This window comes from Cloacibacterium normanense, assembly GCF_002943105.1.
Lineage (GTDB): Bacteria > Bacteroidota > Bacteroidia > Flavobacteriales > Weeksellaceae > Cloacibacterium.
In genome coordinates, this window is sequence record NZ_PTPZ01000001.1 from 1 (window position 1) to 57,671 (window position 57,671).

At 31.6% G+C, this 57,671-nt stretch carries 42 protein-coding genes (1 of these 42 running past the window's edge); 29 read left to right on the forward strand and 13 right to left on the reverse strand.

The window, feature by feature from the left end; genetic code table 11:
* Window positions 1–506 precede the first annotated feature (506 nt).
* Together rimO and C3729_RS00010 are read left to right on the forward strand one after the other, a co-directional pair.
* Window positions 507–1,811, forward strand: a complete 1,305-nt coding sequence (gene rimO / locus C3729_RS00005) for a 30S ribosomal protein S12 methylthiotransferase RimO (protein ID WP_104792268.1) — start codon at window positions 507–509, stop codon at window positions 1,809–1,811.
* Window positions 1,812–2,170: 359 nt separating this feature from the next.
* Window positions 2,171–2,545: a septal ring lytic transglycosylase RlpA family protein gene (locus tag C3729_RS00010; protein WP_104792269.1), complete on the forward strand. Its 375-nt coding sequence runs from the start codon at window positions 2,171–2,173 to the stop codon at window positions 2,543–2,545.
* A gap of 45 nt (window positions 2,546–2,590) precedes the next feature.
* Here C3729_RS00010 and C3729_RS00015 read toward each other — a convergent pair whose 3' ends face one another.
* The 3 genes from C3729_RS00015 to C3729_RS00025 all read right to left on the reverse strand — a co-directional run bounded on the left by C3729_RS00015 (window position 2,591) and on the right by C3729_RS00025 (window position 7,695).
* The gene (locus C3729_RS00015) at window positions 2,591–3,355 is read right to left on the reverse strand and encodes an exodeoxyribonuclease III (RefSeq protein WP_104792270.1); all 765 of its coding nucleotides are present in this window, start codon (window positions 3,353–3,355) and stop codon (window positions 2,591–2,593) included.
* Window positions 3,356–3,409: 54 nt separating this feature from the next.
* Entirely contained in the window at window positions 3,410–4,405 is a 996-nt protein-coding gene (gene dusB / locus C3729_RS00020) for a tRNA dihydrouridine synthase DusB (RefSeq protein ID WP_104792271.1), read from the reverse strand.
* A gap of 89 nt (window positions 4,406–4,494) precedes the next feature.
* Entirely contained in the window at window positions 4,495–7,695 is a 3,201-nt protein-coding gene (locus tag C3729_RS00025; RefSeq protein WP_104792767.1) for a hypothetical protein, read from the reverse strand.
* A gap of 180 nt (window positions 7,696–7,875) precedes the next feature.
* Between C3729_RS00025 and C3729_RS13325 the strand changes: the two genes are divergently transcribed.
* Complete coding sequence (locus tag C3729_RS13325; RefSeq protein WP_260204266.1) at window positions 7,876–8,739, forward strand: T9SS type A sorting domain-containing protein; 864 nt, start codon at window positions 7,876–7,878, stop codon at window positions 8,737–8,739.
* Window positions 8,740–8,792: 53 nt separating this feature from the next.
* Here C3729_RS13325 and C3729_RS00035 read toward each other — a convergent pair whose 3' ends face one another.
* From C3729_RS00035 to pyrF, 4 genes are all read right to left on the reverse strand, one after another.
* Window positions 8,793–11,591: an aminopeptidase gene (locus C3729_RS00035; protein ID WP_104792272.1), complete on the reverse strand. Its 2,799-nt coding sequence runs from the start codon at window positions 11,589–11,591 to the stop codon at window positions 8,793–8,795.
* Between the two features lie 178 nt (window positions 11,592–11,769).
* The gene (locus C3729_RS00040; RefSeq protein WP_104792273.1) at window positions 11,770–12,681 is read right to left on the reverse strand and encodes an AEC family transporter; all 912 of its coding nucleotides are present in this window, start codon (window positions 12,679–12,681) and stop codon (window positions 11,770–11,772) included.
* Between the two features lie 9 nt (window positions 12,682–12,690).
* A complete protein-coding gene (trhA, locus tag C3729_RS00045) occupies window positions 12,691–13,335 on the reverse strand; it encodes a PAQR family membrane homeostasis protein TrhA (protein WP_104792274.1) in 645 nt (214 codons plus the stop codon).
* Window positions 13,336–14,694: an orotidine-5'-phosphate decarboxylase gene (pyrF, locus tag C3729_RS00050; RefSeq protein ID WP_104792275.1), complete on the reverse strand. Its 1,359-nt coding sequence runs from the start codon at window positions 14,692–14,694 to the stop codon at window positions 13,336–13,338.
* Window positions 14,695–14,925: 231 nt separating this feature from the next.
* On the opposite strand from pyrF, the gene C3729_RS00055 reads away from it, so the two are divergent.
* Window positions 14,926–15,684 (forward strand): superoxide dismutase, encoded by a 759-nt coding sequence (locus tag C3729_RS00055; protein ID WP_104792276.1) that lies wholly within the window; start codon window positions 14,926–14,928, stop codon window positions 15,682–15,684.
* Between the two features lie 94 nt (window positions 15,685–15,778).
* On the opposite strand, the gene C3729_RS00060 is transcribed toward C3729_RS00055, so the two are convergent.
* Entirely contained in the window at window positions 15,779–16,321 is a 543-nt protein-coding gene (locus C3729_RS00060; protein WP_104792277.1) for a DUF4738 domain-containing protein, read from the reverse strand.
* Window positions 16,322–16,382: 61 nt separating this feature from the next.
* On the opposite strand from C3729_RS00060, the gene C3729_RS00065 reads away from it, so the two are divergent.
* A complete protein-coding gene (locus C3729_RS00065) occupies window positions 16,383–17,927 on the forward strand; it encodes a serine hydrolase (RefSeq protein WP_104792278.1) in 1,545 nt (514 codons plus the stop codon).
* 294 nt (window positions 17,928–18,221) lie between these two features.
* Here the strand turns inward: C3729_RS00065 and C3729_RS00075 are convergent, their stop codons facing one another.
* The 3 genes from C3729_RS00075 to ppk1 all read right to left on the reverse strand — a co-directional run bounded on the left by C3729_RS00075 (window position 18,222) and on the right by ppk1 (window position 23,265).
* On the reverse strand, window positions 18,222–20,360 hold the full coding sequence (locus tag C3729_RS00075) for a S9 family peptidase (protein ID WP_104792280.1): 2,139 nt from the start codon (window positions 20,358–20,360) through the stop codon (window positions 18,222–18,224).
* Between the two features lie 57 nt (window positions 20,361–20,417).
* A complete protein-coding gene (locus C3729_RS00080) occupies window positions 20,418–21,101 on the reverse strand; it encodes a phosphatase PAP2 family protein (protein WP_104792281.1) in 684 nt (227 codons plus the stop codon).
* 94 nt (window positions 21,102–21,195) lie between these two features.
* Window positions 21,196–23,265, reverse strand: a complete 2,070-nt coding sequence (gene ppk1 / locus C3729_RS00085; protein ID WP_104792282.1) for a polyphosphate kinase 1 — start codon at window positions 23,263–23,265, stop codon at window positions 21,196–21,198.
* 175 nt (window positions 23,266–23,440) lie between these two features.
* Between ppk1 and dnaK the strand changes: the two genes are divergently transcribed.
* The 22 genes from dnaK (at window position 23,441) to C3729_RS00195 (ending at window position 52,831) form a co-directional block, all read left to right on the forward strand.
* A complete protein-coding gene (gene dnaK, locus C3729_RS00090) occupies window positions 23,441–25,339 on the forward strand; it encodes a molecular chaperone DnaK (RefSeq protein WP_104792283.1) in 1,899 nt (632 codons plus the stop codon).
* 229 nt (window positions 25,340–25,568) lie between these two features.
* On the forward strand, window positions 25,569–26,135 hold the full coding sequence (locus C3729_RS00095) for a helix-turn-helix domain-containing protein (protein WP_058877522.1): 567 nt from the start codon (window positions 25,569–25,571) through the stop codon (window positions 26,133–26,135).
* Window positions 26,132–27,388: a site-specific integrase gene (locus tag C3729_RS00100; protein WP_104792284.1), complete on the forward strand. Its 1,257-nt coding sequence runs from the start codon at window positions 26,132–26,134 to the stop codon at window positions 27,386–27,388. Before C3729_RS00095 ends, C3729_RS00100 begins: the two co-directional genes overlap by 4 nt.
* Window positions 27,385–28,209 carry a hypothetical protein gene (locus C3729_RS00105; RefSeq protein ID WP_104792285.1) on the forward strand — a complete coding sequence of 275 codons (825 nt, stop codon included), beginning with the start codon at window positions 27,385–27,387 and terminating at the stop codon, window positions 28,207–28,209. The genes C3729_RS00100 and C3729_RS00105 overlap by 4 nt, the downstream gene beginning before the upstream one ends.
* Before the next feature lie 133 nt (window positions 28,210–28,342).
* Window positions 28,343–28,681, forward strand: a complete 339-nt coding sequence (locus C3729_RS00110; protein ID WP_058877525.1) for a helix-turn-helix domain-containing protein — start codon at window positions 28,343–28,345, stop codon at window positions 28,679–28,681.
* A 4-nt stretch (window positions 28,682–28,685) separates the two neighbouring features.
* Window positions 28,686–29,843: a VapE domain-containing protein gene (locus C3729_RS00115; protein WP_104792286.1), complete on the forward strand. Its 1,158-nt coding sequence runs from the start codon at window positions 28,686–28,688 to the stop codon at window positions 29,841–29,843.
* Window positions 29,844–30,078: 235 nt separating this feature from the next.
* Window positions 30,079–31,038, forward strand: coding sequence for a toprim domain-containing protein (locus C3729_RS00120; protein WP_104792287.1), 960 nt, complete (start codon window positions 30,079–30,081; stop codon window positions 31,036–31,038).
* 258 nt (window positions 31,039–31,296) lie between these two features.
* The gene (locus C3729_RS00125) at window positions 31,297–32,439 is read left to right on the forward strand and encodes a hypothetical protein (protein ID WP_133159922.1); all 1,143 of its coding nucleotides are present in this window, start codon (window positions 31,297–31,299) and stop codon (window positions 32,437–32,439) included.
* A gap of 126 nt (window positions 32,440–32,565) precedes the next feature.
* Window positions 32,566–32,763 carry a helix-turn-helix transcriptional regulator gene (locus C3729_RS00130; protein WP_104792289.1) on the forward strand — a complete coding sequence of 66 codons (198 nt, stop codon included), beginning with the start codon at window positions 32,566–32,568 and terminating at the stop codon, window positions 32,761–32,763.
* Window positions 32,764–36,096 carry a helicase-related protein gene (locus tag C3729_RS00135; RefSeq protein WP_104792290.1) on the forward strand — a complete coding sequence of 1,111 codons (3,333 nt, stop codon included), beginning with the start codon at window positions 32,764–32,766 and terminating at the stop codon, window positions 36,094–36,096.
* 26 nt (window positions 36,097–36,122) lie between these two features.
* The gene (locus C3729_RS00140; RefSeq protein WP_165785686.1) at window positions 36,123–39,725 is read left to right on the forward strand and encodes an Eco57I restriction-modification methylase domain-containing protein; all 3,603 of its coding nucleotides are present in this window, start codon (window positions 36,123–36,125) and stop codon (window positions 39,723–39,725) included.
* Window positions 39,726–39,756: 31 nt separating this feature from the next.
* Window positions 39,757–41,700 (forward strand): AAA family ATPase, encoded by a 1,944-nt coding sequence (locus C3729_RS00145; protein WP_104792292.1) that lies wholly within the window; start codon window positions 39,757–39,759, stop codon window positions 41,698–41,700.
* Complete coding sequence (locus C3729_RS00150) at window positions 41,684–42,343, forward strand: hypothetical protein (protein ID WP_133159923.1); 660 nt, start codon at window positions 41,684–41,686, stop codon at window positions 42,341–42,343. The genes C3729_RS00145 and C3729_RS00150 overlap by 17 nt, the downstream gene beginning before the upstream one ends.
* A gap of 72 nt (window positions 42,344–42,415) precedes the next feature.
* Window positions 42,416–46,192, forward strand: a complete 3,777-nt coding sequence (locus tag C3729_RS00155; protein WP_104792294.1) for an ATP-binding protein — start codon at window positions 42,416–42,418, stop codon at window positions 46,190–46,192.
* A 238-nt stretch (window positions 46,193–46,430) separates the two neighbouring features.
* Window positions 46,431–46,772, forward strand: a complete 342-nt coding sequence (locus C3729_RS00160; RefSeq protein WP_104792295.1) for a hypothetical protein — start codon at window positions 46,431–46,433, stop codon at window positions 46,770–46,772.
* Between the two features lie 157 nt (window positions 46,773–46,929).
* Complete coding sequence (locus C3729_RS00165; RefSeq protein WP_104792296.1) at window positions 46,930–47,187, forward strand: hypothetical protein; 258 nt, start codon at window positions 46,930–46,932, stop codon at window positions 47,185–47,187.
* 529 nt (window positions 47,188–47,716) lie between these two features.
* Window positions 47,717–49,078 carry an ATP-binding protein gene (locus C3729_RS00170; RefSeq protein ID WP_104792769.1) on the forward strand — a complete coding sequence of 454 codons (1,362 nt, stop codon included), beginning with the start codon at window positions 47,717–47,719 and terminating at the stop codon, window positions 49,076–49,078.
* A complete protein-coding gene (locus tag C3729_RS00175; RefSeq protein WP_104792297.1) occupies window positions 49,068–49,295 on the forward strand; it encodes a hypothetical protein in 228 nt (75 codons plus the stop codon). Before C3729_RS00170 ends, C3729_RS00175 begins: the two co-directional genes overlap by 11 nt.
* A gap of 557 nt (window positions 49,296–49,852) precedes the next feature.
* Window positions 49,853–50,065, forward strand: coding sequence for a helix-turn-helix domain-containing protein (locus tag C3729_RS00180; protein ID WP_078703592.1), 213 nt, complete (start codon window positions 49,853–49,855; stop codon window positions 50,063–50,065).
* Complete coding sequence (locus C3729_RS00185; protein WP_058878324.1) at window positions 50,062–50,397, forward strand: HipA N-terminal domain-containing protein; 336 nt, start codon at window positions 50,062–50,064, stop codon at window positions 50,395–50,397. The genes C3729_RS00180 and C3729_RS00185 overlap by 4 nt, the downstream gene beginning before the upstream one ends.
* Entirely contained in the window at window positions 50,390–51,331 is a 942-nt protein-coding gene (locus C3729_RS00190; protein WP_104792298.1) for a HipA domain-containing protein, read from the forward strand. The genes C3729_RS00185 and C3729_RS00190 overlap by 8 nt, the downstream gene beginning before the upstream one ends.
* A gap of 465 nt (window positions 51,332–51,796) precedes the next feature.
* The gene (locus C3729_RS00195; protein ID WP_104792299.1) at window positions 51,797–52,831 is read left to right on the forward strand and encodes a nucleoid-associated protein; all 1,035 of its coding nucleotides are present in this window, start codon (window positions 51,797–51,799) and stop codon (window positions 52,829–52,831) included.
* A gap of 370 nt (window positions 52,832–53,201) precedes the next feature.
* On the opposite strand, the gene cysK is transcribed toward C3729_RS00195, so the two are convergent.
* Both cysK and epsC read right to left on the reverse strand, forming a co-directional pair.
* Entirely contained in the window at window positions 53,202–54,137 is a 936-nt protein-coding gene (gene cysK, locus C3729_RS00200) for a cysteine synthase A (protein WP_104792300.1), read from the reverse strand.
* Window positions 54,138–54,389: 252 nt separating this feature from the next.
* Entirely contained in the window at window positions 54,390–55,214 is an 825-nt protein-coding gene (epsC, locus tag C3729_RS00205) for a serine O-acetyltransferase EpsC (protein WP_104792301.1), read from the reverse strand.
* 190 nt (window positions 55,215–55,404) lie between these two features.
* On the opposite strand from epsC, the gene C3729_RS00210 reads away from it, so the two are divergent.
* Together C3729_RS00210 and pafA are read left to right on the forward strand one after the other, a co-directional pair.
* The gene (locus C3729_RS00210) at window positions 55,405–56,331 is read left to right on the forward strand and encodes a malate dehydrogenase (protein WP_104792302.1); all 927 of its coding nucleotides are present in this window, start codon (window positions 55,405–55,407) and stop codon (window positions 56,329–56,331) included.
* Window positions 56,332–56,472: 141 nt separating this feature from the next.
* Window positions 56,473–57,671, forward strand: partial view of an alkaline phosphatase PafA gene (pafA, locus tag C3729_RS00215; RefSeq protein ID WP_104792303.1) — the 5' portion only. Its footprint extends 460 nt past the window's final position; only the first 1,199 of its 1,659 coding nucleotides appear in the window; its start codon is at window positions 56,473–56,475; its stop codon lies off the right edge, out of view.

The following is a 57,671-nucleotide window of genomic DNA, read 5'->3' on the forward strand; positions in this document are numbered from 1 at the left end:
AACCTATAAAAACAAAAACCAAAGCAAAAACGTTTTTGCTTTGGTTTAATTATTTATTTTTGCCCTATAATCTGTATCGGTTTTTTAGGACTAGTCAAATAATTATTTAAAACTTAAAAAATCACTCATTCTAGTGATAAAAACATATTTTCGTTAAAATCCTATTCTATTATAGAATCTATGCCATTATATAAACAAATTCTTTTAGGAAACTTAAACGGGATTCTGATTCCTTCCCATAAACACAATGTTTTTTGAAGAAATAAAGGATGTTTATAACCAAAGTAGGATTTATTAAATAACCTGTATAGTTATTTTAGGACGACACATAGGACGACACATGGTGCATAGATACTCCATAGATAAAGCATAGATAGTGCATAAAAAGTGCATGAAATAGATAGGCATATTTTACCTCAATAAAACTCTTACCTAAAGTTCCTTTTTAATTTCATAAATTTGCAACCTTAAATAATTCAATACTTACCATCCATCAATTATCATACATGAGAACAAAATCTGTAGGCAAAAAGAAAATTAACATCGTAACCCTAGGCTGTTCAAAAAACATCTACGACTCAGAAGTCTTAATGGGACAGCTCAAAGCAAACGGCAAAGAAGTAGTCCACGAACAACGTGGAGACATCGTAGTGATTAACACCTGCGGTTTTATCGATAATGCCAAAGAAGAATCCATCAATACCATCCTAGATTTTGTAGAAGCTAAAAATAGAGGAGAAGTAGAAAAAGTCTTCGTTACAGGTTGTCTTTCAGAAAGATATAAGCCAGATTTAATCAGAGAAATTCCAGATGTAGACCAATATTTTGGGACTAGAGATTTACCAATTTTGCTAAAACATCTTGGTGCAGATTATAAACATGAATTAGTAGGAGAACGTTTAACCACTACTCCAAAACACTATGCCTACCTTAAAATCGCTGAAGGTTGTGATAGACCTTGTGCATTTTGTGCCATTCCTTTGATGAGAGGTGGTAATGTTTCTACTCCAATTGAAAACCTAGTCATAGAAGCACAAAAACTTGCAAAATCTGGCGTTAAAGAATTGATTTTAATTGCTCAAGATTTAACGTATTACGGTTTAGATTTATACAAGAAAAGAGCATTAGGAGATTTATTAAAGGAATTGGTAAAAGTAGAAGGAATAGAATGGATTCGTTTGCATTATGCATTTCCTTCAGGTTTTCCAGAAGATGTATTAGAATTGATTAAATCAGAGCCTAAAATTTGTAATTATATCGATATTCCACTTCAGCACATCAATACAGAAATTCTGAAAGCCATGAAGCGTGGAACCACTTATGAAAAAACCAATGCTTTATTGGATAAATTCCGTGAGAAAGTTCCAGATATGGCTATCAGAACTACGCTAATTGTTGGTTTCCCTGGTGAAACTGAAGAAAAGTTCCAAGAATTAAAAGATTGGGTTCGTACGCAACGTTTTGATAGATTGGGTTGTTTTACCTATTCTCATGAAGAAAATACAAGTGCTTATGTGTTAGAAGATGATGTTCCAGAAGAGGTAAAACAAGCTAGGGTAGAAGAAATTATGGAATTACAGTCTCAGATTTCTTGGGAAAAGAACCAAGAGAGAATTGGGAAAACTTACAGATGTATTTTTGATAGAAAAGAAGGAAATTATTTCGTGGGAAGAACGGAATATGATTCTCCAGATGTGGATAACACGGTTTTAGTGGAAGCAAAAGATACTTATATTTCCATTGGTGAATTTGTAAATATTAAAATTACTTCCGCAGAAGAGTTCGATTTGTATGGTGAAATTGCAGAATAATATTTATTATTTCTTTACGGAAAACCATAAAATTTACATTAAGTTAAATTTAAATTAATGTATTTTAAAATAGAAAATCATCAATTAATTGGTGATTTTTTTGATTTTATTCAATTGTTTTTGTTGATAATAGTTTTGAATTGATAAAAAACAATGCGTTAAATAGTTAATAATGTTAACAATTTTAACATATTTTTTAACATTTTTTAACATTTCCTCTCGTTTCCCATGAATAGGTAGTTGAGAGAGTTGTTTAACAAAATATTAACATAAAATTAAGAAAATTTAACAACTTGGTTGTGTGCTAAAAGAGGTTCATGATAACTTTGCGCCTGTAAAACCCACAAAAAATATTCAAAATGATGAAAAGAGCAATTCTCGTAATCATAATGATGATTTCAACTCTTGGTTTATATTCATTCAAATATAATACCAATGATGCTAAAACAAGTTTTGCATCGTTCTACCACGATAAATTTAACGGTAGAAAAACCGCAAGCGGTGAAGTTTTTGATAACTCAAAACTAACTGCTGCGAATATGAGATTACCATTTGGAACGCAAGTAAAAATTACTAACTTAAGAACAGGAAAATCTGTTGTAGTTAGAATTAATGACAGAGGTCCATTTCACAGAAGTAGAGCTTTTGATATGACTAAAGCCGCTTTTAATGAAATTGGTGATCATGGTTCTGGAACTATTCCTATAGAATATGAAATTGTCGATAACGATTAAAACCACCTGAAAAGGTGGTTTTTTTGTTTATAAAAAGATCTATTTTTAATCTTTTAGTTCAATATATACTGGACAATGGTCACTGTGGACAGCTTCTTTTAAAATTAAGGCTCTTTCTAATTGGTTTTCAAGAGATTTTGTAATGAAATGGTAGTCTAATCTCCAACCTAAGTTTTTCGCTCTAGAGTTTTGTCTATAACTCCACCATGAGAATTCTTGTTTTTCGGGATGAAGATATCGAAAACTGTCAATCAATCCACATTCTTTGATAAATCTGGTCATCCATTCTCTTTCAACAGGCAAAAATCCTGAAGTATTTTTTAAACCTTTCGGATTGTGAATGTCTATTTCTTCATGACAAATGTTGAAATCTCCACAAATCACCAAATTCGGGATTTGTTTCTGTAAGTTTTTAATGTATTCTAAAAAATCTTCGGCAAACTGAAGTTTAAAATCTAATCGCTCAATATTAGAAGCACTCGGAACATACACAGAAAGTACCGAAAAATCTTCGAAATCTGCTCTTATAATTCTGCCTTCGTTATCATAATGTTCAATTCCGCAACCGTATTCTACGTGTTTTGGCTCTATTTTACTGGCAATTCCAACTCCAGAATAACCTTTTCTCACAGCAGAATGCCAATAACTTTTGTAACCTACCTTTTCTAGACTTTCGATGTCTATTTGGTCATTTCCAGCTTTAGATTCTTGAATGCAAATAATATCAGGATTGGTAACTTGCAACCAACCGATAAAATCTTTCGTAAAAGCTGCGCGAATTCCGTTGACGTTGTATGAGATGATTTTCATAGTTATATAAATAATCCTTCGAGGATTTTAATTCCTTGAAGGATTGAATTAAATTTATAAAATTTCGATTTTATTTTTATAATATTCTTCCGTTTCTTCCAGTAATTGATAAAATTCTTCCAAACTTAAAACCTGTAAAAATTTGGTTTTGAATTCTTTAAAATGTGAAATTCCACGGAAATAATTGCTGTAATGTTGTCTCATTTCTATCAGGCCTAATCTTTCGCCTTTCCATTCTGCGCTCCATTCTGCGTGTTGTTTTACAGCAAGAAGTCGGTCAGAAATCTTTGGTTCTGGTAATTTTTCTCCCGTTTCAAAGAAATGTTTAATTTCATTAAAAATCCAAGGATAACCAATCGCAGCTCTACCAATCATCATTCCATCACAAGCATATTTTTGCTTGTATTCTAAAGCTTTTTCAGGAGAATCAATGTCACCATTTCCAAAAATCGGAATTTCAATATTAGGATTTTGCTTAATTTTAGAAATATATTCCCAATCTGCTTCACCTTTGTACATTTGGCTTCTGGTTCTTGCGTGAATCGTCAATGCTTTAATTCCTGCATCTTGCAATCTCAACGCTACTTCTTCAATGTTAATAGTTTCTACATCCCAACCTAATCTCGTTTTCACGGTAACAGGAAGATGTGTAGAATTTACCACTGCTTTTGTCAATCGAACCATTAAATCTACATCTTTCAAAACGCCAGCTCCAGCTCCTTTAGAAACCACTTTTTTTACTGGACATCCGAAGTTAATGTCCACAATATCAGGATTTACGGTTTCTACAATTTTGGCAGAAAGCGACATTGCTTCTTCGTCTCCACCAAAAATCTGAATTCCAACAGGTCTTTCGTAATCAAAAATATCGAGTTTTTTCTTAGATTTCATCGCATCACGAATCAAGCCTTCAGAAGAAATAAATTCTGAATACATTAAGTCTGCACCGTGTAATTTGCACAATCTACGGAAAGGAGGATCACTCACGTCTTCCATTGGTGCCAATAAAAACGGAAAATCAGGAAGTTCTATGTTGCCTATTTTTACCATTTTGCAAAGATATAAAAAGCTTTCGGCTTTCTGCAATTTGCTTTCTGCTCTTTGCTGATAGCTGAAAGCAGAGAGCTGATTGCGTAATGTTAAAACGAAGCACGAACTTGCACACTTCCAATATGAATCGTTCTATCACCTGAATTTCTGCCTTCATAATTCACATTGAGTTGCAGGAATGAGTTTAATGCTTGTTGCAAAATCACACTCCAAACTTGGTTTTTGCCAGGTTTTAAACCATCAAGCATTTGATTTCCTACAATGCTGAAAGCATTTCCTGTGAAATCATTATTGATGAAACTGAAATTTCCACGGATAGAAGTTTTCTGTTTTTCCCATTGTAAAGTTCCGGTTAAATCGAAAGTTTTTAAGAATTCTTCGCCGTCTTTTCTGTCCTTGATTTTGTAAGCGGTAGAAACTTCGGTTTGTATGCTTTCCGAAAGTTTGTAAACCAATTTGGGCTTGGTTTCGTATAGGTTTAAAGTGTAATCTCGTGTTTTGAATAATTGTGATGAAGATTGGTAATTCTGCAACTGATTTTCCCAATCTGCACGCAAGTTTTTATTAAACCAATATCCAAAATTAACCAAATGAGTTTGCGTATTTTTCTTTTCGATGCTAAAATTGGCATTGACTAAATTTTGATTGTCGATAAAACGATAATTTCCATTCCAGCCAGATTTTTCGGTGGGATTGAAAAGTACAGAAAATAACAAATTCTGATTTTTTAAAATCTGATTATTTTCGGTTTTAAATGGATTAAATTCTAAAACTTGGTCTTCTTTGAAGAAGGAATTTTGAGCATTCAGTGAAATGTTAAAATTCCAACGTCTTAAAAACTGATTGTCTGAATTAAAAACAATATAAGGATTCACCGAAAGCGATAGTTGCAATTTATTTTTGTTGGAAGGCGTGTATTTTACCGTATTTGTATAAACCCTTATGTATTGCGCCAAATCTGAATATTCTGCAATTTCAAACTCATCTAACTGCTGAATTCCATCACCATTATAATCCGTCCATTTGTAAATTCCTTGTCCGTCTGTAACTTTCAAATATTGAAATTCTCGCTGCGCTTCTTGTCCGTTTCCGAGTTCATAAAACGCTTGCAAACGCATTCCGTTTTTGAAAAACTGTTGATTATACTGTATGTTTCCAATTACAAAATCAGAATTAAATTGCGTTTTTAATTCATTTTCGTAGAAAAATTTTCGATAATGAACGAGTGTGGAAAGTTGCGTTTTTTCGGTTCTAATCAATTGACTTTCGAGCATTAACCCGAGAATATTATTCATTTTTTTCAAAGAATTATCACGAACAGAATCATTGGTTCTGAAATAAGATTTTGCCAAAAATTTCGTGCGTAAACTGTCACCAATTCTTTTTTGAACAAAGACTTCTTTCCAAGAAAAACTCGTCACATCAAGCGTTTTGGTTTGGTTGAAATTCTTAAGATTATGCTCAAAACTTCCACCAAAACTCCAACTTCCTTTTTTGCCTAAAAATTCAGTAGAAACATTTCCTCTTGCAAATTGTGTGTCTTGAAAATCTGATGTGGTATTTAAGTAAGATAAATTCCCTCTGGTTTCTGTATTTTTCTTTATGAATTTAAAATCCAAATCGTTTTTAAAGCCGTTGTAACTTTGTTTTTCGTTGAGGTAATTCAGTTTGTAATTGATAAAATTGCTGTTTTTCCAACTGTTTAAAAAGCTGAAAATCAATCTATTTTGTGTAATTTGGTTAAATTCTTGAGTTAAATTGAAATCTCTGGAAAATTCTACATCATTAATTCTATCTAAAATATGAAACTGTGAAGAAATTCTCTGAAACTCTGCGCCAACTGTTCCGTTCCAATTATTTTTGGTAAAGATTTTATTCCCGAAAATTCTTCCTGCAAAACCAGTATTTTGATTGTTGTTTTTAGATGAAAATAAATTGACATCATAATGGCTTAATGAGAAATCTCCGCCAATTTTTCCTTTATCAAAAGTATATTCTGCCGAAGTAGAAAATACTTGAGATTTCTGTGGAGAAGGCAACTTTCGGAGCGCTGAATAATCGCCGTTTCCAGTGCCTACAAATTCGAAAATTCTTCCGTTATTGGTAGATTGTTTCAGTTGGTAATCTCCTTTTCCAATTCCGAAATAGGTGAAAGAAACGTTGTACAAAGTTTCCGCTTTGTCAGTAGAAAATTCGTAATAATTTCCTTGTGGATTTTGGACTAATTTGTACAAAATTTTGTTGACATCATATTCTGTAATCACAGCAGAAGGCGCGAACATCAAATCTCGATTGTTTCCTGCATTGGCGAGAATTTGCTCGTCTTCTTTCGATAAATTGAGCGAAAGCGGTGCATTTTTATTGTCGTTTTCCAAGAAAGCATCGAAGGAAAGTTTCAATTTTTCGGTTTGATGTTTCACCGATGAAGTGACGATGAAACGGTTGTAATTTCGGTTGGTGTAATTGTAAGAAATGGTGATGAAATTCTGTTTAAAAATCGGACGGAAACTCGTAAAAGTAATTTCTCCAGTGTTGTAATTGATGGTGTAATCTTGGTTTTCGCCACGCTTCATGAGAATTCCATCAATGAAAACTTGTTCAGAACCTGAAAGAATGGTAATGAAATTTTCTCCGTTTTTTCCATTTAAACGATACGGACCTTGATTTCCTTCCACCCCTTGAAAGCGGATTCTGTGAAATTCACTTCTGGCAACTCCCGCCGAAAAATCCAGAAAAGTTTTGTTGTCTTTCCCAAAATTGGTCTGAAAACCAATTCCCATGCTTCTGCGTTGAAACTTTCCAAAGTACGTTAGGTCGTCTTGCAAATCGAGATGTCCCGCTTTTAGAATGCTTTTGTCTTTAATATTAAGTTGAAGGTAAATTTTATCAAATTCTTGCAAAGTTTGGGTATAACCATCAGCTTGAATCGGTAAATTATGATCTGAAATACTGGCGAGTATAGAAACATCTTTGCTGAGTTTTCCTGCAATTTGCATATCCATAGAAGATTGCACCGATTGTCCTTGGTTATTTCCAAAAGTAATTCCTCTGATGATAGAACCTTTAGAATTTAAATCGCCTAGAATTTGTGAACGAGAATTTTTCTTAACCAAAACCGATTCATCATAGAGAATTTTCTTTTCTTTCCAAACAAAATTGGCGGTATCTTTTTTAAAAAACTCTTTATTTAATCTTTTTGATACAATAGAGTCGGTTTTTAGGGAATCTTGAGTAGGAAAATTAGGGTTTTTCCATGTGAAAATCTGTGCTTTTGTTAGAAAAACACTCAAAAAAAGGAATGCTAAGAATAATTTTTTTGTCACTGAAATCTTTCTAAAACCGCTGTGTAAAAGTAACTAAAAAAAATAAGGATTATTGTGGAGAAGTTTTAATAATAAATTAACAGAAAAAGAGGTCTATTCTAAGAAATCTTTGTAAATTTGGGAATATTAATTTAAAAATAAAATCTCATGAAAAAAATCTTTACACTTTTAAGTTTTGTAGCTTTAGGTATTTCTGCTAATGCGCAAACTGCAGCATTTAATGGATCTGACTTTGAAACGTGGAGTGATTTTACAAACAGTATTACTTCTTTTGGTATTAAATCTTATGCAACACAAGGTTTGACAAAAGGTTATAACGGAACAAGCTCTCTTAATATTACTGGTACTCCTACAGCAAATGATTATGTATTTACTGTAAAACCAACAGCTGCTAGTTATCCATCTTCTATTGGTTCAATCACTTTTTGGGTAAAAGGAACTTCAGGTAAATCTTTGTCTTTTAATGTATACATGGCTAATGGTACAAATTATAATGTTTTTAACTTGAAAGACTTTACTACTTCTGCTACAGTTACACCAACGGCAGTTCAAGCAACTGGCTCAAACGCAGGTAACGGATCTAATGACTATATTGGAGTAATAAATACTGGTGGCGCTTGGCAAAAAGTAACATTAGATATGAGTACAATTACAAGTGTAAACGTTGCAGATAATACTAAAAACTTCTTTGCTTTAAAAGTGGGTAAAGATGTAAGTTATTCGTTAGACATTGATGATGTTCAAATAGTTTCATCTAACATGGGAACAATAGATGTAAAAGAATTCGACAAAAAAGTGAAAATGAATACTTTAGTATCTGATAACTTAACTCTTATTGAATTGCCTTCTAAATCTACTGTAAACATTTATTCTGTAGATGGTAAATTGGTTTCTTCTAACAGAGTAAACAGTGGAGAATCTATTAATGTTTCTAAACTGCAAAAAGGAAATTATATCGTAACCGTAGAAGACGGAAAAAATAAAGTTTCTAGAAAAATTGTTAAAAAATAATTCTTAGAATTAATAATGATAAAGGTTGCTTCACAAGAGCAACCTTTTTTTATTTAGTACCAGCCTCGTCTGAAATAGCCAATCAGAGCGCCTACATTTAGATTAAAAGTAAAACGTATTCTATTTCCGTAATCTTTAAATTTTGGCTCAAAACCAAGGCTAGATTGTACAGGAAAATAAACTTCTATAAAATCTGGAATGACCTTAAATTTTATCCCACTATCCCAAATGAATTTTGGAGAATGCGCACGGTTTTTATATACTCCAAAATCTGCGTAAACGTCTATCATCTTCCAAACGTTGGCTTCTACATTATGAGTGAGCATCCATTGGTCTACCGTTCCGTTAATATAAGATTTAAAACCACCTTCTGCCATAATAAACTGCTGAGAAAGTATTCCGCTAATTGCACTCTGAGCCAAGAGATTATAAGAGAAAGCATAGTTGGAAACTTTAGAAATCCCGATGTCAAAATTATTATTTCTGGTATGGTTTTTTAAGAAATATCCACCATAAAATCGTAAACTCAGTTTTTTGTTTTTGGCATATTCTAATCGGTAATAACTTTCGGCGGTAAGTTTTGCATAATCTTCCATGTATTGGAAATTTCCGAAAATATACTTTTCTTTAATCACATTATTGTCTGAATACACGAAACCAAGATTCCAAATGTTATATTTAGCATAATCATTTTCTGCAATCATTTCGGGGCTTAAATCTCTTTCGAAAAAGTTGTAAGATGCAGATAAACTTCTAGAAATCTGACTTCTTGGGTTTTTGTTAAAAGACATTTGGCTGGCAAAACTCATTTTTTTATAAGACAAACCAAAATCATAATTGAACTTAGCCGTAGAAAATTCTAAAGTAAGCGTTCGGAAGAAACTTTCCGCAGGCTGAATTTTATAGACTGCATTAAGAGAACCATTAATATCTTTACTTCCTGTACTGAAAAACGGCGAAACCAGATATTGAAACCTCTTGTCAATCAGTGATTTATTTTTAAATCTTATTCCCAGTAATAATTTGTCATAATTATTCCACGCAATTCCTGGCGTAAGATAAACTTCGTTAATTTCTGCATTTGGATTGTCTGGAATAAGTTTAAATCTTAATTTTTTGGCATTGTCTTTAATTCCTTTGGTATAAAGATAATTGTCTCTAAAATTATTTTCTGGGAAAGCATATAAATCATTAATGACGATTTTTACCGCTTCATTATCTGGAATTACGTAACCGCAAGAACTATCCTGATAATTCGTATCATACCAAAAAGTTTTTTTGCTGCCATCTTCATGAAAAGTTTCTAATTTAAAAGGAATATTCTGCGCTGTATTTTTAGAAACATTAATGTTGATGACGTTATCTTTTCTCTCGAAATCATCGAGTTTAAAATTAATTCTTTGTTTTCTTTTGACGTATTTTTCTAAAAATTCTGAAGAGTAACCAGAAGCTACCGTGAGTTGGTCTAGAAAATCTCTTTTGTCTAATTCAGAAGTTTGATTTTTGGCAATATAACCTTTTAAGAAATTTTCAAAATAAGAAGTTCCCATTTTTTCGGCAATCAAGGTAAAAAGGCTTCCCGTCTCGAATTGGCTAATCGCCATTTCATTAAAATTACTTAAATCCGAAAACTTTTCGTCTATTTTTTGGTCAAGGTTTTGTGCTGTAATGTATTGATAAGCCAAACCGTATCTTTCAATCAACTTCAATCGAGAAGCAAATGAAAGTTTTAAAGGTTTCATTCCCAGTATTTTATAATCTGAAAGCGCGCCGAGAATTTTATGGTCGGGGTAATTCTTTTTCAAATACTGAATTTCTAAATACGTTTTAAGTCCGTTCGTAATCCAGTGATTTTTTTCTTTATCAGAAACAAATAATTGCTCTGCAACTTGCTGAGAAACAATGCTAAAATAATCCATATCTATTTTTTCGGCATCGGTAAACATTTGGAACTTAAATTTCCAAAATTTAATATCATCATTCCCGAAAAAATCATTTTTGGACTTAAATTTTTCGCTGATGAAGATTTTTTCTGGCAAAAATCCCGTTTTTTCTTTGATAAAATGAAGATGAAGCGGTAGATAAAACGCTATCAGTTCCTTTTCTTTTTCGGTGACAGGATAACCCAATTCTACCAAATGTTTTTGTCCGTCAACAATGGTTTCTAGCTGATAATTTTCTTGGTCAGAAATCAGAAATTCTACATCTTTATTGAGTTTTCCTTCAAAAATATTGGGAGCAACTTCAGTTAAATTACTGCTGATATTTTGAGCGGAATTTTCAAATTTTACTCGGTAAAAAGTATTTACATTTACGTTTTCTTCTAAATCTTTGTAATATTTTTCAAGGAAATTATCTCGGTCAAAACTGTCTGGAACCAAGAAAAAATATTTGAGCAAAGTATTATTTTTCCCGATTCCATAACCGGTAAACTGAGCACTCGGTAAAATCACAGAATATTCTAGCGAAAGTACAGTAAAAGCATTTGGGGCTAAAGGTTTTGGGAGTTTTATAAAAAGATTTTCATCATCTAAAACACCTTCATATGGTTTTTTGTCTATCATCAGATAAACCAATCTGCCTCTTTCATTAGATTTTGCGTAATATAAATCCTTTTTTCGGTCTTCAATTTTTCTTCTAACTAAAGGCGTATTTCTGCTTTTGTAAGCTGCCGTGAAATTCTGAAGTTTTATATGTGTGAGTTCACTCTCAGATTTGTTTTGATAATAGATTTTTTCTCTTACAGAAAGTGTTCCTGCTGAAATTTTTGCATCAACAATGATGGAGTCTTTTTGCGAAAAAGCAAAAAGATTAAGCAGTAAACACAGTAAAATGATAGTTTTCTTCTTCATTGATTTTAGAAACTCAAATATAGAGAGAAACTATTGAAATTGCTTACATAAATCCGAAAAAATATTACATTTTATCAACAATTTTTGAATTTTATTGACAATGGATTTTGAGAATGATAATTCCTTTCTCGGATGAATATTTTCTTCGAAATAAATCGGAAGTTTTTATCTTTTTAAATTATAAAAAAGGCAGTAGTAAATGCCAAATTCCCACGGTAAGGATAGATAGAGGAATTCCCACCGCAACCATCAAGTTACAAAATTTTGGTTCTAAATCATGAGCCGAAGCAATAATCGCTGCTGTAATCATTGGTGCCATCGCTGCTTCTAAAATACAAATGTCTATTACGTCTCCATTTTGATGGAAAATATATTTGTAAATCACTAAAATCAATAAAGGCAAAAGAACGAGCTTGAAAAGTAAACCGATGAAAAGATGAAACCCTTCTTTTTTCTCAATTTTTTCCCATTGCATTTGACTTCCCACAGAAACCAAAGCGAGTGGAACAGTAGTTGCGCCCAATTTCATTAAGACTTCGTCAAAATCTTTTGGAATTTCTATGGAGAAAACATTCAGCAACAAAGCAATTACAAATGCTATAAATGGAGGAAATTTTAAAATTTTAGAAAGATGTTTGAGTAGAGAATCTTTGCTTCCAGAATAAAAATTGGCGACTAAAATTCCTACTGTCGAAAGAGCGACAAATCCGGGTTGGTCTACCAACATCACGGTTTTTAAACCTTCTTCTCCATACATAGCTTGGATTAAAGGAATGCCTACAAAAGAGGTATTTCCGAAACCTGCGCACATAATTAAAGCGCCAATTAAAGAAGATTTCCAACCGAAAATTTTTCCTAATCCCGCAAAAAATAAAATCGCCATAAAAATTCCTATCCAAACTACTAAAACTGGATAAATCACCGAGCTGTTGAGCTCTATTTTTGAAATATAATACAGCGAAAATGCAGAAAGTGAAATATTAATCACAAATGCATTCAATGAGGTGTGAAAATTCTCGGGAATTATTTTAGATTTTTTTAAAACAATTCCTATGATCAGACAGACAAAAAGTAAAATTAAGTTGCTCAATTTCTTTTGCTAAACGTATAAATAAATCGATAAAAAGTGACAGAAACTCCCTGCTAAAACAAAAAAATGGAAAATAGCATGATTGAATTTTATTTTCTTAATGCTGTATAAAATTGCACCAATGGTATATAAAACTCCGCCAAGAATTAGGTAAAATACTCCTTTTTTGTGTAAACTAGCGGTTAAGTCTTGGAAATAAAAAACGATCAACCAACCCATCAAAACGTACATCGCTGTAGAGACAATTTTAAATCTTCCCGTGAAAAATAATTTGAGCATAATTCCTGTAAAAGCCATCACCCAAACCATCGAAAAAATAAGCCAACCCGTTTCTCCATTTAGACTTACCAACGTAAAAGGCGTGTAACTTCCTGCGATAAGAACATAAATAGCAGCATGGTCAAAAACTTTGAGCTTAAATCTCTTTTGAGGTTCCTTTGAAGCATGATAAAGTGTAGAAGCGAGATATAATAAAATTAGACTCACCCCAAAAATTGGGAAACTTATCATCATCCAGATATTGTCTTGTTGCACTGCTTTAATGATTAATAAAACCAAAGCGATGATGCTCAAGAAAATCCCGAAAGCATGAGACCAAATGTTTAATTTTTCTTCGGTAGGCGAATAGAATTGTATGTTCGTTTTTTTATCCATTTAGAGCGATTTTAGGTAGGCGTTCCAAGATTCTAACTTATAGAGTTTTGCAGATTTTTCTACATTTTCGGCTTTATAAATTCCTCGACCTACAATCACGAAATCTGTATGTAAATTTTTGAAAACATGTTCTGGCGTATTGTACTGTTGACCTTTGTCATCGCCTTTGGAACTAATATTTACTCCTGGCGTAAAAAGTAAAACATTGGCAGGAACTTTATTTTGAGCCACACAACCAATAATATTTGGATGCGTTTCTACTATTTTTAAAGCTTCTTTTCTATAATTTTGGTCAGTCAATGCACCTTTCGAAGACATAGAAAGAATAGCAATTACCCCAGAATTCATGAAACAATCAATGCTTTGATAGCCTGCAATCACGTGAGAAGTAACCAAATCTGCCCAATGCGAAATTTTATACATTCCGCCTCTGTATTGTAGTTCCTGAGTATTCCCGATGTCGCCAAATTTTCGGTCTTCCATCAAAAGGAAATTATGTTTGGTTGCCAAATCTTTTAGCGGAAGGATGGTTTTATCACTATCAAAATCAGAAATAATGTCAATGTGCGTTTTTAGAGCGACAATATGTGGCCCAACTTGTTCTGCAAATTCTAGCAATTCTTTGGTAGTGGTTACATCTGCAGAAGCGATTAGGTTAGATTGTTTAGCAATCGCAATTTCTAAGATTTTTTTGCCAACAGAATGTTCGCAATTTTCTAATTTTTGTTCGTAAGAAAGTCTTTTTTCTTCTTTGAATTCAATTTTATTTCCTGCGATAAATTCATTAATTCTTAAAACTTCTTCTTCCGTAAGATGATCTACTTCTTTTAAAATTTCTACCACTTCAGAAATGCTGAAAAGCGTATGAACGTGATAACCTTTCTCTTGTAAAAGTTGCTTTCCGCCTTGTTCACGGTCTAGAACCACTACAATATCAGAAACTTTTAACCCTTCATTTTCTACTTCGGCGATGGTTTCTACCAAAGATTTCCCAGAAGTGATTACATCTTCTACCAGTAGACAGTTTTGTCCAGATTTATAAATTCCTTCAATCAATTTTTTGGTTCCATATTCTTTAGCTTCTTTTCTCTTGATAATCAATGGAATATAGCTTTCTAAAGACATAGCAGTTGCCATAGGTAATGCAGCGTAAGGAACACCACAAATCACATCAAAATTATCCAAAGGAAGCATTTCTAAAAGATAATTGGCCAAATGTTTTAAGATTTTTGGCTCAGAAGCGAGAGGTCTTAAATCTACATAGAATGGGCTTTCGATGCCGGATTTCAATGTAAATCTGCCGAATTTTATAATACCCAGTTTATAACATTCTAAGAAGAATTCTTTTTTACTTTCCATTTTACTTTTTTACTTTTTACAAAGGTAAGATTTTTATAAGTACGAAGCGTAAAGTTAAAAGTACAAAGTGTGAGTGATAGAGTAGTAGAATTATAGAATTAGAGAGTGCTCAACTTTAAAATAAATAAATCAAACCAAATTATAGATTTTGTTAATGAAAAATTGACCTATTTTCGGTACTTTTTTGCTATTTTTGGGAAATTCAATTTTTAAAAATTTAATCTTTTAGATATGAAAAAATTAGTTCAATGGGCTTTTGTAGCCATCGCTTTTTCTGCGGTTACTTCTTGTGTAGCGGTAGTGGGAAATACAGCGCAACCTGTAGTGAATGTAGAATCTACAGATTATGGTAAACCTTCTGATGTTACTGCAAATGAAGGTGCTTTCAAAATAAAAACACTGAAACATAATTATGATGCTTTTTCAAAATATGTAGATGCTAAAACCATGTACATTCACTTTTCTAAGCATTATGTAGGATATTTAAACAACTTAAATAAAGCGGTGGAAGGAAAACCTCAAGCGAATATGACCATAGAAGAAGTGTTGAAAACTCTTGATACCAGCAATGCTGCGTTAAGAAATAATGCAGGAGGTTATTACAATCACAATTTGTATTTTGATTTGATGACTCCGAATTCAACAGGAAAACCAACTGGGAAATTAGCCGATGCCATCAATAGAGATTTCGGGAGTTTTGAAAATTTCAAAAAGCAGTTTTCTGATGCAGGAGCGAAACAATTTGGTTCTGGTTGGGCTTGGTTAGTAACTGATGCTTCAGGAAAATTGAAAGTAGGAAGTACCGCAAATCAAGACAATCCATTAATGCCTGGAATGTCTATTTCTGGAACTCCAGTTTTGGCAATGGACGTTTGGGAACACGCTTATTATCTAAAATATCAAAACAAAAGAGCAGATTATATAGAAGCTTTCTTTAACGTAATCGATTGGAACGTAGCTTCTGATTACTACGAAAAAGCAATGAAATAAAATTAAAAAAAAAGTTTATTTTTCTCGCTGATTTAACTGGTTTGGCTGATTTTTATCTGCTTAATTTGCTAAATCAGCGAGATTTTTTTTGGAATTACTCTTTGGTTTCTTCTATGATTTCGGTTTTTAAAGATTTATCTTTGAAATAAAAATTATGATGAAAATCAAAAGCCCAATCTGTTTCTGGTTTTGCAATCGTTCCGAAAAATTGAATTTTTTCATTATCAATTTCATTTAACCAATAACCATGGAAAACTGCAATTTTTTGAAAATTATTGTCAATGTAATTGTTGAAATTTTCTTTTCTAAATAAAGTGTCTAGAAGAGTTTTGTTGTCTTGTTTTATTTTCAGTGAAATTCCTGCATCTCTGTATTTATCTACCTGTTTTTTGCCTTCATTTTCAAATTCATTGGTGACAAAACTATCTAAATAAGATTTGGTGATGCTAATTTTTATGTTTTTATCAACGATTAAAGTATCAAATTTTTCCACTGTTTTTTCTTTCGGAAAGAATCTATCCGTAGAATTTTCACTTGTAATTATTGGTTTGTTGAATACTTCTATTTTTTCTTCTTGTTTTTTGGAGCAAGATAAAATGGCTAGAAGTAGAATTGGTAGACAAAAAGTGGTTTTCATTGGTTGATAATTTACCCAAATTTACAAAAAATCTTACCTTTACAAAAATTAAAAAGTTATTATGAAAAAATCATTTTCTTTGTTCTTTATTCTTTACTCATTATTCTTTTTTAGTCAAATTTCAGAGCAGAAACTAGACGAACTTATCCAAAATACCATAAAAACTTTTGATGTTCCAGGGATGTCTGTTGGTGTTATAAAAGACGGAAAAGTCATCTATTCAAAAGGTTTCGGAGTACGCTCTCTTAACAATAATTTACCGATGACGCCAGAAACTTTGGTGGGAATTGCTTCTAATTCTAAAGGTTTCACTTGTACCGCTTTAGCGATTTTAGCAGACGAAGGAAAACTGAATTGGGACGATAAAGTGACCAAATTTTCACCAGATTTCAAAATGTATGACGATTATGTGACGCAAGAACTTACCATCAAAGATTTGGTGACGCACAGAGCTGGATTAGGTCTTGGACAAGGAGATTTAATGTTTTTTCCAGAAGGTGGAACTATGACTACAGAGCAATTATTGCACAATGTTCGTTATTTGAAACCTGCGCATTCTTTCAGAAATACAATGGATTATAACAATGTGATGTTTATTGTAGCAGGAGAAGTTATTCGTAAAATTTCTGGCAAAACTTGGGCAGAGTTTATCGAAGAAAGAATTATGAAACCTGTTGGGATGACAGCAAGTTTTGGTTCTTATAACCGTGCAAAATCTATTGAAAATAAAATTGATGCACATGCTCCAGTCAATGGAAAAGCAGTTGCGGTTCCTCACGATTGGAACGAAACGGCCAATGCAGCAGGTGGAATTTTGAGTAACATTACTGACATGACGATTTGGGCAAATTTCTTAATGAACGGTTTTGTAACCAAAGATGGTGTACGTTTGGTTTCTGAGAAAAATGCAAATCTTCTTTGGCAAATTCAGCAACCCATTCCTATGGCTGCTAAAAATCCTTATGATACTAAATTTTATGGTTATGGTTTAGGTTGGTTTATTTCTGATGTAAAAGGTCATCGTCAGATTCAGCATACAGGTGGTTTAATCGGTACAGTTACACAATTTACGTTAATTCCTGATTTGAATTTAGGAATTGTAGTGCTCACGAATCAACAACAAGGGGTGGCTTTTAACACGATTACCAATACTGTGAAAGATGCTTATTTAGGAATTGAAGACAGAAATTGGTTGAAAACCTATGCAGAAAGATACGCAAAAGGCAATGCGCAATATGACAAAGAAAAAGCTGAAACGTATGCTAAAGTAGCTGCTTACCAAAAAGACAGAAGTGCAAAACTATCTCCTGAACAATTTGTAGGAACGTATAGAGATGCTTGGTTTGGTGATGTGGTAATTTCTAAAGAAAAGAAAGGTTTCAGAGTGATTTGTAAATCTTCAGAAAGATTAAAAGGTGAAGTTTTGCCTTATTCTAAAGATACTTTCGTTATCAAATGGGATGATAGAAGTTATGATGCAGATGCATTTTTTACCCTTACCTTTGATGAAAACGGAAAAGCAGTTTCTGCCAAAATGAAACCGATTTCAGATGTTACCGATTTCTCTTTTGATTTTGGAGATTTGGATTTGAAAAAAGTAGATTAGTTTTAAACCACAAAAGGCACAAAAGATTTTCTTTGTGTTTAAGAAATACAAAAGAGCAAAAAGTAAAAATCTTTTTGCTCTTTTTTTTTGCATTTGAATTGCTTATTTTTAAACTTTTCTTTTGTTTCTTTTGACTTTGTCGAATCTTCGATTTGCGTAAGAATCTTTACATAGATTTTCTGAATATTGAAATGTAGATTCCTTCGGAATGACAAAAAAACCGTTGAATTTTTTATTTTAAAGTAAATCTTTTGTTTCTTTTGACTTTGTCGAATCTTCAATTTGCGGTTAAAACTATTTCAAATACAAGTCAAAATAATCCGTAACCTTTTGCATTAAATGTACTCTGTCTTTGCCTGAAACATTGTGAGGATGCCCAGGATAAACGAAATAATCTAACTGAACGCCTTTGTCAACTGCAGATTTCAGGAATTTTACAGAATGTTGCCAAACCACTACATCATCTTGCGCACCATGAATCATGAGTAATTTTCCTTTCAAGTTTTGAACTTTGTCTAAAAGATTAGCTTTTGCGTAACCTTCAGGATTTTCTTTTGGCGTGTCCATGTAACGTTCTGTGTACATAATTTCATACATGTTCCAGTCGATTACAGGTCCACCTGCAACTCCCGCCTTGAAAACTTCAGGATATTTTAGCATAAAACTTGTGGTCATAAATCCACCAAAACTCCAGCCGTGAATTCCCATTTTTTCAGTATTTACAAAAGGCAAAGATTTTAAATATTCTACACCTTTTAATTGGTCTTTCATTTCAGTTTCACCTAAATTTCTGAAAACCGCTTGTTCAAACTGTGTTCCTCTGTTAGAAGAACCTCTTCCGTCCATCGTGAAGACAATGTAACCACGTTGCGCCATGTATTCATACCAAAGATTTCCAGAAGCTGGGAAGTTATTGGTAACCAACTGTAAATGAGGTCCATTGTATAAATAGACAATTACAGGATATTTTTTAGTTTTATCAAAATCAGTCGGCAAAATCAGTTTTCCATACAATGGAGTTCCGTCGTCTGCTTTCAGTGTGATATTCTGAATTTCAGGTCTTTGGAAGTTTTTCAGTGGGTTTTCTGCGGTTAAAATATTTTTGGTTTGAAGCGTTTGCGTATTGATAATATTTGCCATTCTTGGCGTAGAAGCATTGGCAAAAACATCATGTAAGTGTGTTCCGTCTTTGCTCAAAATTCCATTGTGAACACCAGCGTCTTTGTCTAATCTGGTGATTTTACTTGTTTGCCAATTTACTTTGTACAAATGTTTTTCAAGTGGCGTTTCTTTAGTTGAAGAAAAATAAATTTCTTTTTTCTTTTCGTTAAAACCTAGAATTTCGTTCACCAACCAATCTCCTTTGGTAATTTGTTTTACCAAACCTTTGTCTGTGTTGTACCAAAACAAATGATTGTAACCCGTTCTTTGACTTTGCCAAATAAAATCTTTATTAGAACCAGGTAAAAAGGTCAATTCATGTTGAGGTTCTACATATTTTTCATCTTTTTCTTCGAAGAGCGTTTTAACTAAATTTCCTGTTTCGGCATCATATTGATTCAGTTTCATGTGGTTTTGAGCTCTATTAAGAACCGCCACGAAAATAGATTTAGAATCAGGGCTCCAAGTTACGCTGGTTAAATATTGCTCTTTGTCGCCTTCGATGTTTAAGAATTTTTTGGTTTGAGTTTTTACATCAAAAACACCGATGGAAACTTCGTGAGATTTATTTCCAGCCATCGGATATTTGATATTATGGTTTTCTGCAGGAGTTACGCTCCAATCGATGATAGGGTAGTCAGTAACCATGCTTTGATCCATTCTGTAAAATGCAATTTTTTGAAAATTTGGTGCGGCAAAAATACCTCCATCGATTCCAAATTCATTTCGGTGAACCGATTGTCCGTTGATGATATTTTCGTTTTGGTCATCTGTAATTTTCAATGTTTTTCCATTGATGTTTGCAAAAAGATTATTTTTGATGGTGTAAATAATCGTTTGATTATCAGGAAGAAGCTGAGCGTTTTCTGCATCTTCAGGAATAGAAGCAAATTCTGTTTTTTGCCAAGAATTCCCCGTTTTTTGAAGCCAAAAATATTTTCCCTTTTGAGAAAAATAGGCTTTAGAATTGTTCAAAAATTTCAGTGGAGAAAGTGCTTTTAGTTTTTGGTCAGCACTAAAATTTTGATTTACTTGATACAAAGAAACCAAAGTATCCGTCTTGTTGGTCGCAATATCTGTGATGAGATAAGCGTTTTTAACCATTTGAAGATAAGATTTGCCATCATTGCTGAAAGAAAAATCTCTGATGTTTTTCACGGCAAGATTGGTTCTAAGTCCTAAAACGGCGTCGTTCATGGTAAATTGCTGCGTTTGCGAAAAACCACAAACCGAAGCCAAAACCAATGTTCCTAATATTTTTTTAAAGTTCATAAATGTTGAAAAATTTTGAAGGTAAATGTATGTTAATTCATTAATTTCTGAAGAATTTTATAAATGTTCTTTGTATAAAATCGTGAGATTATCTTTTTCTGATTTTTTGTTCCATTGATATTGATGCGTCCAATACGCAATTTTAGTGGATAAAATTCCTAATCCGGCTCCAAAAATCACGTCGCTCCAATAATGTTTGTCGTGAGCAATTCTCAAAACGCCCACTCCAGTTGCTACAGAATAAGCAACATACGGAACCCAACGATAATTTTCGCCATATTCCATAGAAAGCATTGTAGCTCCAGCAAAAACATTCGCAGTATGACCACTCGGAAAACCAAATTCATTGCTTCCGTCTGGACGAGGTTTTTTAATGGCTTTTTTAAAAAGATAAGTGCTTCCAAAAACAATAATTTCAGATTTTGCCAAAATAGCAGTTCTGTTCCAGAAGTCGGTTTTAGGTTTCATTCCTGCCCATTCAAAAGCGTAAAGTGAAACGTGAGGTGCAAATTGAAGGTAATCTTCGGGATAACCTCCGAAAGCCAAGAAATTTTTGTTTTCTGTAACGCTGAAATCTCTATTTTCTGTAGATAAAACGATGCTTCCTGCCGTCATTAAAGTAGCTGGAATAATGAGTTTTTTGGTTTCAAATTTTTGTTGTTCTGAGAAAATTAAACTGTCTTTCTTTTGCGAAAAAAGAAGATTTGTGGCTAATATGAAAAGGAAAATAACTTGTTTCATTTTTCTGTCGTTCCTACGGAACTTTTTTAAAATACTTTATAAATTTTTCTACAAACGTATCGTTCTTACGGAACTCATCTTCTGACTTCATACATTATACTTCTACCTTTTTCTTTTCCAAAAATTTATACGTTTCTATTTGACTGCGGAAAGGTTTTTTGTTGTTTTTGACATATTTATTGGTCAAATCTTCATCTAGAAATCTGGCTTTTACATTGCCTTTCAATTGAAGTTCCAATAAATCTTTCAGTTCTTTTTTGAGATTTTTTTGATTCACTTTTACAGCAGCTTCTATTCTGTAATCTAGGTTTCGCGTCATCCAATCCGCTGAAGAAAGATAAACATCTTCAATGCCTTTATTGTAAAAATACATCACCCTAGAATGTTCCAAATACTCATCTACAATACTGATAGCATGAATTTTTTTCTTGAACGTTTTCTGTTCTACAGCACAGAAAATTCCGCGAACAATCATTTTAATTTCCACGCCAGCTTCCGCTGCTTCATAAAGTTTTTTAATTAAACCTTTATCAGAAAGTGAGTTTACTTTTATTATCATTTCGGCTTTTCTGCCTGCTTTTGCTTCTTCTATTTCTTTGTCGATATGCCAAACAATTTTTTCTCTCATAAAATGTGGACAAACCAATAAATGATTACAAGATTTCAATGCTAAAACGGGATCTATTTTGGGTTTTCTGAACACATTGAAAACTTTATTAATGTCTGCCATAATTGCTCTGTTAGAAGTCATGAGCAAATGGTCTACATAGATTTTAGCTGTTTTTTCGTTGAGGTTTCCAGTGCTTACAAATCCATATTGAATGGTCTTATTGTTCACTCTTTTTTTGATGACACAGAGTTTTGCATGCACTTTTTTATTCGGTAATCCCACTAGAACTTTTACACCTTCTTCTTCTAACCTTTCTTTCCATTCTAGGTTATTTTCTTCATCAAATCTTGCGCGTAATTCTAGCATTACGGTGACTTCTTTTCCGTTTCTCACGGCATTAATCAATGCGTTTACAATTTTAGAATTGCTGGCTAATCTGTAAGCCGTGATTTGAATAGACTTTACATCAGGATCCATTGCAGCTTCTCTCAGCAAGTCAATAACTGGTGTAAAAGTGTGATAAGGAAAGGTAAGAAGCACATCTTTTTTTACGATAACATCTGTAATTCTGCCTTCATGGTCAAATTCTGGATGCGTAAAAGAACTTCTCTCTATTGGTTTTTCATAATTTTTAAAAACATCAGGAAAATCCATAAAATGTCTGAAATTATGAATTTTTTGCCCTGGAATAATGCTGTCTCTTTTGGTAAGATTGAGTTTTTTGATGAGAAATTCCACCAAAGATTTATCCATGTCTTTGTCAAAAACAAAACGGGTAGGTTTTCCTTTTCTTCTAGATTTAATTCCTTTTTCAATTTTTTCTACAAAGCTGGTTCTGATGTCATTATCGAGGTCAAATTCTGCATCTTTGGTCACCTTAAAAGAATTTGCTTTGAAATCATCATATCCGAAATAGGAGAAAATGTGTGGTAAATTGAAAGCGATGACGTCTTCTAGAAGCATTATGTCAGTTTCCTCAGGATTTTCGGTTGGTAAAATGACAAATCTTCCATTGGCTTTTGCTGGCACTTCTATAATCGCGAATTTTGTACCAAATTTCCAATCTTTTCTGCGCATTGCAATGCCTAGATAAAGGCTTTTTTCTCGCAAATAGGGCAGTTGAACATGGTCATGAAGCAGAATAGGAATGACGTTGCTTTCTACTTCTTCGTCAAAATATTTTTTTACAAATTCCTTTTGTTTTTCGGTGAGTTTTTTAGGAGTTTTAATGAAAACTTTTTGCTCTGCCATTTCTTCTTGGATTTTGTCCCAAGTTTTTTCAAAATCTTCCTGTTGTTTGATGACAATTTTATTGATTTTGTCCAGAATTCTTTGAGGTTTGTCAAAAAACGTCTCTACTGCAAGTTTATCTTTCAGTTCTAGTGCTCGTTTTAGTCCTGCAACTCGCACTCGGAAAAATTCATCTAAATTATTAGAAAAAATCCCTAAAAATCTAATTCTCAGGTGTAATGGAACGGTTTCGTCCATCGCTTCTTGCAAAACTCTTGCATTAAAACCTAACCAGGTAATGTCTCTAGGATTGAATTGTGGCATATCTGTAAAAAGTTTTAGCCAAATATAATGATAAACATGTGAATAGAGAAGTGAAATGGAGAATTTAAAAGATGACAGTTTTTAAGAAAATGTCAATTTGTCACAATTTTCTCAATGGTATAAAATTGGAGAAATCCAAGTCAAATTAGTTAAGTAAAAATAAAATATAAATATTATGAGCAAAATTATCGGAATTGATTTAGGTACGACCAACTCTTGCGTTGCGGTAATGGAAGGTAAAGATCCTGTAGTTATCCCAAATGCAGAAGGTAAAAGAACCACACCATCTATTGTAGCATTTACAGAAGATGGCGAAAGAAAAGTAGGTGATCCTGCAAAAAGACAAGCAGTAACGAATCCTACTAAAACTGTTTATTCTATCAAGAGATTCATCGGAACACAGTTTACTAAAGATAAAGAAGAAATTTCTAGAGTTCCTTATGCTGTAGTAGCTGGACCAAATGATACTGTAAAAGTAAAAATAGACGATAGAGAATATACAGCACAAGAAATTTCTGCAATGATTCTTCAAAAAATGAAGAAAACGGCTGAAGATTTCCTTGGTCAAGAAGTAACCAGAGCAGTAATTACGGTTCCTGCTTACTTTAACGATGCACAGAGACAAGCTACCAAAGAAGCTGGTGAAATCGCTGGTCTTAAAGTAGAAAGAATTATCAACGAACCTACTGCTGCAGCTTTAGCTTACGGTTTAGATAAAGTAGGTAAAAAAGACCTAAATGTAGTTGTTTTCGACTGTGGAGGTGGTACTCATGACGTTTCTGTACTAGAAATGTACGAAGTAGATGGAAACGCATCTTTCGAAGTAAAAGCTACTGATGGTGATACTCACCTTGGTGGTGACGACTTTGATAACGTAATCATCGACTGGATGGCAGATGAATTCAAATCTGAAGAAGGAGTAGATCTTAAATCTGATGCAATTGCACTTCAACGTTTAAAAGAAGCTGCTGAAAAAGCAAAAATTGAATTGTCTTCTTCTACTCAAACTGAAATCAACTTACCATATATCACCGCTACTGCAACTGGTCCTAAACACTTAGTGAAAACATTGACCAGAGCTAAATTTGAGCAATTGGCACATGATTTAATTCAAAGAACCATCGAACCATGTAAAACTGCTCTTAGAAATGCTGGAATGAGCACTTCTGATATTGACGAAATCATCTTAGTAGGTGGTTCTACCAGAATTCCTGCAATACAAGAAGCGGTAGAAAAATTCTTTGGAAAAGCACCTTCTAAAGGGGTGAATCCAGATGAAGTAGTAGCAATTGGTGCTGCAATTCAAGGGGGAGTTTTAACAGGTGATGTAAAAGACGTTCTTTTATTAGACGTAACTCCGCTTTCTTTAGGTATCGAAACTATGGGTTCAGTTTTCACTAAATTAATTGAAGCGAACACTACCATTCCTACTAAAAAATCTGAAGTTTTCTCTACAGCAAGTGATAATCAGCCTGCGGTAACCATCAGAGTAGGACAAGGAGAAAGACCAATGTTTAATGACAACAAAGAAATCGGTAGATTTGATTTAGTAGATATTCCACCTGCACCAAGAGGAGTTCCACAAATTGAGGTAACTTTTGACATTGATGCAAACGGTATTCTACATGTTTCTGCTAAAGATAAAGGAACTGGTAAAGAGCAATCTATCAAAATCCAAGCATCTTCTGGACTTTCTGATGCAGAAATCGAAAGAATGAAAAAAGAAGCAGAAGAAAATGCAGCAGCAGATGCGAAGAGAAAAGAAGATGTAGAAACCATCAATAAAGCTGATGGAATGATTTTCCAAACAGAAAAACAATTGAAAGAATTTGGAGAAAAATTATCTGCAGATAAGAAATCAGCAATTGAAGCAGCTCACACAGAATTGAAAGCTGCTTACGAAACCAAAGATGCAGATGCGATTAAACCTAAGTTAGAAGCATTAGACGCAGCTTGGATGGCAGCTTCAGAAGAATTGTACAAAGCAACTCAAGAAGCACAACCGCAACCTGAACAAGCACAAGGTAACGCTGGCGAAAATGTACAAGATGCAGATTTCGAAGAAGTCAAGTAAGGACTGATAAAAATCAATTAAAATAAATGAGTAAATCGCTGTAAATGTAATATTTACGGCGATTTTTTATTTTTAACAATTTTTGAAAAATGCTTGTTTTTAATCGTTTTTTGTCATATTTTCGTACCATATTTGTACCGCGCGTTATTTGGATGTAATGTGCGCCTTATGCGCTAAAATAATTAAAAAATACATAAAAAAGTGACAATGTACCCGATGTTATTTCAGAATGGGATTTAGTAAATTAAAAATACCAAGAGTATGTGAGCAGTGCTCTAAACCCTTTGAAGCAAAGACAGTTACGACACGTTTTTGCGGTGTTTCTTGTGCAAATAAATCAGGAAAGGAACGCAAGAAATTAGAAAAGCAACAAAAAGAAAAAGAAAATCTGTTACAAAAATATTCTAATAAAATTGCGGAAGTTCAAACTCGGGAATTTATCTCTGTTTCTGAAGCAACTGTAATGTTTGGAATTTCAAAAGATACCATTCATAGAATGATAAAAAAAGGATTGATTGGTGGTGCTAATCTTGGGATAAGATTAACTCGAGTAAAACGAGCAGATTTAGAGAACTTATTTTCTACAATAGAAATGCCTATTGAAAAGAAAAAAGAAGAAAAACCAAACTTTGAAATAGGAAATTGCTACACGATTTCAGAGATAAGTACAAAATTCCGTGCAGATCCAAGTACTATTTATCTTGTAATTAAGAAAAACAAAATACCAACTAAAAAAGTAGGTAGTTTTGTGTATGCACCAAAAAATCTTATTGACAAAATCTTCGCAGGACAATGAAAGAACTTTTAAAAACTAAAGTCACCGTAAGGTTAAGAAAAGCAGAAAACCGAAAAGAATGGTACATCTATTTGGAAAGTTATCCTGTGATGATTTCGGGAAAGAAAACTCCTCAAAGAATCCGTGAGTATCTCAACCGAAGTGTAACAACTGTAGAATTTGATAAAAAAAGACCAGCGAAAACGACTCAAAAGTCAATTTCTTATAAACCTAAAAGAGACGATAATGGAATTATTATTTGCAAAAGTGAAAACGATAGAGAAACAATGTTTTATGCAGATTCAGTAAGGAAATTAAGACAAAGAGAATACGACAATATTGAGCTTTATAATGAGCTCGACCAAATTCAGGCAGAACAAAAAGAAAAATCACAGGTAAATTTTGTTAAATATTTCGAAGCATTAATTAAAATACGACATAAAAATAATTCAGAATCAATTAAGATAAATTGGGAAAGAGCAATTGACTTTTTAATCTCTTATGAAGGTTCTGAAATCCCTTTTTCTAAAATTGATATTAAATTTTGTGAGAATTTTAAAACCTTTCTTTTGAATGCACCTCGCGGAGGAAATAAAAATGGGAAATTATCTCAAAATAGTGCATCAACTTATTTTTCTGTTTTTAAAGCTGCGTTGAAACAAGCTTTCATTGATGGTTATTTTACGACAGATATTGCTGCAAAAATAAAAGGAATTCCAAGTGAAGAATCAAGAAGAGAATATTTAACAATTGATGAACTGAATACTTTAGTTGCTACTCCTTGTGAAAATGATATTCTGAAGCGTGCCGCACTTTTTTCTGCATTAACAGGTTTGCGACATTCTGATATTCAAAAACTGAAGTGGAATGAAATAAGTTTAGATAACAATCAACCGAGAATTAATTTCACTCAAAAAAAGACAAAAAGTGTAGAATATATGCCGATTTCTCAACAGGCTTTAGAAATTTGTGGAGAACCAAAATCTCCAAATGATTTGGTTTTTGAAAATTTAACCAATCCAGCATGGATTAATCGACCATTAAAGACTTGGGTTGCAAAAGCAGGAATCAATAAAAACATCACTTTTCACTGCTTTCGTCACACTTTTGCTACTTTGCAACTTTCAAGCGGTACTGATATTTATACAGTGAGCAAAATGCTTGGTCATACGAATGTGAAGACTACACAAGTCTATGCAAAAGTGATTGATGAAAAGAAAAATAAAGCGGCGGAAGCGATACAATTAAAATCTTTAAAAAATCAATCTGAATGAAAATAAAGTACTTTGAATATATCGCTATTTGTTTGTCAGTTTTTCTAGCTTGCATATTCATAGGTAATGCTGCTAGAGAATATTCTATTAGAAATGGAGCAGATGAATTTACAATTAATTTGTTTTTCTGGGGTGGTATTGGTTTGGGTGTATTAATATTCGTATTTGTAATTTTATTTCTTGATCCAATAGTAAATTGGATAGTAAAACGTTTTTTAAACAATTCAAAATCCAAATTAGTTGAAGAACAAGAAGACGATTCAAAGAATATCCAAATAGTTAATTCTACGGAGAATTTTGAATTGAATGAAAAACACATGCAAAGTTTCCCAAATATTATCGAAGAAGAACCAGCTTTTGAAGTTGAAAAAAAAATATCCGAAACAATATTGGAAAATGAAGAACCTATTGAAATATCTGATATTGAAAAAATAAGAATTAAGGCAAAATCTGAAAGTGAAAAAATCGTACAGGAAAAGCTGGGTTTTATTGTTCAATACACTAAAGAAAAATTTGCACCATACTCTTCGGATGAAGAAATCAATAGATTTAACATTTATTTAATAGAATTTTTGAAAGATAGTAAGATTGATACTATTACTCCAATAAGAGTGAATACTCTTAAAACGATTGATCTAATGCATTTCGGATGGAATGTGTGGCATCATTATAGAGGAAACAATCAGAGAAAAGATGTCGCTAAATTTTTGAAAATTGTTTTTTCTGAAAGTTTTAAAGAAATGGAAGAATCAACAATAGAAAAATTACTTTCTTCGAGAAAAGAGGAAGGATTAATAAAAATTGAAGATAACCTCCTTTAGTAAAGGAAAATACAATTAATATTGAGCAGAAAACCATTTATGTTATTAGTATGATTTAAACATTCTTTATCATACAAAAAACATACGTATAACATAAATTATCATTGCACCATAACAATCATAAACGATAATTATGGACGTAAATGAAATTTCTTTTGAAAACCTGCCAAAAGCAGTTGCTCACTTAACGAACGAAATTGCCGAAATTAAATCTATGGTTCAGAATGCGAAAATTTCTGAACCGAAAGAAAAACGTATTCCTATTGGAATTGAAGATGTATGTAAGATAATAGGGAAAGCCAAACCTACGATTTATACTCTTGTAAGGCAAAGAAAAATTCCGTGTTATAAAAACGGTAAAAAACTCTATTTTTTTGAAGATGAACTTTTGGAATGGATTTCTAAAGGTAAAAAGAAAACCTTACTAGAAATAGAATCCGAAGCTCTGAAATATCATAACCGAAATAGATAAGGTTATGAACGAACAAAAATTCTTGTATCAATCTGATACTCCTTCCAAAACGATTTACGATAGAGCGATGAATTATTTAGACGAAAAATACAACATTCGTTTTAATACCATTGCTTTGGAGTTGGAAATTCAGTTGAAAGAGCAGGTTGGAACTTGGACTGTTCTCAACATCAATTCTTTATTGATTGAGTTAGCGCAGTCTGGAATTGAAATTAATATGAATAAATTGGAAATTCTAGTTAGAAGCCATTTGATTCAGCAATACAATCCAATTCGTGAGTATTTTGAAAATTTAGAAACTTGGGATGGTATAGATTACATCAAGAAACTCTCTCAATATCTTAAAACCAATGATGATGAAGCATTTTGTTATCATTTTGAAAAATGGCTAACAAGAGCGGTATTATGTTCATTAAATAGAGGTTATGTCAATAAACAGTCATTGGTTTTAGCGTCACATCAAAATTCAGGGAAATCCTCATTTTTACGATTTTTAATTCCTCCAAAATTAGAGAATTATTACACCGAAAATATCTCCATCGACAAAGATGGCATTATTTCCATTTGTAAAAATTTGATTTGTAACCTTGATGAATTGGCGGTTTTATCGAAATCCGATGTTAATACTTTGAAATCTTTCATCTCAAAAAGTAGTGCAAATATTCGTTTGCCTTATGCGCGAAAAGCTGAATTTTTAGAACGGATTTGCTCATTTGTAGGTTCTACCAATCGGACTGATTTTCTTACCGATGAAACAGGAAGCATTAGATGGTTGATTTTTGAGGTGTATTCTTTTGATTTTGAATATTCTAAAGAAATTGATATGGACAAAGTCTGGGCTCAAGCTTATTACAATGCTTTTGAAAGAAAAAATTACAATCCCGAATTAACCGCAACAGATATCGCCGAAAACGAAAAGCGAAACGAGAAATATGCACAAGTTTCAATGGAGCAAGAACTGATTTCAGCTCATTTTGAAAAATCGAAAAAAATGGAAGAATTTCTCACAGCAACCGATATTATGTTGGCGATGAACAATGCTTTAGGATTGCGATTGAATAATGTGAAAATCGGAAAAGCACTCACCAGTTTAAAATATCAAAGGATAAAACATCCTCAACTTCAAGTGTACGGTTATCTCATCAAAAGAAAATCTGAATAAACAAACTTACCAAAGTTACCAAGTTACCTTAAATCTTTAAATGATTTAATAATCAATGATTTATAAAGGTAATTCAATTTGAAAAATAAGTTACCTAAAGTTACCTTAATTAAAAATTTATGGTAAGAAGGTAAAAACAGGTAATTGTAAAAATTTGCTTTAAAGTATTGTTAATCAATAAAAAGGTAATTAGGTAAGAGGAATTAAAAAAAACAAAGAAAACAAAAACATTAAAATGAACTGCAGACACTTTAACACAATTCCGTTGGAAGAAGTCCTCGTTTCACTCGGACACCATCCAACAAAACAAAATGAAAAAGAAGCTTGGTATCTCAATCCTTTTTCCACAGAAACCCAAGCCTCTTTTAAACTCAATAAAAGAAACAACGTTTGGTATCTCCATTCCGAAGGAATAGGCGGAAACAATATTGATTTTATGATGAAATACCTGAAAGCTTCCGTAAAAGAAGTTTTAGAATGGGCGGAAAAACAGAATTTTTCTTCTTTTCAATCGCAAAAAGATTATCATTCAAAAAGTTCTAGCCTAAATTACCACATCACAGAAATTAAAGAACTTCAAAACGAAAATTTGAAGATTTATCTTCAACAAAGAGGACTTTCGCCAACAGTTTATTCTTTAGTAAAAGAAGTACATTTTGCCATTGGAGAGAAAAAACTTTATGCTATTGGTTTTGAAAACCTTTCAGGAGGTTGGGAACTCAGAAATTCATTATACAAAGGTTCATTACTAAAGAAAGATATTTCAATCCTAAATTTCAATATTGAAAGCCAAAATCAAAATGAAACAGGAAAAAGAATCGCTGTTTTTGAGGGATTTTTGGATGCTTTGTCTTTTGTTGAGATGAAACCATTTTTTAAAGGCGATGTATTGGTGATGAATTCTATTTCATTGTTGAATAGAACCAAAGAATATTTACAAAACTATTCCGAAATCCATTTGTTTTTAGACAATGACAAAGCAGGAGAGATTTGCAAAAATGAAATTCTGAAATCATTTCCCGAAGCCAAAAATCATTCTGAAATTTATGCTCTTCATAAAGATTTAAATGAATACTTCGTTTTCAGAAACAATACAAAAATCGAAAAACAACAGCAGGTAGAACTAAACCCAAAACAAGAACAGGAGGAAAGCGAAATCAATCAAGCTCATCAAACTTACAGAAGAAAACGCTGATTATGCGTGTGTATATTTTTATCAACTATATGCAAAAGTTAGGAGCTCATTCGCAACTTTGAAGGTCGATACTCTCCCAACAAAGTTTCTTCTTCGCTCTGCGAGGCTTTAACTTGTATAAAATAGTACAAGGTTCAACTTTCTTAACCTATAAAAAATAATGCAAGGTCTTTGTACAACCTGTATAAAATAGATACAGGTTGTTAGGTAACCTGAGTAAAAAAGATACAGGTTACATCATCATCATATTTAAGAAAAATGAAGACATCAATCAATTTCAAAGTGGCAAAATCTGATTCCGAAATTCATAATTTTAGAAAGAAATCCTTTGACTATATCCGCAAAGATTTAACTCATAAAAATCAATATTGGATGGAGCAAAAAATTGCAGACCGACTGTTAAAAATAGAATCCTACTGCAAAGAAAAATCAGGCAGAAAATTACAGAAAAATGCAATGCCAATTCGAGAAGCTGTGGTTGTGATTAAAGAGAATACAACAATGCAAGATTTGCATAACCTATCAAAAAGATTGGAAGAAGAACTTAAAATCCGAATTTTTCAGATTGCCATTCATAAAGATGAAGGTCATTATGATAAAGACACCAACGAATGGAAAGCTAATTACCACGCTCATTTAGTTGCAGATTGGCAGGATTTGGAAACTGGAAAAACGCTGAAACATCAATCTTTTCATTACTCAAAAATGCAAGATTTAGCAGCAGAATGTTTAGAAATGGAAAGAGGCGTTTCAGGTTCGTTAACAAGATTAGAGGCGGTAGAATTTAAAATCAAGAAAAAAGAAGAAGATTTGAAAATTTTGGAAGAACGATACAGCCAAATGCAACAAGAAATGGAATCTAAAAAAGCAGAGGATTTAATTGTAAAAGAATCCGATTTTTTGGGTTTTCAGAAAATAAAAACGGACAAAACCATTGAAAACTACAAAAAGGCAATCAAAACGAATAATATTCAACTTCTTAAAAACAAAACAGAACTGGAATCCAAAGAGAAACAAATTGCAGAACTCAATACCAAAATTGAAAGTCTAAAAAAAGAAGTTTTCCTTTTCAAAAGCAAAAACTCTGCGCTCTTAACCAATGAAACTTTTTTTGCTGTTGAAAAGAAAAAATATTTGGAATCAGTTGAAAAGACACTTAAAAAAGCCATTTTGCAAGAAAGTATAAAAATCCCGAATCTGCAAAATCTAAACGATACTGAAAGAAAAGATAAAATGATAGAAATACTTGAAAAAATTTCAAAGGACAATAATATTCCCATTTCTGCTTTTGAGGAGGTTTTTGGGGATAAAGAGAAGAAAAATAATTTTTTTAGAATTTTGGAAGGAAGTAATGTATTGGCAGATGATAATCTGAAGTTTATTAAGAAACTTGGAAGATAAAATAAAATCATAAAAACAAAAAATAAAACAAAATGAAATTATTTGAAAATATCTAAAATTTGATTTTGAAATTAATTAAAGAAAATGTTGTATATTTATCAATTAATGTTAATTAAATAACAAGTAGTGAAAATCAATAGATTAAAAGTTATTCTTGCTGAAAAAGAAAAAACTAATAAATGGTTAGCTGAGAAACTTGGCAAAAGCGAAGTAACTGTTTCCAGATGGGTAAGGAACGAAAATCAGCCTTCTATGGAGACTTTATTAGTTATTTCCAAATTATTAGATATAGATATTAAAGAACTTTTGAATTCCAGTAAATAGATGAGTACAAAATTTTTTACAAATAAGGACGGCAATAGTCTTTTTAATAAGTTCAAAGGAGTTTTTGAATATCAAAACGTGCATTTTTTTGATGCATTAGTAGGGTATTTCAGAGCTTCAGGATATTTTAAATTAAGGCCATTTTTGGATAAAGTTCCAGAAATAAGAATATTGGTAGGTATTAATGCAGATGAGCTTATTGCAGATGCAAAAAGAAAAGGACAACTTTATTTAGAAAATTCTGAAAAGACGAAGGAAGAATATTTAAATTTTGTTGCACAAGACATCAATAAAGCTACTTATGATGCAGAAACTGAAAAGAGTATATTACAGTTTATTGATGACATAATCACTGAAAAAGTTAAAATAAGAGCATACGGACAAAAAAATCTACATGCTAAAATTTACATTTTCAGACCAAATCCTTTTAATCAGCATACTTTAGGAAGTGTAATTACAGGTTCGTCTAATTTAACAGATTCAGGATTAGGAACTTACGACCAAGCTAATTATGAATTTAATGTTCAATTGAATGATTATGATGATGTAAAATTTGCAACCGAAGAGTTCGAAGAATTGTGGAAAGATGCCAATGAATTAATTCCTGCTGACTTACAAAAACTAAAAGCTAAAACATACCTAAGTGAAGAAAAAATAACGCCTTATGATTTATTCATTAAAATGCTCGTAGAGTATTTTGGAGATTCTGTAATAAGAGATAAGGTAGGTAATTTAACTTTACCAGAAGGATATACCAATTTACAATATCAAGCAGATGCCGTGACAGAAGGTTTTCACAAACTTATGAAACATAATGGTTTTATATTGGCTGATGTGGTTGGTTTGGGAAAAACAGTTATTGCAACCAGAATAATTAAAAAGTATATTGAGAAAAATGGTTATAATACTAAGGTTTTAATTGTTTACCCTAATGCTTTGGAGGTAAACTGGAAATCAACTGTAAAAGATTTTGGAATTGCTAATTATGTACATTTCATATCAAATGGAAGCCTTCATAAAATTATTGAAGGTAATAATATTGATTATCAAAAGCCTGAAGATTATGATTTAGTTATTGTAGATGAAGCTCATAAATTCAGGACTTCTAGTACCAATATGTATGGATTATTAGAGCTTATTTGTAAAACTCCAAGAGCAACGGTAGGTAATGATGTAGATAGAAAGAAGAAAATAATGTTAATAACTGCAACTCCTCTTAATAATAAGCCAGAAGACATTGCCAATCAAGTTTATTTATTTCAAGATTCTAGAAAATCTACATTAGAAGGCGTTCCTAATTTGCAGAGTTTTTTTGCGGATAAAATTGAAAAATATAAAAAACTTTATCTTATAAAAGACCATCAACAATTAGTGGCGAAGGTAAAAGAAATCTATGAACCCATAAGAGAAAAAATATTCTCTGAATTGGTTATTAGGAGAACTAGAGCAGATATCAAAAAAATAAATCGTTATTATGACGATGTTGTTGCTCAAGGAATGACTTTCCCTGATGTAATAGGACCTAATAAAATAGAATATGAGTTTTCTGATTTGCAAGAAAAAATTTTTTATGAAACGGTAGATGCCATAATTGATAGCCTTGGATATTATAGATATAGAGCTATTGAGCATTTGAATCCAAAATATGAAGATTTGTATGATAATGCCAAATTAATTTCTGAAAGACTTTCTATCATTATGAAAACCCAATTGGTAAAACGTTTAGAAAGCAGTTTTGAAGCTTTTAGAAAATCATTATACCGATTTTACATTTCTAATCAAAGAATGATTGAAATGTTTGAGAATAATAAAGTCTATATTGCTCCTGATATAGATGTCAATAAGTTTTTAGATGAGGGTAGAGAAGAAGAGTTAGAGGCAAAAATTGAAGCTATTAATGCAGAATCTCCAAACAATCAAATTTTCAAAGCTGAAGACTTTTCTGAAGATTTTATTGAAGGATTAAAAAGAGACCAAGAAGTTTTGAACTCATTATTTGAGAAATGGCAGAATATTGGGGATGACCCTAAAACAAAAAAATTCTTAGAGGCTGTAAATTCAGTATTTTTAGATGATAGAAATCCTGAGAAAAAATTAGTCATCTTTTCGGAAAGTAAGGAAACGGTAGAATATCTTGCTGAAGAATTATCAAAGGTAGGTAGAAGTGATGTTTTGGCAATCAGCGCATCTAATAACAAGCAGAGATTTTCCACTATTAGAAAAAATTTCGATGCAAATTATCCTGATAAACAAGAAAATAATTTTAATATCATTATTACTACAGAGGTTTTAGCAGAAGGAATTAACCTTCACAGAAGTAATGTAATTCTGAATTATGACATCCCTTGGAATGCTACTAAATTGATGCAAAGAATAGGGCGTGTGAATCGTATTGGAACAAAAGCAGATAAAATATATGTGTATAATTTCTTTCCAACTGCACAATCTAATAGTTTAATAAAACTAAATGAAAAAGCATTAAAAAAACTACAAGGTTTTCACTCTGCATTTAGTGAAGATAGCAAAGTATATTCTGAAGAAGAGCAATTGATAGAAAATACTCTTGGTGATTTACAACCTCAAGAAGAAGTTGATGAGAGATTGCAATATCTGGAAATGGTAAGAGAGCTTTATGAAAATAATTTCAAAGAGTATAAAAGAATAAAATCTATGCCATTAAAAAGCAGAGTAGGAAGAGCAGTAAAGATAAAAGAAAAAGAAGCACAAGATATTGTAGGACAAAAGTTAGATAATGCAATTTTATGTTATCTGAGAAACAAAATGAAAGAAGGTTTTTATGTTGCCAATGAAAAAAACTCTGTAGAAATAACCTTTTATCAGGCAGTTAAATTATTTGAAGCCAGTAAAAAGGAAAAACCGACTAAGATTTTTGAAAATCATTTTGAGGCGGTAAATTTGGCCGTTGAGCAATTTAAAAAAGTCTATAATACTGTTTATTCTGTAGAGGAATATGACACTTCTAATCTTTCTGTTCAGGAAAGAAATTCTGTTAACTTTTTGAAAGGATTAAAAGACTTGCAGCGCAATTTTCCTCAGGAATTATCAGAAGAGTTTATAGAAATGGTAGATGCTTCTTTGCGAATCATATATATGGGAGTTTTCAGAAAATTTAGAAATGAAATTGCTACCCTAGCTGCGAAACAAAAAAAGAAAAAAATGCCTTTGGCAAAAGTTATTGTAGAACTTAATCTAATAATGAATAAGTATCCTATTGCAAATATTGCCAGATTAGATGCTCTGCGTACAGAAGAAGAACAGCAACCAAAGATATTTGAAGAACCAAAAATTGTAATAACCGAGACCTTTTCATAATGAATAGACAGGCTTTAAAACATATATTGCAAAGTAACTATGATAGAGATCAATGGATTTCTACTTTGCAATTTCTCACAGGAAAAAGAGAATACCTTACCGTACATCTTACTCCTAAAACCATTGAAATTAATACTCAAGAGGCAGACCGCATTGTAAAAACTTTTTATCAAATCGGAAGCCTCAAAACTTCTGATGGCATTAGCTTACCCATTTTTGAGATAATTCTAGAAGATAATATCCGTATAGAATACAACAAAGTTAGTGTAAATGATTTCATTAAGAAATACATTATCAAAGATGCAATAAAAGGCGCATTAACTACTTTTTCTTATGATAAAGGCCATGAGAAAAAAGAATGGCGTTTTTCTTTTATTTCTAAAAATTCGGCCAATGACTTCTTTGCAGAAGCAGAAGCAGAAGAAACGAATCCTAAAAAATACACTTACATATTTGGTACAGAAGAAGAGCACAGAACAGCCATTGAAAGACTATATAATCTGGAACAATCTCGTTTTAGATTAGAAGACTTCTTTGAAGCCTTCAATGTAGAGCCCGTTTCTAAAAAATTCTTTGAAGAATACAAAAGTTTGTATAAGCAGTTCTCTGGTTTTCTTGCAGATGAAAAAAATGAGTATAGAAGCATTTTTGAAGCAGAAATTAATGATTTTAATAGCAAAACTAAAGAGGATATAGCGAAGGAGATAGACAAAGACATCCGCAATTTTGCAAGCCGATTAATGGGGAGAATGGTTTTCCTATATTTTTTACAAAAAAAACATTGGTTGGGAGCGTCTAATCAGCAGTATAAAGATGGAAGCTCTACTTTTTTAAGTGATTTGTTTTATAATGATAAGGAGAGCCAAACAAATTTTTATCAAAAATATTTAAGCAGAATATTTTTTGAAGCACTTAACACTCCTGATAGAAAAAATGAAGAGTTTACATTGCATAACGGAAAAACTGTTTGTATCCCTTTCTTAAATGGTGGTTTATTTGAAGAAGAACAAGAACCCAAAAGACATAGAGAAATACAATTTCCCGCATTTTATTTTGAAGATTTGTTCACATTCTTTAACGGATACAATTTTACGATTTATGAAAACAGTCCAGAAGAACATACCGTTGCGGTAGACCCAGAAATGTTAGGACATATTTTTGAAAACCTTATTGATTATAACAAAGATACAGGCACATTCTACACTCCAAAAGAAATAGTGCAGTATATGACGCAGGAAAGTCTTATTGAATACCTGAACACCCATCTGCAAAAAGAGAGAAAAGAGATAGAGAATCTACTAAAAAATCATTATACAAAACCTTTTAATGATGCTGAATTAGAAAAAATAGACCAACTTTTAAATGACGTAAAAATCTGCGACCCAGCTATTGGTTCTGGTGCATTTCCTATGGGAATGTTACAAGAAATATTTAATCTAAAAGCAGTGATTGCATATGAACTGAAAAAAGAATGGAATCCTGCACAAGTAAAGCAAGATATTATACAAAATTCTATCTATGGAGTAGATTTAGACGAAGGAGCGGTAGAAATTGCAAGGCTGCGTTTTTGGCTCTCTTTGGTAGTAGATGAAGGCATACCAAAAGCTTTGCCGAATTTGGATTACAAGATTATGCAGGGGAATAGTTTGTTAGAAAGTTATAATGATATAGATTTATCTAATCTCGCAACTGCTGATGAACAAATTATTTCTAATCAACAAACAGTATTAGAATTTGGCGATGAATATGCGAAAGAAATCACCGTCTTTGATGCTGTGAGTATAGAGGAAATTCAATCTTTAATAAAAAGTTATTTTACAAAAAGTGGGAATGAAAAAGCAGAAATAAAGCAAAGACTTAATAATATTATAGAAGGTAAAATTCATTCTAAAATATACAAAGAAAAGAAAAGACTAGAAACATTAATTAATGATTTTTACAAAAAATATAATCTTTCTAAAGACAATGATTTAAGTGGTTTTAATTTAAAATCAAAAGAAATAAAAGAATTATTTTCTAATAAAGAACAATTTCACAATTTAGAAAAAATAGAAAATGAACTTATTTCTTTTCAGCATAAAAGTGAAAGGCCATATTTTCTTTGGCATCTCTACTTTAAAGAAATTTTTGATAATGGCGGTTTTGATATTGTCATCGGAAATCCACCGTATATAAAAGAATACACAAACAAATCTGCTTTTGATGGATTTAGAAGTTCGCCGTACTACATTGGTAAAATGGATATTTGGTATGGTTTTGCCTCTAAAGGATTTGATATTTTAAAAGAAAAAGGAGTAGAATGCTTTATTGCACAGAATAATTGGGTGACTAGCTCTGGTGCAAGTATTTTAAGAAAAGATGTTCTTACAAGAACAGAAATTAAACAATTTATAGATTTTGGAGATTACAAAGTATTTCAATCTGCAGGAATACAAACCATGATTTATCTTTTACAGAAAAATGCAAAACCTTCTGATGAATACCAAGTGTATTACGCAGGATTAACTGATAGCAATATCAATAAAAACCAACTAGAAGATTTTTTGAATATCGATAAATTAATATCAAAACAAAGATTTTTTATAAAATTTGAAATAGCATTTAATAATAAGAATTATTTTGATACCACAATTAATTTTGATAACCCACAATTAGTTTCTCTTTTAGATAGAGTATCTTTAAAAAAGAACTTTGAATTAAATGAAAAAGAAGTTATTCAAGGAATTGTTGGTGCTCCTGATAAAGCTTTTATAGTGAGAGATGAAGAATTACATAATTTTAATAGTGAAGAATTACAATTTATAAAACCATTCTATACCAATTCTACAGGTATTGCATCTGAAAATATTATTTATTTATGTGAAAAAAATTTTAATAATAAAAACATTAAAGATTTTATTAATTTATTTAAACATTTTGAGCCATATAAAGAAGAATTAATAGAAGCTAAAAATAGATATAAAACTCCAAATAAAAAATATTTTTATTTACACAGAGAAAGAGATGAAAATTTTTTTAAAAAGGGTTCTAAAATTATTTGTCAAGCTAGGTGTTTATCAAACTGTTTTTTCTATACAGAAAATGAATATTATGCATCAAGAGCACTTAATATAATTAAAACTGATAGAATCAATTTAAAATATTTAGTGACTTTTCTAAATTCAAAATTAATTTACTTTTATTACAAAAATAGAGGTTCAATACAAGGAATTATGTTAAAATTTGATAAAGGTCCTTTACTGAAAATCCCAATTTACAAACCAGAAAATTATTCGCCATTTTTAGAATTTTTTGAATTAATTACTACTACATTACAATCTAAAGAAAATATTATTGAAGGAATTGATAATAAACATATTGCAAACTTTTTTCAGGAGATCGTGGACGCTTGCTTTTTTGAGATTTATTTTCCAGAAGAGATGCAGGAAAAAAATATTACCGTAATTACACAGATAGAAGAGATTTTAAAGAAACACCAAGCAGAGAATTTTGAACATCTAAACGATGAGGATAAAAGAAAAATGATTGCCACTTTGTATTATGCTCTAAAAGAAAGTGAGGTGCAACAAAAAATGAGGCAGTTTGTTACGGCAAGTCCAGATGTTCTTAAAGTAATTCTTCAAAGTTAAACCATAATCCAAATTCTAAAAACTAATAAGAATGTCAAACATAAAAGAAATTACACTTTATAATTTCAAAGCATCTTACGGTGAAACAAAAATAGAGTTAGACGGTAAAAACCTTTTGATGTATGGTGAAAACGGAAGTGGTAAAAGTTCTGTGTATTGGGCATTATATACTTTGTTGCAGTCTTCTACAAAAGAAATAGAGGAAACGGATAAATATTTTGACTTTAATCACGAAGAAAATCTTATAAATAGAGATTTTTTGATAGAACTAGACAAGAGTAGAGGATTTGGAAATTACTCAATTGATGTGGGTAAGAATGTTCAAATTGAAATTAAAGATGAAGATGACAATATTTATAACCTTAGTCTTGGAGGATTAAGTTCTACAACAAATAAAACAGCTTTAGCAAACTTAAACAGATATTGCGACTTTATTACGCATAGGCTTTTAATCAATTTTTATAATTTTAGAAATTCTCAAGAAATTGACTTATGGAAAATATTTAACAGAGAAATATTTCCATTTGTTTATGATAAAAAAGATAAAGGAAATAAAACAATAGAATCTCTAATAAAACAATTATACGAGAATCAACCATTTGAAATTAATTCAGAAAATGAATATAGTTTATTAGATCAGGACGAATCAATTTATGAATATTATGAAAAGATTAAAACTGTTAACACTGAAATATCTGAATTAGTCTTTAAAATAGAAAATGAAGCTAACGAGTTTTTTTCTAAATATTTTGATAATTCAGATAATGAATACAAACTTTCACTTATTTATACTAATAAATTCTTTTTTGGAAATAATATAATTGATGATAGAGAGAATGATAAAATAAATGGTGTTATAAATCCACTCAAATTATTAAGAACTCCTAAAATTATTCTGAAAATATATAAAAAAGCGCATAATTCTTTTGAGTTAATTACAAGGCCTCAAACCTACTTAAACGAAGCATTAATAACACAGTTGTCTTTGTCTATACGATTAGCTTTAACAAAATCTAGAGCTGTAAACTATCCAGGGCAATTTCTGGTATTAGATGATATGCTAATTAGCCTTGACATGAGCAATCGAGATAAAGTTTTGGATATTATTCTTAATGAATTTGCACCTAAGTACAAAATCTATCTTTTTACGCACGAAAGAAGTTTTTTCAATATTGTGAAGAGGAGGCTTGTAAATAGAAACCTTTTGGAAGATTGGAATATTAAAGAAGTTTTTATGAATAATTTTGTAACTCCTTCAAAACCAATCATTGTTGATAATAAAGATTATCTGTCATTAGCTTTATATCATTTGAAAAATTTTGATTTACCTGCTGCTGCAAATTATTTGCGCAAAGAGTGTGAATTCCGAATGAAATATCTGTTGCCAGAAAATTTAGCTAAAAAAGAAACAGATGAGAATACAAAATACAATCAACTAGAAAATCTAATAACTAATTTTTTAAAATATTATTCAGAAACTTTAAATCAGAATATAACGAATTTATTAATATTAAAAGAAAAAAAAGATTTAATACTTAATCCTCTTTCTCATGATAATTTAGATTCAGAAATTTATAAAGACGAATTATTGTCATTCCATAATTTGCTTTTAGAGATGAGAAAAATTAAAAAATACATTATACTAAAGTCCGATGAGAAATTTTATTTTAATCAAATTGATCATGATGGTGATTTATGCAGATATAATGTTAAGACGATTGAAAATATTATATTCTATAAGGTTTTAGATGGTTCTTTAGTTTGTAAAAATAGCTTATGCGAGTTTACCATTCAAGAAAAACAGGGACAAAAAATTCAGTTAAATCACCCTACAAAATTTATGGATTTACAAAAAGTAGCCTATAATCATGCATTGAAAACAACAGGATTACATACATATCCAGATAAATTACTAGAATTTACAAATATTGAATCAAAAACATTTCAAGAACTAATAAATGAGTTTGATGTATAATGAATGTTTAAAAAAAGAAGCAATAGGCGCTTATGAAATTTTGAAAATTTCCCAATATGCAAAAGAAAAAGCATTTATCAGCAGATGTTTTCAGATAGAAGTAGAGAGTCAGTTTGATAATGTTAAACTTCGTTTACATTTAATAGACTCTCTATATTCCACACAGATGAGTAAACGCTATTATGGTATAGAAGAGTTGGCAGAAGCATTGTCTAAATATACGGACAAGGAACTAATAACAGAAGCAAATAAATTAGTAAATAGAGAAGATTCTGAAATTCTGCAAAAAATATTTGGAGAAAAATATGGCTATAATTCAAATGGCAAAAAAGAAAAAAAAGCAGTTTCACTCATTTCAAAATATTTGTATTTTCTTACAGGTTATCAATTTCCTATTTATGATAGTTTAGTAAAAATAGCCTATCCAAAGGTTATTAAAGAATATAATGTTAAGACTGGCTACACCAAAATTACAGATATTAATTTTGTACAAGCATTATCTGCACTAAATCAAGTTTCAAGCATTAATGATTTTGAAAAACTAGATAACTTTCTATGGTATTCACAAAAAGTAGAAAACAATAGTTTTTCTTTGATTTGCAGTAAAGAAGAGCATTTAAAAAGGATCAAAATAAAAGTTTAAATAACAATTTAGAAATTATGATGAATGATATTAAAGTGAGCTATATTCTGAAATAATAAATTTAGATTTTAAATGAATACCATAACACAAATAGAAAATGCTTTAGTAGCAATTAATCAAGCAAGTTTCCAGACTCTAATAAATCATTTATTACATTTTGAAGGAAACAAATTTATAGGTTCACCAGGTGCCGTTGTTGGTAAAGAAAAAACAAGCAAAGGATCTCCTGATTCTTTTTTTGTCAATGGAGATAATTACATTTTTGTTGAATGTACAACAAAAGAAAGAATTGGAGAGTCAAAATCATTTTTTGATAAACTTTCAAAAGACATAGACCATTGTTTTAATGAAAGCCAAACTAAAATTATTAAAGAAAAAATTGAGAAAGTCTTTTTAGCTTGTACTGAAAAAATAAGTACAGAGGAATACAATTCGTTAAATGGGAAAGTAAAATCTTACAATCCCGATACTGTACTTGAAGTTTTGACAATTCAGAATTTGCCAATGCGTATTTTCGATATTCCAAAATTAGCTGAAGAGTATCTCAATATTCAGATGATAAAGGGAGATATTTATCCACTTGAACAATTTTTATTAAAAACCGAAAAGGGATTACAGCCATCACTTACTAATGAATTTGTAGGTAGAGAAGCTGAATTAAAAGATTGCATTGCTATTTTAGAAAACTATGACATTTTATTTTTGTCAGGTGGTGCGGGGGTTGGAAAATCAAAATTAGGAGTTAAAATATTAGAAGAACTTTCAAAAGAAGATTATGTTCCAATTGTAATTCAGAGTTCTGGTGTTTCTTTATGGGATGATTATCAGCATCTTTTTTTGACAGGTAAAAAACATATTATTTTATTTGATGATGCTAATAAATCAGTAAATAATTTAGTTTACCTATTAAGTAAGTTGGGAGAATCAAAATCATATTCTTTCAAAGTAGTAATAACTTCAAGAGACTATGTAAAAAAACAGGTTTCACTTACTCTCGAAAATTATACTTTTAGAGAATTAGGTATAAAGGAGTTTAAAGATGAAGAAATTGGAAAAATAATAATTGCTACTCTTCCCAATTTGAAACACTATCCTGACATAAAAAGAAAAATTATTGAATTGGCAAAAGGTAATGCGAGAGTTGCATTAATGGCAACTAATTCGGTAGTTCCAGAAGCAGAAACTAATTATTTGAGTAGTCCGGTCTTGCTTTATGAAAAATATTTTAAGAAAATATCAGAAGATATAGGAATCTTTGAAAATCCAATTATTCTCAAATCTTTGGCAATTGTGTCGTTTTTTGGTGTTTTAGACAGAAATAATGAAGAACTTAAAGAAATACTATCATCTAAATTTCATATAGATTGGAATGAGTTATGGTCTGCAATTATGGAGCTTCATAATAATGAAATTTTGGATGTTTATTCTGAAGAAATTGTAAAAGTTTCCGACCAAGTTTTGGCAACCTATGCTTTTTATAAATGTTTCATTGATGAGAAATCCTCTGTTATTAATTATGCAGATTGGATAACAGCATTCATTGAAAAATTTCCAAGTAGAATTACAGCAACGCTTATAGATGCAAATAATACATTTACCTATTACAATGTAAAAGATTTTGTGTTGCCTCATTTACAAAAGATAATTCAAAACAATAAATCAGAAGAACAATTATATGCATTCTACAAACTATTTTGGTTTTATAAAGGGCGTGAATGTTTATTGTATTTAAAAAAATGGATTGACAATCTTTCCAAGGAAGAACGTTCTGGAAAATTAGAGTTTAGCTACGTTCACAATGACCATACTTCAGCAACAAAATATTTTGAGTTATTACGAAAGTTTTGGAATCATCCCAATGAGCTACTAAAGCCATCGCTTGAATTGACACTGAAAATGTTAATAAAAAGTCCAAATCGTTTATCCGAAGTTTTAAAATTTATTAATGACGATTTCAGTTACAAGTTAGAAGATTTGGAACACGGTTATTTGCGTCAAAATATTTTATTTGATGTATTACTAAATCAAAAATTATCTGATGAAGAAAGATATTTTGCGAATGGAATCTTTTTAAACATATCGGAAAAGTTATTGGGGTGGGATTATACAGAGTTTGGTTCAGCAAAAGGTTCTGCATTTACAATCTACAATTTTAGCTTGTTCAAATCTGACGCCTTATTGGAGTTAAGAAGTCGTATACTTAACAAAACGTTTGAACTTTATGATACTGATGACAAGAATTCTCAACAATTACTACATAAAATAGTATACCCTGGCGGAAATATTGACAAGAGTATCTATGTTCAAGAATTACCTATTTATGAAAAATTAATCTATGAAAAATTAGATAATAAGCAGTATGCTCACTGTAAGTTTGTTAGTGTTCTTGCCAAAAATTTGTCAGGAGAGGGAATAAATTTCCCAGAGAATTGGAATAATTTTATTGAGTCTGATATTAGAAAATTATCAAAGTTCATAAAACCTGATTGGGAATATAGAGAAGGAAAATCTATTGATGAATCTGAAAGGGAAAAAAAGCAAGAATTTGAAACTTTTGTAAACAAAAACAATTGGCAGGAGTTAGAAAAATTTCTATTAAATATAGATGAATTATACCGACAGCAAAAGGATATTAATGTTTGGCATATAGAAAATGCGGTTACAGATATTTATTCTGCAATTGCGAGAAAAAGTAAATCTGAATTTGAAGATGCTTTAAGATTGTTCTTTGGTGGTAAAGTTAGTTACCCTTTACGTGCTTATGTTTTGAATGTTGTAATGAGTGAAAACATTTTGACGGCAAATGAGCTTTTAAATATAATGAATGAATACGATTTTAAAGGGAAACCTTATTGGGAATCTGTATTAGTTACATTTATACGAGAAGAACAAATTAGTCAAGATTTTTTGAACCTTTTATTAGATGTTTTTGGAAACGAAAACGAATACCTGTATATACATAGAATGCTCGATTATGCGAAATATGAATCAGTATTCAATGAATTTAAACAAGGAAAACCAGAATTGGAAGAACACAATATTATAACTTATTTAACAAGCATAATTTTTAATAAACCACACAATACAAGACGAGATTTTGGATTTCATTTTTGTGTAGAATGTGCATCATACTTTACTAATCACTTTCAACTTTTAAAAGATGCTTTTTGGTCTCAATATGAAATAAACCCTCATTTCGACCACGATGGTAAAGAATTAAAAGCAATTTTAGATATTGACAATAAATTTCTTAATGATAGTTTAAGAAACGGAAAGTTAGGACTGGGGTATTCTTCAAAAATAAGGTTAGAAAAAATAAACACGAATCCATTGTGGGAATATGATTGCTATGAAGAATTGATTGAAGATTTAGTGTTATTGGCATTAGCAAGTGAACAATATAGTTTTTTAATAGAAGAAGATATATATTCCATATTTAGGTATAAAAGTACAACAGAAGATGCCACAGAAAAAATGAAAGCCTTAATTGTTAAGCTGACACAAAAATATGCAAACAATGAAAAAGTGGTTTTGATACTTATTGAAATGGTTTATCATAATTTTAATTTTTGGTTTGTTGACTATTTTAAAGAGTTTCTTCTAGTTAATAAAAACATTGAAGTAACAAAACATATTAATTTTGGAAAATCAGAGAGTTGGTCAGGTAGTAGAGTACCATTAATTCAGAAGAAAATAGAATTTTATCAGGAAATAATTAAAATGATTAATGCCCTACCTAATATTTTAGACTATTCTGAGCATATTGACCATTTTGAACAAAAAATCATTAGGAAGAAACAGGATATTGAACGAGAGCAAAGAAGAGATTTTATGGAAGAGTTTTATTAATTTTTTTTAGCAAGTTCCAACAATATTTGTAAATCGTAAGCAAAGAATAGAAAACTCTTTATTCATGGTAGTTTCAAGAAACGAAAGTCTTGGTGGAATCTTAAAAAAAAGATGTTGTAACGAGTTGGAAATGTACTACTTTTGTACACCTCGAAATACTTGAAACTACCATCAATATTATGTATCACTAAACATTCTCAATGCGTTAGGGTTATTTTCAAAACTTCAAGAGAAAGAATTGTTAGAATCTGGCTTAAGAGCAAATAAATCTGCTTTAGAAAGGCATCATTTATTTCCAAAAGCTTGGTTAATGCGAAACGGAGTTACAGAACAAAGAGATTACAATCAGATTGCCAATTTTGCATTGGTAGAATGGAGTGACAATATTGCAATAAGTGATAAAGAGCCTAAAGTTTATTTGCCAATTTACGAACAAAGATTTTCAGAAGAGGAATTAAGAAAAATGAGGTTTTGGCATGCTTTACCTGAAAATTGGCAAGAAATGAAATACAAAGATTTTCTATTGGAAAGAAGAAGACTAATTGCTGAAGTAGTAAAAAGTGCCTATCAAAAATTGTAATGATGAATAATATCGAACTCGATATTTTAGTAAAAACTTTTGATAGATTTTTCACCTATCATGATTTTACTTTTAAAAATAATAACCTACGAATATCCTTAACAGAAGTGCAATTACCATAACCGCAAAACAGCCTTTTATTGATTGGGCAAATGCTTTGGCTCCTGATTTGCCATTGAGTTTGGGAGTTTTAGGTGAATCTAAAACCTATCTCACCAATCCCGATTTTGATGATGCAGAAAAACATCTGAAAAAATATTATAAAGAAATCTTTGAAAACGAATTGGAAGGAATTTGGCTGGACGAAAATGATTGGCCACAAAAAAGAGATTATAAAACATTTTGTGAATGGTTTCAAGTGGAAATCAGTGATTGTGTAGTTGATTTGAGTAAAAAAAGTATCTTTTCAATTTAATAACACACTTATTATACAAAATACAACTCATCAAACATAACCACTATTTCCATATAATGGTGATTTTAAAAACAAATTTTTGTAAAATATTACATAGATAGTCGGAATGTTTCCGATTATCTATTATTTTTTCACATTTGAAGAGAGAATATAGAAAATCAAATTCTACCTTATAAATCACATCCAATAATTCATCAAATTTTAGTTTCGCTATTGAAAGACTATAAAAACCGAATGACAAAATAAATGAACTGATAAAGCAAGAAAAGCTGCTATCTTTAAAGAAGGAATTATATCTTTGAAATTCAACTCTATTACCAGAATCTTTTTCCATTACCAATGTAATGTATGGTTTTGGTCATGTTTCGCCAGAATTTTAAACGTTCACAGATTGACTGTAAGTAGTTTTGTAAAAAGACAGAAATTAAGTTATTAGAAAAATTGCCTTTGTTTTGTTACAAAATAAAATAAAAATCACCTTTGTTTTGATACAAAAATTTAGTAAATTTGGGTTTGTTTTATGATGAAAATGAATTTTAAACGACATATTTTTGATGAGTTGGTTCAGTGGAAAATGAGTTCTAATGCCAAACCGTTGATACTAAGAGGAGCTCGACAAGTAGGAAAAACGACCTTAGTTCGTAGTTTCGGGGAAAGTTATACCCATTTTATAGAACTTAATTTAGAAAAAAGCGAAGATGCTAGTCTCGTAGAACGGAGTAATAGTGTGCAGGAATTGGTCAATTTTTTGGCATTAAAAAATGAAATCTCTCCAAAAGATTTCCCCCATACACTGCTTTTTATTGATGAAATCCAAGAATCCGAAAAAGCTATTTCTTTTTTGCGTTATTTTCATGAGGACTTGCCAGAATTGAATGTCATTGCTGCGGGTTCTTTGCTGGAGCATACTTTAAAGAAAACTAAAAATTATCCAGTAGGTCGGATTAATTATTTGTATCTGTTTCCTTTAAATTTTCAGGAATATCTTGAAGCACAAGGAAAAAAGAATTTGTTAGAAAGATTTCGGAATGTTCCCGTTGACGACATTGCCCACGAACTTTTGATGAAAGAGTTCCACACTTATTGTATTATTGGAGGAATGCCCGAAATTGTTGCCAACTATGTTGCTCATAAAGATTTATTAGCACTTCCACAGATTTATGAAAGTATTTGGAATACCTACAAAGATGATGTGATAAAATATGCAGATAGTAAATCGGAAGAAAATGTGATGAAACACATCGTAAATACCGCTGCATCATTTGTTGACCAAAGGATTAAATTTCAAAATTTCGGACACTCTAATTATAAGTCGAGGGAAGTGAGCAAGGCATTCAATAATTTAGATGCCGCAAAGGTCATACAGGTAATTTATCCTTGTACCAATGTAGAGCCGCAAATTCTTCCAGATTATAAAAAATCGCCACGATTACAATTTTTGGATACAGGAATTTTAAATTTTGATCTGAATATTCAAGCCGATTTGTTGCTAATGAAAGACCTTAGCGAAGCATACAAAGGAGCGATTATCCCTCATATTATTAATCAGGAAGTTTTGTCTTTGAATACTACGGATTACAAAAAGACTTACTTTTGGGTTCGGGACAAAACGCAATCATCAGCAGAGGTGGATTTGCTTATTGCTCACGGAAAATTCTTGATTCCTATTGAAATTAAATCGGGGAAAACGGGAAGTTTGAAATCTTTGCATCAATTTGTGAATCAAGCCCCTCATCAATTCGCAGTCAGAATGTATGGGGGAAAATTCAAAATTGAAGAAACTGTTACACCAGAAGGGAAACCTTACTTGTTAATGAATTTGCCTTACTATTTAGGGACGTATTTAAAACAATATATCAATTACTTTATCACTAAATACAATGTCGAATAATTTTATTACCAATAATAAACAACAAAAAACACTAAAAGGAAGATTGAATACTTTGATTTTTATTCGTGATGAGCTGAAATTTCTAGTAGGTTATTTTTATTTTTCAGGATGGTCAGATATCTACTTGAGTCTTCAAAAAAATCCTCAACAAAAAATAAAATTGTTAGTGGGATTACAAGTTTGTAATTATTTAGGCACTCAAACGAAAAACTCCTAAAAACAATGAAGTTTATAATGTTGATATTTTTCATAGGCGACAAGAGATTTTAGATGATATAGATTCGGATATTCAATTATTTAAAGATATTCAAAAGCGACTGAAAGACTTAAAATTAGTAGAGAATTATCCTAAGCAGGAAGAAATTATAAAAAAAATACAACGCCTTCTAGCTAATGAGCCGAACAGAAAAATTATTCTGTTTTCAGAATATGTAGATACAATTCATCATCTCAGAAACGATTCAAATCAGAATTTAAGAATGAAGTATTGGTTTGTGATGGTAAAGTTTCAAAAGATTTAGCAAGACATTTAAACAGTGATTTTAATGCACAATATAATAGGGGTTAAAAACAACTCATTTTAAAATATTATTAACTTCAGACAAGTTATCCGAAGGGTTTAATAGTATAAAGTCTTTATTTGTTAATTGATAATGAATTTAATACTAAATTTATATATCTAATTGCATATAATTATTGCAAATTTAATTATTTTATACGCTTTTACATATAATTTAATATATTTGCATAAAATATTTGCAAAAGCATATAATTATGTACGTTAACTTAGCCAATTTTATAAAGACAAAAAGGAAAGAAGCCAATCTTACCCAACAAGAATTTGCTGAAAGAGCAGGTGTTGCCCTTACAGTGGTTCGGAAAATAGAACAGGGAAAAGAAAATCTCAGTTTGTCAAAAGTAAATCAGGTACTTCTGATGTTTGGGAGTAAACTTGTTCCTGCCAATTTAAAAGAAATTGAAAAATGAGACAGGGAAAAGTTTTTTATCAAAATCATTTTGCAGGAGTCGTTACGGAAACCAACGATGGAGATTACACCTTTGAATATGATAATGATTATATTCAAAAATTTCCGTATCAGTTCATTACCTTTTCAATGCCTGTTTCCGAGAAATTATATAGAGAAAATAGGTTGTTCCCTTTTTTTGAAGGATTAATTCCGGAAGGTTGGCTGTTGGAAATAGCTTCCGAAAGTTGGAAAATCAACAAAAACGACAGGATGGGATTGCTTTTGGCGTGTTGCAAAAATTGCATTGGTGCAGTAAGTGTAGAACCTATAATTGTGAAGAGTGATGGGTAAAAAATGTCTATATTGTTATAAAGAAGTAATGGGCGAAGAAGATTTTCATCCGCATTGCAGTCAGAAATTCTTTGGAACAACTAATCCTCCAATTTTAGATTATACGTTGCAGGAAATGGAAATGTTGGCTAAACAAGTCATTGAAACTTCCGTTGCAGTTCCAGGAGTTCAGCCAAAATTATCGATGGGCTTCATTAAAGATGTTTTAAAGGATGCAAACAGAGGTAGATTAACGGTTGTTGGTGCTTTAGGAGGAAACTATATTTTAAAACCGCAAAATTCCACTTTTTCGGAGATGCCCGAAAATGAACATCTGACGATGAAAATGGCTGAAATATGCGGTATTACTACCGTGATGTCCTCACTCATTCGTTTAAAATCTGGCGAATTATCCTACATTACAAAACGAATTGACAGAGACGATAATGGAAACAAAATTCATATGCTGGATATGTTTCAAATCTTAGAAGCATTTGATAAATATCGTGGTTCAGTAGAGAAGGTTGGAAAAGCTATTAAAGAGCATTCTGCAAACACGTTATTAGATTTGATGAGGTTTTATGAAATAGTAATTTTCTGTTACATTACAGGAAATAATGATATGCATCTCAAAAATTTTTCGCTCATATTAAATGGTGAAAATTGGGAAATATCTCCTGCTTACGATTTGCTCAACGTTCAACTTCATTTACCTGAAGATAAAGAAGAATCTGCATTAACTATTGGTGGAAAAAAGAAAAAACTTTCCAAAAGCGATTTTATTAATTTAGGATTAAAATTAGGATTAAACCAAAAACAAGTGGAGAATACTTTTAAACGTTTTCTAAAATCAGAGAAGAAAATGTTATCACTTATTCATCAATCCTATTTAAGTAAAGAACATCAAGAAAAATACATCAAACTGCTCCTAAATAGATTGCTAATCTTTCAATAAAAAATTATATTTTTTTTCACCGACAAATTTAATGTATGAAATAATACGCGTTAATCTTTAATTTTGATATTTATGAATTATTTTTCATACATTAATAAATTAAAGAAAACGGCAAAAGAATAAAAAAGAAGACAATGTTCACGGTCTTTTATCTGTACCTTATTTGTACCATAAAATCATAACTGTTTGATTTTCATATATTGTTATTTTCGAAGAAGTGAAGTAAACTTCGTTTAAATATAAATGTCAAATCCCAACCATTTTGGTCGGGATTTTTTTGTTTATTTGGGCGGCATTTCCGTCTACAGCTCCCGCTTTTTTTCTGTCATAACGAGCAGAATAAACCTAAAGAGCAGTAATTCTTTCAAAATTTCTAGAAATTTGAAACCACCATCATACAGAAAAAAGAGCTCCGCTTTCGCCGGGCCGCGAAAAAATCTCCGTAAATTTCCCTATTTTCGCAGCATGATTTTCACAGAAGAAACCACACTAGAACATCTTTGCATCAATTACGTAGGAAACCAAACGCATCAAGAAGCTTTGGTAACCTCAGATTCAGAAGTTTTCATCACAGATGAGATGAAAGAATTGCTCAAAGATTATTTCCTTAAAAACTTTAAACCCGAAATCTTTTTCGAGTTCTTCCATAGTTCTAATATTGAAAATAACGAAGTGTTTACTTACGTTTCAGAGATTTTTGAACAGCCAGAATTGTTAGAAAACCAGTCCAAAAAATTGGCAAAACTGCTTTACGAACATTCTACCAATCCTAGAACCAAAGGTGGAGAATTCTATGTTTGTTATTTCAAAGATTGCATCGTAAAAGGAGAAAGATATGACGCAGTCGGACTTTTTAAATCCGAAAACAAAGATACTTTCCTAAAAGTTTCTACCAAAAACGAAAACTTTGAACTCGAAACTTTACAAGGCATCAATTTGAATAAAGTAGATAAAGGTTGCTTGATTTACAATACCAATAAAGAACAAGGTTACCTCATGTCTATTATTGATGGAACGAGTAGAGCAGAAACCAGTTATTGGATGGATGATTTCTTGCAAGTTCGTCAGCGACAAGACGAATATTTCGAGACGCAAGAAACGCTTACACTTTACAAAGAATACATCACGAAACAACTTCCGCAGGAATTTGAAATTACCAAAGCAGACCAAGCAGATTTCTTGAACAAATCGCTTACATTTTTCAAAGAAAAAGAAGAATTTAAGATGGAAGAATTCACGGGGGAAGTTTTGGGAGACCAAGAAGTCATCCAAAGTTTCAATGCCTTCAAAACCCAATACGAAGACGAAAGAGATTATGCTTTGTCAGACGAATTTGCCATAAATGATGCAGCAGTCAAGAAAAACGCCAGAATTTTTAAAAGCGTCATAAAACTAGACAAAAACTTCCATATTTACATTCACGGTGACCGAAAACTCATCCAGCAAGGACAAGACGAAAACGGAAAATATTATATGCTCTATTTCGAAGAAGAGAACTAAAAAAAATATCTTGCTGATTTAGCAAATTTAGCAGATTTTAAAAAAAATATTCATCAGTATAATAAGCTAGAGTTTAAAAAATCAAGGACAAAAATTTACTTTTTTGTCCTTTTGAACTTCTTATTTTCAATCTTTTCTTTTGTCTCTTTTGCGGTTAATTAATTTTAAAAAACATCGGCTTAATCTTCAAAATCAGCGATAGACAAAAAAAATCAAGGACAAAAATTTACTTTTTTGTCCTTTTGAATTTCTTATTTTCAATCTTTTCTTATTTCTCTTTTGCGGTTAATTAATTTTAAAAAACATCGGCTTAATCTGCAAAATCAGCGAGAGACAAAAAAACGCTCCAAATTTTTGGAGCGTTTTCAATTTATTTCAATTCAGATTCGTTTTCTTGAAACAAATCTGGAACAGACCAATATCTTTCGCCAGTGTCATAATTAAAGGTCAAAACTTTAGCGCCTTTTGGTAAATCGCCCAATTTTTTCGCAATTGCAGCAAGAGAAGCACCGGTAGAAATTCCTGCTAAAATTCCTTCTTGAGCAGCTAATTTTCTAGCAAAATCAAAAGCTTCTGCTTTTTCTACTTGAATCACACCGTCTAGGATTTCAGAATTCAGCACTTTTGGTACAAAACCAGCTCCAATTCCTTGCAAAGGATGTGGACCAGGATTTCCACCGCTTAAAACGGGAGAATCTGTAGGTTCTACGGCATAACTTTTCAGATTCGGGAATTTTTCTTTCAGAACTTCGGTTACGCCCGTAATATGACCGCCAGTTCCTACACCTGTAATCACATAGTCAAATCCTTCTGGGAAATCTGCCAAAATTTCTTGAGCAGTGGTATTTTTATGAATTTCTGGATTCGCGTCATTTTCAAATTGCTGTGGAATCCATGAATTTTCAATCGTAGAAGCCAATTCATAGGCTTTCTTTACCGCACCATTCGTTCCTAATTCTCTAGGAGTTAAAACAAATTCAGCGCCATAAGCAGACATGAGTTTTCTGCGTTCCACAGACATAGATTCAGGCATTACCAAAACTAATTTGTAACCTTTAACCGCGCAAACCATTGCTAAACCAACACCTGTGTTTCCCGAAGTAGGTTCTATAATCAGTGTGTCTTTATTAATTTTTCCTTCTTTTTCAGCCGTTTCTATCATCGCAAGAGCAATTCTGTCTTTGATGCTTCCACCAGGATTTTGGCGTTCTAATTTCATCCACACTTCTACATCACTCCCGAAAATCTTATTTAATTTTACCAATGGAGTGTTGCCAATCACTTCTAGTACATTGTTAACTTTCATATTTTTAAAATTTTAAATATTATTAATTTGGGCAGCTTTTCCGCCTTCCACTCCCGCTTTTTTAAAATTTTTCCTTCGCTAACTCTCCTAAAGGAGAGAACCAAAAAATTTTAAAAAGAGCTCCGTTCAAGTCGGGCTGCAAGTTTCGTTATCTTAATTAAATTCAGTTTTTTATTTACCTCAATCTTTACCTTTACCTTTACCTTTACCTTTACCTCAACCTCAACCTTTACCTCAACCTTAGCCTTTACCTCAAATAAAGTAGTTAATCGGTTCATCTCCCGGAAATTTATTTCTCACCGTCACTTGACCTTTATGAAAAACCACCGAATTTTTCGGTAGACTGTCTGTAATCCAAACGTTTCCACCGATGATGCTGTTCTCGCCAATCACGGTTTCTCCTCCTAAAATGGTAGCATTCGCATAAATAACTACACCGTTTTCTATGGTAGGATGTCTTTTGGTATTGGCAATTTCTTTCGAAACAGAAAGTGCTCCCAAAGTAACTCCTTGATAAATTTTGACACCATTTCCAATTTCTGAGGTTTCACCTATTACAATTCCCGTACCATGATCGATGAAGAATGGCGAACCAATGGTAGCACCGGGATGAATGTCTATTCCTGTTTTGCTGTGCGCCAACTCTGTCCAGATTCTAGGAATCAACGGAATTTTTTCCAGTTGCAATTCGTGAGCCAATCTGTAAATTGCAATCGTATAAAAACCAGGATAGGAAAAAGTAACTTCTTCTACAGAGGTTGCAGCAGGGTCATTTTCTAGGGCAAATGCAGCGTCTTGTTCTAAAGTTTTATAGATTTCTGGGAATTTGGTAAAAAAATACTCTCCACATTCTATGGCTTTTTCTTTGTCATCAAAAACAGAATACAGAATCTTGATAAAATCTATTTTAAATTGTTGTAATCGATGGGCGATTTCATTTTCTGAAGCACATCTTTGAAGTTCTAGAAAAAATACAAATCTGAAAAAATCATCGATAAAGGTTTCGATTTTCTTTTTGTCTAAATCATATTTTCTGTTAGAATATCCGTCTTGTAAATGCTTCAAAAAATTTTCCATCCTTCAAAATTTAAAACAAAGGTAAGCAATGTCTCTGTTTTTGCCCTTGATTTATGGTAATTTTTACATCTATTTACACGATTGAAAAATTTTAAAATTAGGATGTAATTCATATCAAGAAAATTGTCTAATCCTCAAATAATCATTAAATTTGAGCAACTTAATTTTAAACTTTAAAAAAATAAAAAAAATGAAAGTAACTGTAGTTGGAGCAGGAGCTGTAGGTGCATCTTGCGCAGAATATATCGCCATGAAAAACTTCTGTTCAGAAGTAGTTTTAGTAGATATTAAAGAAGGTTTTGCTGAAGGTAAAGCAATGGATTTAATGCAAACTGCTTCTTTGAATGGTTTTGATACTAAAATTACGGGAACAACTGGTGATTATAGTAAAACTGCCGGTTCAGATGTAGCGGTAATCACTTCTGGTATTCCTAGAAAACCGGGAATGACTAGAGAAGAGTTAATCGGTATTAATGCAGGAATTGTAAAAGATGTAACGGCTAATTTAGTAAAACATTCTCCTAATGTAACCATTATTGTGGTTTCTAACCCAATGGATACTATGGCTTACCTAGTTCACAAAACTTCTGGTTTACCAAAGCATAAAATCATTGGAATGGGAGGTGCTCTAGATTCTGCAAGATTCAAATACAGATTAGCAGAAGCTTTAGAAGCTCCAATTTCTGATGTAGACGGAATGGTAATTGCAGCACACTCAGATACTGGTATGCTTCCTTTATTATCTAAAGCAACTAGAAATGGTGTTCCTGTAACTTCTTTCTTAACTGAAGAACAAAAAGCGTATGTAGTAGAAGAAACTAAAGTAGGAGGTGCTACATTAACTAAATTATTAGGAACTTCAGCTTGGTATGCACCAGGTGCAGCAGTTTCTGTAATGGTTCAGGCAATTGCTTGTGACCAAAAGAAAATGATTCCTTGTTCACTTATGTTAGACGGAGAATACGGACAATCTGACATTTGTTTAGGTGTTCCTGCGATTATCGGTAAAAATGGAGTAGAAAAAATCGTAGAAATCGAATTAACTGAAGCAGAGAAAGAAAAATTTGCAACTGCAGCAGCAGCGGTAAGAGAAGTAAACGGAGATTTAAAATTCTAAAAAACTCTTCTTTTGAAATAAATAAACGCATCTTTTAGGTGCGTTTTTTTGTGAAGTCAGACGATTTAATTTTTAATGTAAAATTAAACTTTAGCTACAATAAAAACCTTTAAATTTGCCTAAATTAAAATTTCTAGAAAAATGCTTAGAAAAATTAGCACTCTTGCATTGGTAACATTGGCTTTGTTATCTGTAGATGCACAAAAAAATAAAAATACTCAATATAATGATGGAGTAGAAAGACCAAAATTAGTGGTAGGAATTGTAGTAGACCAGATGCGTTGGGATTTCTTGTATAAATATCAAGCAAAATATGGAAACGGTGGCTTCAAAAGATTATTAAATGAAGGCTACAGTTTTAATAATGTGATGATAGATTACATTCCTACGGTTACTGCATTAGGTCATACTTCTATTTATACAGGTTCTGTTCCATCGATTCATGGAATTGCGGGAAACGACTGGACGGATAAAGAAACAGGCAAAAACGTTTACTGTACTACAGATGAAACGGTAAATGCTGTAGGAACAGAAGCTAAAAAAATAGGTCAGCATTCTCCTAGAAATCTTTGGAGTACTACCATTACAGACCAGTTAGGAATTGCAACCAATTTTCGTTCAAAAGTAGTGGGCGTTTCATTAAAAGACAGAGCTTCTATTTTACCAGCAGGACATAATCCTACTGCGGCTTTTTGGTTTGATGAAACCACAGGAAATTTCATCACTTCTGATTACTATTTGAAAGAATTACCACAGTGGTTGAATGAATTTAACAAAGAAGAAAACGGTAAAAAATTAGTTTCAAAAGGTTGGAAAACATTACTTCCTATTTCAGAATATTTCGAAAGTACAGAGGATAATGTTGCATGGGAAAGTCTTTTAGGAAGCGCTAAAACACCTACTTTTCCTTATGAAAATTTAGCTAAAGATTATGATGCAAAAAAAGGAGTCATCAGAACCACACCTTTTGGAAATTCTTTAACCCTAAAAATGGCTGAAGCTACAATTAAAGGTTACAAAATGGGTGAAGATAATATTACAGATTTCTTAGCAATAAATATTGCTTCTACAGATTATGTAGGTCATGCTTTTGGCCCAAATTCTATAGAAATAGAAGATACTTATTTAAGATTAGACAGAGATTTAGAAGCGTTTTTTCAGCAGTTAGACAAAAAAGTAGGAAAAGGAAACTACTTGGTATTCTTATCTGCAGATCACGGTGGCGCTCATGCTGAAGGATACATGCAAGCCAATAAAATGATGACAGGCTTCTTTGATGATGGTTTAGAAAAAAATCTTGGCGAAGAGCTAGAAAAAAAATATGCAGGAAGTAAATTAAT

Excerpts from the sequence above, each read along its gene's own strand:
- trhA (WP_104792274.1), bottom strand. The coding sequence starts at position 13,335 with ATGGATAAAAAAACGAACATACAATTCTATTCGCCTACCGAAGAAAAA.
- C3729_RS00145 (WP_104792292.1), top strand. The coding sequence starts at position 39,757 with ATGTCAAACATAAAAGAAATTACACTTTATAATTTCAAAGCATCTTAC.
- dusB (WP_104792271.1), bottom strand. The coding sequence starts at position 4,405 with ATGGTAAAAATAGGCAACATAGAACTTCCTGATTTTCCGTTTTTATTG.
- ppk1 (WP_104792282.1), bottom strand. The coding sequence starts at position 23,265 with ATGCCACAATTCAATCCTAGAGACATTACCTGGTTAGGTTTTAATGCA.
- rimO (WP_104792268.1), top strand. The coding sequence starts at position 507 with ATGAGAACAAAATCTGTAGGCAAAAAGAAAATTAACATCGTAACCCTA.
- C3729_RS00125 (WP_133159922.1), top strand. The coding sequence starts at position 31,297 with ATGAAGACATCAATCAATTTCAAAGTGGCAAAATCTGATTCCGAAATT.
- C3729_RS00075 (WP_104792280.1), bottom strand. The coding sequence starts at position 20,360 with ATGAACTTTAAAAAAATATTAGGAACATTGGTTTTGGCTTCGGTTTGT.
- C3729_RS00150 (WP_133159923.1), top strand. The coding sequence starts at position 41,684 with ATGAGTTTGATGTATAATGAATGTTTAAAAAAAGAAGCAATAGGCGCT.
- C3729_RS13325 (WP_260204266.1), top strand. The coding sequence starts at position 7,876 with ATGAAAAAAATCTTTACACTTTTAAGTTTTGTAGCTTTAGGTATTTCT.
- C3729_RS00170 (WP_104792769.1), top strand. The coding sequence starts at position 47,717 with ATGAATTTTAAACGACATATTTTTGATGAGTTGGTTCAGTGGAAAATG.
- C3729_RS00115 (WP_104792286.1), top strand. The coding sequence starts at position 28,686 with ATGAACGAACAAAAATTCTTGTATCAATCTGATACTCCTTCCAAAACG.
- C3729_RS00065 (WP_104792278.1), top strand. The coding sequence starts at position 16,383 with ATGAAAAAATCATTTTCTTTGTTCTTTATTCTTTACTCATTATTCTTT.
- C3729_RS00180 (WP_078703592.1), top strand. The coding sequence starts at position 49,853 with ATGTACGTTAACTTAGCCAATTTTATAAAGACAAAAAGGAAAGAAGCC.
- C3729_RS00155 (WP_104792294.1), top strand. The coding sequence starts at position 42,416 with ATGAATACCATAACACAAATAGAAAATGCTTTAGTAGCAATTAATCAA.
- C3729_RS00185 (WP_058878324.1), top strand. The coding sequence starts at position 50,062 with ATGAGACAGGGAAAAGTTTTTTATCAAAATCATTTTGCAGGAGTCGTT.
- dnaK (WP_104792283.1), top strand. The coding sequence starts at position 23,441 with ATGAGCAAAATTATCGGAATTGATTTAGGTACGACCAACTCTTGCGTT.
- cysK (WP_104792300.1), bottom strand. The coding sequence starts at position 54,137 with ATGAAAGTTAACAATGTACTAGAAGTGATTGGCAACACTCCATTGGTA.
- C3729_RS00195 (WP_104792299.1), top strand. The coding sequence starts at position 51,797 with ATGATTTTCACAGAAGAAACCACACTAGAACATCTTTGCATCAATTAC.
- C3729_RS00060 (WP_104792277.1), bottom strand. The coding sequence starts at position 16,321 with ATGAAAACCACTTTTTGTCTACCAATTCTACTTCTAGCCATTTTATCT.
- C3729_RS00095 (WP_058877522.1), top strand. The coding sequence starts at position 25,569 with ATGGGATTTAGTAAATTAAAAATACCAAGAGTATGTGAGCAGTGCTCT.
- epsC (WP_104792301.1), bottom strand. The coding sequence starts at position 55,214 with ATGGAAAATTTTTTGAAGCATTTACAAGACGGATATTCTAACAGAAAA.
- C3729_RS00010 (WP_104792269.1), top strand. The coding sequence starts at position 2,171 with ATGATGAAAAGAGCAATTCTCGTAATCATAATGATGATTTCAACTCTT.
- C3729_RS00175 (WP_104792297.1), top strand. The coding sequence starts at position 49,068 with ATGTCGAATAATTTTATTACCAATAATAAACAACAAAAAACACTAAAA.
- C3729_RS00035 (WP_104792272.1), bottom strand. The coding sequence starts at position 11,591 with ATGAAGAAGAAAACTATCATTTTACTGTGTTTACTGCTTAATCTTTTT.
- C3729_RS00015 (WP_104792270.1), bottom strand. The coding sequence starts at position 3,355 with ATGAAAATCATCTCATACAACGTCAACGGAATTCGCGCAGCTTTTACG.
- C3729_RS00135 (WP_104792290.1), top strand. The coding sequence starts at position 32,764 with ATGAGTACAAAATTTTTTACAAATAAGGACGGCAATAGTCTTTTTAAT.
- C3729_RS00080 (WP_104792281.1), bottom strand. The coding sequence starts at position 21,101 with ATGAAACAAGTTATTTTCCTTTTCATATTAGCCACAAATCTTCTTTTT.
- pyrF (WP_104792275.1), bottom strand. The coding sequence starts at position 14,694 with ATGGAAAGTAAAAAAGAATTCTTCTTAGAATGTTATAAACTGGGTATT.
- C3729_RS00110 (WP_058877525.1), top strand. The coding sequence starts at position 28,343 with ATGGACGTAAATGAAATTTCTTTTGAAAACCTGCCAAAAGCAGTTGCT.
- C3729_RS00120 (WP_104792287.1), top strand. The coding sequence starts at position 30,079 with ATGAACTGCAGACACTTTAACACAATTCCGTTGGAAGAAGTCCTCGTT.
- C3729_RS00105 (WP_104792285.1), top strand. The coding sequence starts at position 27,385 with ATGAAAATAAAGTACTTTGAATATATCGCTATTTGTTTGTCAGTTTTT.
- C3729_RS00210 (WP_104792302.1), top strand. The coding sequence starts at position 55,405 with ATGAAAGTAACTGTAGTTGGAGCAGGAGCTGTAGGTGCATCTTGCGCA.
- C3729_RS00100 (WP_104792284.1), top strand. The coding sequence starts at position 26,132 with ATGAAAGAACTTTTAAAAACTAAAGTCACCGTAAGGTTAAGAAAAGCA.
- C3729_RS00190 (WP_104792298.1), top strand. The coding sequence starts at position 50,390 with ATGGGTAAAAAATGTCTATATTGTTATAAAGAAGTAATGGGCGAAGAA.
- C3729_RS00055 (WP_104792276.1), top strand. The coding sequence starts at position 14,926 with ATGAAAAAATTAGTTCAATGGGCTTTTGTAGCCATCGCTTTTTCTGCG.